Raw genomic sequence first — 57,671 nt, forward strand, 5'->3', positions numbered from 1 at the left:
TCGCCGTGGAATCTACCATGAATATACGGAGCATTCCTATCAGTTTTTCATTGTCATCATGCACGCCATTTCCCCAGCTTCTGATAGGATTGGCGTTGCCGTAAGTTGCCTCTTCCACCTCTGGAAGCGCTTTCAGACGGTTTTTGAGAATAGACATCTTCTCGGGCGAACCATCCAAGGAAGAAATGATGGAAACAATATCCTTCGTCTGATAACCCAACGGCAAATCGGCAAGATGCTTCATCTGGAGCATCATCGTTATCGCCATCACTACCAGCGTGATACTGATGACGCTCTGGGCTACGATAAATATCTTGCTGAACCACATCTTGCTGCGCATGCGGATGGTTCCCTTCACCACATCTATCGGATTGAAACGGGAAACCACGATGGCAGGAAGGATTCCCGCAAAGATGGAGATGATGACGTAAGCCAACGGCAGGAACCACAGAAGGTCGAAGGAATGGAACAGGTCGATTTTCGTATCCAACATAGAATTGAACAACGGGATGAATGCCCAGGAAATCAACAAGCCCAGCAGGAAGCAGACTGCCGTGAAGAGCGCCGACTCCTTGAGATAGCGCAGCATCACGCCCCCTACCGATTCGCCCAGCAGTCTTCGGGTAGCCATCTCCTTCGCACGGTTGCCAATCTGAGCCACCGTAAGATTGATGTAGTTGAACAAGGCAGAAAGCAGCAGAACCAGCGCCACGACCAGGAGGATATTCACGAGAGAACGATTTCCATGCTTGAAAATCTCGACATCATCATCCGCAAAATGAATCTGGTCCCATCTCACAAACTGGCAGCCCCACATGAAGTCGGCTCCACCTGATTCCTTTTTCCACTCCTTCCAGTAGTTTATGTATTTGCCGAGCAAGGTCTGTCTCACCTTTTCGGGGTCGGCTTCCTTTGCCAGTCGCGCCACCGTAGTACAGGAGCCAAACTGATCCATCGCCTGAGCCTCAGCTTCTATCAGTTTCATCGACACGAAAATATCGTATGGGTTAAGAAGGTCCTCACGGTCGAAATCCTCCATGATTCCCACCACCTTGAGTTGCAGCTTACCGCATTGGATGGTACGGCCGATAGGATTGGCGTTGCCGAAGGCTTTCTTGGCAAAAGATTCCGAAACCATTGCCTGATGAGCATCCGAAAGGAGATGATCTGGCGCACAACCACGGCATTTGTAACCCATAAACTGGGAAAAGTTCGGGTCGATAGCCAGATATTTTGCCTCATAATACTGTCCATCTATCATGGCTCCCTGCGGAGCATAATATTCACCAAATCTTGTCCATCCCTTGATTTCCGGGATGGAAGGAAAGAACTCCTTGGCTATGCCCCAGGTCATTCCGAGATAATCGCCGGAACCTGCAACATAGAGCTCCTTCGCCAGTTTCTGATTCGTTCCCACACGATACTCTGCAGTAGCGTAGGAAACGAGAATCAGCACAAAAGCCAGTGCCACCGAGAGGCCCAAGGCCTCTATGGTGGCATAAAGCTTGTTGCGTGATAAGAATTTCACATAACTTTTCATCATATACTCATTTATTTTTTGTTTCACTTAAATCAAACGATAAAGGAAGAATACCATCTCCCTGTTTTCGTTAGCTGCTGCAAAGTTACGGCTTCTCCCGTTTTCTGCCAAGATTTCCGGCAGCCCGGAAGGTGGATTGTATGAAATTCATACACTCTATTGTATGATTATCACACAACAGCCCCGTTTTTGTTTGTCGTTTCGGGAAAAAAGCGTACTTTTGCAAACAAAAAAATAAAAGATATGAAATACGGAACCCTTCTTGTCATCGACGATAATCCGTCGATACTCACGGCGCTGAAAATCTGTCTGAGCAATACGTTCGAACGGATTCTCACCCTTTCTCGCCCCGATACAGCCCCCACGCTGCTGCAACAGGAGCAGGTAGATCTCATCCTGCTCGACATGAACTTCTCGCTCGGCGTAAACAGCGGACAGGACGGTTTACTCTGGCTCCGCACCTTCCGCCGACTCCATGCCCACATCCCCGTGGTGCTCATCACCGCCTTTGCCGACGTGCAGCTAGCCATCAAGGGATTGAAAAGCGGAGCCGCCGACTTTGTAACCAAGCCTTGGGATAATGACGAACTCATCAGAACCCTAAAAGATGCCATCGACCGAAGCCAGGAAGTGGAGACTCTGGAGAGCATCGAGACCACTCATATCCACAAGGTGGTGGATCAATGCCACGGCAACATCTCTCGTGCCGCCGAACTGCTCGGCATCACTCGCCAAACGCTTTATGCCAAGCTCAAGCGATAATTCTTTATCACAATCATTCATGATTATCAACATCTGATATGAACACCATTTTCCACATATATATAATAGGTATCATACTCCTCGTCATAGGAGGTATCATCTATCTCTTCTTGCGTCACCAGCGCAATCTGAAGAGTCGTGCCTTCCTGATGCAAGAGGCGATTCGCAATGGCGATTACTCTTTTCGCCTTTCCACCAAGGGATTACTCTTTGGAGAACGAGCCTTGCAGCAAGCCCTCAACGACATGGAGAACGACATCGGCAGACTGGTGGCGCAGCATGAGGTGGAATCTTGGCAAAGGCTAACCCGTGTGCTCACCCATGAGATTATGAATGCCACCGCCCCCATCTCCAGCATCTGCCAAGCCTATCTGAGCAATCCCGACATCCAAGGTTCGTCCTATGAGGAAGGCATCCGAGCCATTCGAGATACCAGCAAATCGCTCACCAGTTTTGTGGATAGCTACCGCAAGCTCACCCAGCTACAAGAGCCTGTCATCGAGAACATTCCACTCAAGGATTTCGTGGAAGGCATCAAGCCGCTCTATCCTCAGATAGAATGGCACATCCATATCCCCGAAGATGCCACCTGGTCTGCCGACAAGAACATGCTGCGCCAGGTATTTATCAATCTGACCAAGAATGCCATCGAGGCTCACGCCTCAGCCATCGACATCCGATGCTTCCACAAACATCCAGAGAGCATCGAGAGTTCACAATTCTCAGGCATCTATTTCAGCAACAATGGCGACCCCATCCCAGCGAGGTGGCCAAGGAGATGTTCATCCCCTTCTTCTCCACCAAGCCATCAGGTTCGGGCATCGGCCTTTCCATCTCCCGCCAGATGCTGATGATGCAATCCATCAATCTCTCCCTTGCCGAGCACAATGTGGCAGGCTATCATGTAACATTCCGAATGGAGTAACTCACAGGCATCTACCTTTCGGCACATGTCTTTTAACAAAGAAAATAGCAGAAACTCTTGGTACATTCAAAAAATAGTATTATATTTGCAGCAATAATAATACACATTGAACTTTACAACATAAAAATTATGATGACAATCGAAGAATACAGAGCAGAGGTCTTGCAGGCATTGCTCGAAGCAAAGAACGAGGATGGAACTCCAGCAATTACACCAAAGGAAGCACAGGAGGCTCTCAATGGTTTTACCGACGATGAATTGCAGGACGGCATCTTATGGAACTCCCCGCAAGACGTGGCCGATATTATCCTTGAAGGATAAAGAAAACATCGTTTTTCTTTGCTCATTCCAATTATTATTTGTAATTTTGCAGGCGCTTAAGTAAAAGGGGGTATTTGCAAGCCCCCTCACTTACCAGGCATTTGAATAAAGAAAAAGATTTTTTACCGGTAAAAAAAGATATAAAGATAATGAAGATAGAAAACGAAATCATCAGCTCAGTCATCGCGGCGGTGAAGGAGCTTTATGGTCAGGACGTACCTGAAAAGATGGTAGCCCTGCAGAAGACCAAGAGTAATTTCGAAGGTAACCTTACCCTCGTCGTATTCCCATTCCTCAAAATGTCGAAGAAGACTCCTGAGAGAACTGCACTCGAGATTGGTGACTACCTGAAGGAGAACTGCGCTAACATCATCGCAGACTTCAATGTGGTTAAGGGTTTCCTCAACCTTTCTATCGCTCCTGCCGCTTGGGTAGGACTCTTGAACACCATCAACGCTGACCCTAAGTTCGGTGAGAAGCCTGTTACTGAGAATAGCCCGCTCGTCATGATCGAGTACTCTTCTCCTAACACCAACAAGCCTCTCCACCTCGGTCACGTGCGCAACAACCTGCTCGGTTGGTCATTGGCTCAGATTATGGAGGCCAACGGCAACAAGGTTATCAAGACAAACATCGTGAACGACCGTGGTATTCACATCTGTAAGTCTATGCTCGCTTGGCTCAAGTGGGGCAATGGCGAAACTCCTGAGACTTCCGGCAAGAAGGGCGACCACCTCATCGGCGACTACTATGTAGCCTTCGACAAGCACTATCGTGAGGAAATCGCAGAACTCAAGGCTCAGTATATGAAGGATGGCATGGACGAGGAAGCTGCCACAGAGAAAGCAAAGGCAGAGGCTCCATTGATCAAGGAGGCTCACGAAATGCTCGTGAAGTGGGAGAACAACGACCCTGAGGTTCGCGCTCTCTGGCAGAAGATGAACAGCTGGGTTTACGCTGGCTTCGACGAGACTTACAAGATGATGGGGGTAAGTTTCGACAAGATATATTATGAGTCAAACACTTACCTCGAGGGTAAGAAGAAGGTAGAGGAAGGATTGGAGAAGGGTCTCTTCTTCCGCAAGGACGATAACTCTGTATGGGCAGACCTCACCAACGAGGGCCTCGACCAGAAGCTCCTGCTCCGTTCTGACGGTACTTCTGTTTATATGACTCAGGACATCGGTACTGCCGACCTCCGTTTCAAGGACTTCCCTATCGACAAGATGATCTACGTAGTAGGTAATGAGCAGAACTACCACTTCCAGGTACTCTCTATCCTGCTCGACCGCCTCGGCTTCAAGTGGGGTAAGGACTTGGTTCACTTCTCTTACGGAATGGTAGAGTTGCCTAACGGTAAGATGAAGAGCCGCGAGGGAACCGTAGTAGATGCAGATGACCTGATGGCAGAGATGATCAAGGATGCTCGCCAGACAAGCGATGAGCTTGGCAAGTTCAAGGACATGAGCGAGGAAGAGCGCCAGGAGATTTCACGCATCGTGGGTCTCGGAGCGTTGAAGTACTTCATTCTCAAGGTAGATGCTCGCAAGAACATGCTCTTCAACCCAGAGGAGAGTATCGACTTCAACGGAAACACAGGTCCTTTCATCCAGTACACCTACGCTCGTATCCGCAGCATCATGCGCAAGGCAGCTGCCGAGGGCATTGAGATTCCTGCTGAGTTGGGCGCAGATGCTCCTATCAACGAGAAGGAGATTGACCTCATCCAGAAGATGAACGACTTCGCTGCAGCCGTAGCCGATGCCGGCAACAACTACAACCCTGGTGGCATTGCCAACTACTGCTACGAGCTGACCAAGGAGTTCAACCAGTTCTATCACGACTACAGCATCCTGAATGCTGAGAGCGAGGCTGAGAAGATTACCCGCCTGGTTCTCGCAGCCAATGTTGCCAAGATTCTGAAGAATGGTATGGCTCTGCTCGGTATCGAGGTTCCTGAAAGAATGTAAAATTTTAGGTAATTAGAAGTTATCTGGAGTATAGCACTCCTGAAAAACTTCTCAAGATATAATTAACCTACAATTTAAAAATTGAATATTGACTATTGACAAATAATGAGCATCCCCAGAGCCAGACTTTGGGGCTTGCTCATTTCTTTTTTATAGCTCATTTCTTTTTTATATCGGTCAGTTTTATATAAGTCAGTTTTATATAGGTCAGTAAGACACAAAACAGAACTCTCGTATGTAGTTCAGTAAGACACAAATCATCTATCAAATAAAGAAACAAAAGAAACGCAAATGAGTAACATGCCCGTAAATCCTCCTTCATGGAGAAACGATACTGTCTTGCCTTTGCCCAATGAGGTGAAGGCGAACGCCTGGGCTGTGGATGCAGCCTGCTCCGGAAATCCCGGTCCGATGGAATACCAATGCATTGATCTTCAGACTGGTGCACAGGTTTTCCACTATGGTCCTATCCACGGCACCAACAACATCGGCGAATTCCTCGCCATCGTCCACGCCCTCGCCCTGATGGCCCAGAAAGGCATTACCGACAAAGTAATCTACAGCGATAGCGTGAATGCCCAACTCTGGGTAAACAAGAAGCAATGCAAGACAAAGCTGGAGCGTACTCCTCAAACCGAGCAGCTCTATCAGATCATCGCACGTGCCGAAAATTGGCTCCGCACCCACCCCATCACCGTACCTATCTTTAAATGGGAAACGAAGAAATGGGGCGAGATTCCTGCCGATTTCGGAAGAAAAGGATAAGGCTGACGATGCGTAAAGTGGCTTGTATCGATTATTGCCTCACTATGGCACAACATTGCCCCTTACCAGGGCAATAATCTGCCATTGCCAGGCACAAAACGATACGTCGGGAGCAGGTAAAACAACCACTTTCACTTTTACTCTTCACTCTTCACCAAATCGGCTGAAACCCCGATAAACACTGGGGTTGCGAGAGGTGAAGAGTTACGCACCACTCTTCACCACTCTTCACCCGTACAAATCCCTTAGATACAAATACTTACACCATCTTTGTGAAGAGTGAAGAGTGTTTTTGAAAGTGGCTTGTATTCTTTGAAAGTGGCTTGCATTCGGCTCAAAAATTTCGTATCGCAGCACAGGCAATCGAAAGAGAAGTCATCTGGGTCTAAAAGACGGTCGTCTATTAAGGCCAGCCGGAGGCTTAAATGATGGCAGGCGCCGATCATCAATGATGCCCCAAAAGGACTAGGGCTGTTAATTTTATCCTCCAGAACACGAAAGTACGGAAATTATTTGGAGATTTCAGGAATTAATCGTAAATTTGCACCAAATCTAAATAGATTCATAACTAGCTAACTTGTAATTATTAATAATTCAACCAGACAATGAAACAAAAACATTTATTTTGGGGAGCTGCGGTTGCATTGACCTTTCTCTTCAGCGCATCAGCTATTGCACAACCTAGACACACCAAGAAAAAGGTGAAGAAGGTGGTGGAGACCAAAGTTGACGTTTGTCCGTTTACCGACAAATGGGTAGAAGACGAAACTAAATTTGAAGATCGCAAGGAAAAGGCGCACGCTACTTTCGTACCTTATTCTTCTACTGCCACCATGCAGAAGGACGACTACTTCAAATTCCCATGGCTCACTCCTAAGCACGCCAACTATCTCCTGCTCAACGGCAAGTGGAAGTTCCACTACACAGCCGACTGGAAGCAGGGCAAGCCAGAGAAGGATGATTTCTGGGCTGACAACGCAGACGTTTCTTCGTGGAAGGAACTCCAGGTACCTCTGAACTGGGAAATGGCAGGATATGATGTGCCTGTATATAATAATGTGGGCTATCCTTTCGAGAACAAACCTCCGTTCATCACAGCCTTCAAGGATAATTTCGACAAGAATCCGGTAGGTTCCTATCGCCGCAACTTCAACCTGCCTGAGGGTTGGGAAACCGGAAAACGAGTATTCCTTCACTTTGACGGTGCATGCAGCGCCATCGTGGTTTGGGTAAATGGTAAGTATGCAGGTTATTCACAGGGTGCGAATACAGATGCTGACTTTGATGTTACCAACCTCGTCCGCAAGGGCGACAACAACGTATCGGTCCGCGTTTACCGCTGGAGCGACGGCTCTTACCTGGAGGGACAGGATATGTGGCACCTGGGTGGAATCCACCGCGACGTTTATCTCGTAGCCACTCCTAAGACCTTCGTGGCAGATCATTACATCACTTCTGCCCTAAACAAGGATTACACATCAGGCAACCTGAATGTTGACCTGACCATCGCTAATGCAGCCAAGGAGAAATCTGAGAAGACGCTGGAGATCGAGCTCCTCGATCCTCAGGGCAAGTCTGTTGCCAAGCAGTCTGCCCAGGTAGCGATGACCGCAAAGGATGCTCAGAAGAACTGTCGCCTTAGCATCGACAACCTGACCGGTTTAAAGGCTTGGACCTCAGAGCAGCCTAATCTCTATACCGTTATCGTTCGTCAGAAGGCTGGCGACCAGGAAGAGATGGTATTCTCTACCAAATACGGTTTCAGAGAGGTGACTATCAAGGACAAACTGGTTTATGTTAACGGCAAGCGAGTATTCTTCAAGGGTGTCAACACCCAGGATATTCACCCACTCTATGGTCACGCCATCGACGTGGAGACCATGCTTCGCGACGTAATCCTGATGAAGCAGGCTAACGTGAACACCGTTCGTACCAGCCACTATCCTCGTCAGGCTAAGATGTATGCCATGTTCGACTACTACGGATTGTACTGCATGAACGAGGCTGACGTGGAGTGCCACAACAACCACTCACTCTCTAACAATCCTACCTGGCGTGCTACCTACGTGGACCGCACAGAGCGTATGGTATTGAGAGACCGCAACCACCCTAGCGTGGTATTCTGGTCGCTCGGTAACGAGTCAGGCGGTGGCGATAATTTCCAGGCTACCTATGACAAGATCAAGGAACTCCTGCCAGGTCGCGACGCTTGGGTTCACTACGAGGGCTACAAGCACGGTGCCAAGTACTCAGACTTCGGTTCAGACATGTATCCAAGAATCGAGGTAGTGAAGAAGCAGATGAACGGCCTCAACGACAAGCCTTACTTCATCTGCGAGTATGCTCACGCAATGGGTCAGGCTGTGGGTAACCTGCAGGAATACTGGGATCTCATCGAGGCAAGTACCGGTATTACCGGTGGCTGCATCTGGGACTGGGTTGACCAGGGTATCTATGATACACGTCGCATCCGCAAGGGTCTTCCTTTGAAGGATCCTAAGACCGGGCTCCACTACTACACATCCGGTTACGACTATACCAAGATGAACAATGGTTACAGAGGATTCCAGGGCGACTTCATGAGCAACGGTATCATTACTCCAGGAAGAGAGTGGACAGCCAAGCTCACCGAGGTGAAGTATGTTTATAGAGATGTGAACTTCGAGTCTTTCTACAGCCGCGTGCTCACCCTGAAGAACAAATGCGCATTCACCAACCTGGCAGACATCTATGATCTCAGCTACGAGGTACTCCGAAACGGAGTTTCTGTAGAGAAGAACCAGGTGGCTATCCCATCTGTATTGCCAGACAAGACCTGCGATATCAACATCCCATACACCACCGCTGTAGATGATAAGGCAGAGTATGTCATCACCTTCAGCCTCATCCTGAAGAAGGCTACTTCATGGAGTAAGCAGGGTTATATGATGGCTCAGCAGCAGTTCAAGCTTTCTGCAGAGAACGCAGGCAGCACATCTGTTGCCGACCCAACCTCGTACAGAAAGACCATGGCAAGCTGCCAGCTATCGAGGAGAAGGGCAAGCTGAAGGTGAAGGACAACACCATTACCGGTAATAACTTCAGCATCACATTCGGTGAGGATGGAACCATCGCCAACTGGACTTATCGCAATACTCAGCTCGTTCAGCCTAACGCAGGTCCTGACTTCAACGGCTTCCGCCGCATCGCCAACGACAACGTGAATCTGGGTGCTACAGGTGGTGTTGCCAAGAACGAGAACAAGGAAGAGGGTGCACTCACCGGCAAGAAGATGATGGTGAAGGCTCCTAAGAAGCAGGGCAAGAACGTGGTTGTGGAGACTGCCGTTACCAACGGTAAGGACACTCACCAGATTGCTTACATCATCTATCCTAACGGAACCGTGGATATGAAGGTGACTACCAACAATTCTTCTGAGGAAACCCGAAGAATCGGTATTACCATGCAGTTTACTCCTGGTTTCGAGAATGTGGAGTATTATGCCAAGGGTCCTTGGAGCAACTACATCGACCGTCAGAGAGGTTCGCTGTTAGGTTTGTACAAGACTACCGTGGATGGCATGTTCGAAGAGCAGAGTGCTCCTCAGACCATGGGCGACCGCCAGGGCTTACGCCAGTTGACATTGGACAACAACAGCACGAAGTTGCAGATTACCACCGAGGGTATGGTAGCCTTCTCGTTGTCTCACTTTGATGATGCTCAGTTCAACTACGACGTATTCTATGGTGGCAAGCATCCTTACGATCTGGTACGTTCTAACCAGATTTTCGCTCACTTCGACTTCTGGCAGCGTGGTATCGGTAACCGCAGTTGTGGTGGCGACTCTTGTCTGCCACAGTACATGACTCCAACAGGAGCTCATGAGTTTACCTTGCGTTTCACTCCAATGGCGAAATAAAGGAAATAAAGAATAAGACATAAAAAAGGTGGGTGTTACACGAATTGTTGTAGCACCCACCTTTTTTATATCTTGTCTTATGCCTGAATGTTTAGTAATCCTGGATGTAGCCCTTGGTAAACATGTCATACGACAGGGCTTCCAGCTCAGCGAGCGTCATGTGCTCCACGGCATGCTCTATCTTGCGAATCAATTCGTCTCGCTTGAAATCGTCGTTATCGCTCAGGCGCGATGTAAATCTATTGCTCATTTCTTTACTTTGAACTTTGAATGTTGAACTTTGAACTTTATGATTAGCCTTATTGCTTCTATGAAACTATTGGCGCTCATAGGTACTGATCATGGTTCCATCATACGCCTCGTGGTTGATTAACCGGATGTTATGAGGAAGCTTTGGTGCTGCTGTTCCGGCAGTTACCACGTTTTCCACAGATGTGGATAAAGATGTTTCTACCCTGATTTCATCCCATAATCCTGCATCGAGGAAAGCCTGATGGGTAATGGTGCCACCTTCTACAATCAGCGACTGTACCTTATTATTATATAGGTACTGCATGATCTGCTTCAACACCTCTTCCTTGCCCTTGGAGAAATCCAAGCCCTCGAAACAAGGATGATGGCGGTCGATGACCAGTCGCAGCGGATCCTTGCCGCTCCAATCTCTTACGTTGAGCTGGCTACGGTCACGCTCATCGGTAATTCTACCTACCAGGATAGCATCGTTCTCGGCACGAAGCTTGTGCGAAAGCATCTTGGTAAAAGGCGAAGAAATCGCCATACCCTGATAGTTATTATCCAGAAAGCCATTCATCGTCTGCGCCCATTTCAGGATAATGTATGGTCGCTGATGGGTATTGAAAGTGATGAATCGCTTGTTCAGTTCGAGGCATTCCGCCTCCAGAACACCCACCGTTACTTCGATGCCCGCCTCGCGAATCTTCTGGATGCCACGCCCCTGCACCTTGGCAAAGGGATCCACGCAGCCACAGACACATCTCTTCACGCCTTTTCTTACGATAAGGTCGGCACAAGGAGGTGTCTTGCCATAATGCGAACAGGGTTCGAGACTTACATAGATAGTGGAATCCTTCAAGAGATGCTCATCCTCAGGCTTTACCGATGCAAAGGCATTCACTTCGGCATGGCCCTCGCCACAACGCACATGATAGCCTTCGCCTATGATTCTGCCCTCGCCGCTCACGATGACGGCACCCACCATGGGATTAGGCTTCGCATTCTGCCTACCGTTCTTAGCCAACTGCAGACAGCGGCGCATGAACATTTCGTCAATCTCCTGCAGACTAAGCGGTTCGCCCGTCAGCGGGTTCTGAAAAGATACTTTATTTTGCTCCATATCCTATTTTTTTTCGATTTTCTTACTCATTTTCGATAAATTGTCGTACCTTTGCTCTCAAATCAAATCATAATATACAATTTAGAGATGAAAACTTATCAACAACTTTGGCAATCCCTCACCCCTCTATATGAGGCTGGCGAAGCGCAGGCTATCGTCCGCACCGTGCTTGATGTGAAGTACGGAATGACGCTGACCGACATTATCGGCGGCAAAGTTAATGAATTATCCGCAGACGAGGGCAAAAAACTCGAAGAAATTGTCTATAGACTGCAAAAAGGCGAGCCAGTGCAGTACGTACTGGGGCAGGCCGACTTTGCAGGAAGAACTTTCCATGTGGAGCCGGGCGTGCTCATCCCAAGACCTGAGACCGCCGAGCTTTGTCAATGGATTGTGGAAACACAGAAGGAGAACTGGGAAAATGTAGAGGAAATTATCAGAAAAGAATTTAACATCAGCCCTGACGTTGCCTTTGAGGACATAAACATATTTAAGGAAAAAGGATGGTTCAAGCGCAAATATTCACGTTTGAGATTCATCGTCAAAATAGTACATTGTTATATAAAAGCTAGACATACTAAACTAGCCTCTCCTCGACCAAGAATCATGGATCTCTGTACCGGCTCTGGCTGTATTGCCATTACCCTAAGCCTTGAAATTCCAGATTCAGAAGTATTAGGAATAGACATTTCCGACTCAGCCTGCAATGTTGCCACAAAGAATGCCAAGCAATTAGCATCCAAAGCTATCTTCAAAAATGTCGATATCTTTGACTTGCTTGAAATGTGTAAAACAAACAGAGAAGAACATTTTAAAGCAGACATCATCGTGAGCAATCCTCCTTATATCTGCGAAAAGGAGAAAGCAGATATGGAGAAAAACGTCCTTGATTACGAGCCCGATCTCGCCCTCTTTGTTCCCGATGAAGATCCTCTGAAGTTCTATAGGGCCATCGCCGAGTTCGCCTCATTAGAATTGCGAAGCTGGGGCATGCTCTATTTCGAAATCAACCCTCTTTACGAAAAGGAGACAAGAGAAATGCTCGAAGGATTTGGCTTCAAGAATATTGAAACCAAAGAAGATGCTTTCGGAAAGAAGAGAATGATGCAAGCTATGAAATAGACTATTAGATAAGCGGATTGCAAATCTACCCAGAAAGTCCACCACCAGGCGTCCCTGCGGATTTGCAATCCGCAGTAAAAAAAGGTTCGACTTATCAAAACCAGGGGATTTGTAATCCCCCCAATAAAACATAAATGCATTATGGAATATTATAACACCCCCAAGCGCCCCAAGAAGCCGATGACTGAGCAGCAGGCACTCCTGAAGCTCACCACTCTCTGCACACAAGCCGAACATTGCTCGCAGGAAATGCTCGACAAGATGAAGAAGTGGGAACTCCCAGAGGATGCCATCGCCCGAAATATGGAATTCCTGACCCAGAAGAAATTCATCGATGACGAGCGATTCACCCGCTTCTTTATCAACGACAAGATAAAATACAACAAATGGGGGCGCAGGAAAGTGGAACAGGCTCTCTGGATGAAGCACATCCCGAAGGAAATCTCCGACCCAATCTTCGAGGAAATCGAGGATGACATGTATTTGGAAACCCTCCTCCCTCTCCTAAAAAACAAATATAAAAACATCAAAGCCAAAAACGACTACGAACACTCGATGAAACTCATCCGCTTCGCCCTCGGCAGAGGCTATGGTATGGATGTGATTCACAAATGCATCGACAAAATGAAAGAAGAAGATCTGGGAAATATCGATTTCGAAGACGACTTCTAAAGGTTTAAATCCAAAGTAAACATTAGAAGCTAATCATAAAGTTCAATGTTCAAAACTCAAAGTTCAAAGTAACAATATGAAGCTCAGCCTGTTAGGAAACATCATAGATTTTCTCTTTCCCCGTTACTGTGCCATCTGCGATGAGCGACTGCTGGGCACAGAGGAGATGCTATGCGCCACCTGTCTCCAGGATCTCCCGATTACCCCAACCTGGGAAGCCCCCTACGAAAACAATATGGCTAAAATGTTCTGGGGGCGCATTCCTGTAGAAAAATGCGTCGCCCTCTTCTATTATCACAGCCACTCCAACCCAAGCTACATCATCTATAAGCTGAAATACCATCACCGCCCCGATGCCGGAAACTATCTGGGAAGACTCATCGCCAGCAAAGGTATCGAATCAGACTTCTTCAAGGATATAGATGCCATCATTCCTATTCCTATCACGAAGTCAAGAAGGAAGACCCGCGGCTATAATCAGAGCGAGGAAATAGCCAGAGGAATACAGGAAAGAACCCATCTCCCCATCATCACAGATGCCATCCGGCGAGTAACCTTCACCGAAAGTCAAACCCAAAAAGACAGATGGCAGCGACAGGAAAACGTAAAACATGTATTCCGGTTATCAGATACCTATCACGACAGAGACGGCAAACACCCCATCACCGATCTTGCCGGCAAGCATCTGCTTATCATCGATGACGTCTGCACCACAGGCGCCACCCTTATTTCCTGCTGCGAAGAACTGCAGAAGGCAGGCAAGCTGAAATTCAGCATCGCTACTATAGGATGGGCTGCAGAATAAGCGCCAGATTCCCAGCCAGATTTCCAGCCAAGTTTCCCTTCACCCCCCGCCCATCCCCCACTTTGCAAGCCAATATCACGCACAAGGTATAAAAAATCTATAATAAATGCCCTATTTATATGGATAACTCGTTTTTTTGTAGTACCTTTGCAAAGAAATAATAATAATTTAATCCTTATATGATTATGGACAAGCTAAAGAAAGAATTCGCATCTAAGTTATTGAAGGTTAAGGCTATCAAATTGCAGCCTAACGATCCTTTCACTTGGGCTTCTGGTTGGAAGTCTCCTTTCTATTGTGACAACCGCAAGACCCTCTCTTTCCCAGAACTCCGCAACTATGTGAAGCTCGAACTCGTACACGCTATTCTGGAGCAGTTCCCAGAGGCTGACGCTGTTGCTGGTGTAGCTACTGGCGCTATCGCACAGGGTGCATTGGTGGCTGACGAATTGAACTTGCCTTTCGTTTACGTTCGTTCTAAACCAAAGGATCACGGTATGCAGAACCTCATCGAAGGTGAGCTCGATCCTAAGGCTAAGGTTGTTGTTGTAGAGGATTTGATTTCTACAGGCGGCAGCTCACTCAAGGCAGTAGAGGCTCTTCGCAAGAACGGCAACGAGATTGTAGGTATGGTAGCTAGCTACACTTACGGTTTCCCTGTAGCAGAGAAGGCTTTCGCTGATGCTAACGTGAAGCTGGTTACTCTTACAGACTACGAGCACGTGGTAGAAGAGGCTCTCGAGACTGGTTACATCAAGCAGGAAGACGTAGAGTTGCTCCACGAGTGGCGCAAGGACCCAGCTAACTGGAAGAAGTAAATTTTTACCCATCAATAATGAGTACAAGTACATTCGAAAGTAATATCAAACAGATTCCTCACAAGCAGGAATCTGTTTTTAATACTTTGAGCGACCTCAACAACCTGCAGGTGCTCAAAGATCGCTTCGAGCAGGTGAAAGACCAGATTCCTGAGGACAAGAGAAAGGAAATGGAGAAACTCAAGGACCTGAGATTCGACAGCGACAGCATCACTATCAACGCTCCTATGGTGGGCGACCTCAAGATGCGCATCATCGACAGAGATTTTCCAAAAACCATCAAGTTTGAAACAGAGAACAGCCCTATCCCATTCAATTTCTGGATTCAGCTGCTCCCTACAGGAGAATTTTCTTGCAAGATGAAACTCACCATCAAGGCTGAGCTCAATATGTTTATCAAGGGCATGGTGAAGAAGCCATTGCAGGAAGGCATCGAGAAGATTGCAGATGCACTGGCGATGATTCCTTACCAGGATTAAAAATAAAGAAATTATGGCACATAAACTTTGGGAAAAGAACTTTGAAGTAAACAAGGAAATCGAACGATTCACCGTAGGTCGAGACCGTGAACTCGACCTCTATCTCGCCAAATACGATGTGCTTGGCAGTATGGCACACATCACCATGCTCGAAAGCATCGGACTTTTGGAAAAGGATGAGCTTACCCAGCTCCTCGCAGAATTGAAGAATATCTACGCCATCGCCGAGAAAGGCGAGTTTGTCATCGAAGACGGCGTGGAGGATGTTCATTCCCAAGTAGAACTGATGCTCACCCAGAAGCTGGGCGATATGGGCAAAAAGATTCATTCAGGACGCTCACGCAATGACCAGGTTTTGGTAGATCTCAAGCTCTTCACCCGCCACGAGCTGAAGGAGATTGTTGATGCTGTCAAAATCCTCTTCGACGAGTTGATCCAGAAGAGCAACCAATACAAGAACGTATTGATGCCTGGCTATACCCACCTGCAGGTGGCAATGCCTTCATCTTTCGGACTCTGGTTTGGCGCTTATGCTGAAGGACTTGCTGACGACATGCTCTTCCTTCAGGCAGCCTATCGCATGACCAACCGCAACCCATTGGGTAGCGCAGCAGGCTACGGCAGCTCTTTCCCTCTGAACCGTACCATGACAACCGAACTTCTCGGTTTCGACAGCATGGACTATAATGTAGTCTATGCCCAGATGGGTAGAGGAAAGATGGAGCGCAACGTAGCTTTCGCGATGGCTAGCGTGGCAGGAACCTTGGCAAAGATGGCTTTCGATGCCTGCATGTTCAACTGTCAGAACTTCGGCTTCGTGAAGTTGCCTAAAGAGTGCACCACCGGTTCAAGTATCATGCCTCACAAGAAGAACCCAGACGTATTCGAGCTGATTCGTGCCAAGAGCAACAAGCTCCAGAGCTTGCCACAGCAGATCATGCTCATCATGAACAACCTGCCTGTGGGTTATTTCCGTGATCTTCAGATTATCAAGGAAGTATTCCTCCCTGCTTTCGACGAGTTGAAAGACTGTCTGCAGATGGCTGCCTACATCATCAACAAGATGGAGGTTAACGAGCACATCCTCAATGATCCTCGTTATGATCCGATGTTCTCTGTTGAGGAAGTAAATCAGCTTGCCGCTAACGGAATGCCTTTCCGTGATGCTTACAAGACTGTGGGACTGGAAATCGAAGCTGGAGAATTCAAACCAAACAAGAATATCCATCATACCCATGAAGGAAGTATCGGCAATCTCTGCAACGACAAGATCCAGGCGCTTATGGAGCAGACTCTCTCAGAGTTCCACTTCGAGCGTATGGAGAATGCAGAAAAGAATCTCTTGAAGTAAAAGAGTCTCTTGAAGTAAAGGAAATCTCTTAATACATTAGAATCTTTTTGAACTCAATGAAGAAAGAAACATCTATATATAATCATATATATAATAAGGTGTATATATACAATAAGGTGAAGAGTATGGCAGCAAAAGCTGTGCTCTTCACCTTTTGGTGTATCTGTTTCATTCTTTCCTCCTCGCTTCTGGCATCCTGCGATGCAGACAACAGCATCAGCACCCGATACCCATGCCAGTTTATCTTCCGAACCATCTACCATCCAGGAAGCAGCATTGAGACAGCTCTCCAAGGAGCCGGCACCTACACCATGATTAGTGCCAAAAAGGTAAATGGCGCCTGGAATGTCTATTCCACCCTCAACGATGGCAAGAACCATACTGAAACCATCGTCCTCTCTACAGCCAAGGAAAACTATGCCAACTATAGCTATCTGGGAGCAGGAAACGACCTGAAGGATGCCACCAAGAATGGTTTCATCCTCGGCACAACCAACTTCAATGGCTATGTAGCATGGGACAGGCAATGCCTGAACTGCATCCTGCAATATGGCGGTACCAACTATCCGCTGGAGTGGACTGGCAACAGACAATCGGTCATCTGCAACAAATGTAAAAGAGTATATAGCCTTGAAAATGGTACCATCACAAGCGGTGGACAGGGAAAAGAAGACAAGATGCTGATGCAATATCGTGTAACTTACACAGGTATTGGCAGCGTGCTGACCGTAGGAAATTAGTTCATATCCTACTTCAAATCCCACTTCATCTCCCCTAAAACTAGCGTTTCAACGAGAAAAATGCACGTTTTTGAAGAAAAACGGCGTATTTTTTCTTAAAAGTTGTAAATCCATTTGGTAGAACCGGGAAATTATATTACCTTTGCACTCGCAATTAAGTAACGCGGAAATAGCTCAGTTGGTAGAGCACAACCTTGCCAAGGTTGGGGTCGCGGGTCCGAGTCCCGTTTTCCGCTCCAACTCTAACGTTTACCATGCCGCAATGGTGGAATTGGTAGACACGAGGGACTTAAAATCCCTTGGCCAGTAATGGCTGTGCGGGTTCGAGTCCCGCTCGCGGCACTCCTCCCTTAAAATTTTTCTTATGAAAAAATTTGCATACATCATATTTCTTATTTCATCGATTTTACTAACATCATGTGGTGTCAGTAGTGGTCACTTTAAACTTGAGGGCAAATTTTTAAACATGAATCAAGGTGAATTTTATGTTTATAGCACAGATGGCGGCATAGAAGGCGTGGATACCATCAAAGTTGTAGGCGGTAGATTCACATACGAGATGCCCTGCAATGACGATTGTACGCTGATGATCGTTTTCCCAAATTTCTCTGAGCAACCTATCTTCGCTGAATCAGGAGAATCAGTGGAGCTGAAAGGCGATGCTTCCCACTTGAAGGAAATGGAGGTAAAGGGTACCAAGAACAATGAATTGATGACCAAATTCCGCAAATCGATTCTTGGCAATACTCCTCCACAGGAAAAGAAACAGGCTGAACTCTTCATAGAAGACAATACAAAGTCGGTAGTAAGCCTCTTTCTCATCAAGAAATACTTCATTGCCACACCTCAACCAGATTACAAAAAAGCTCTCTCTCTCCTTACTCTGTTGGAGAAAGAACAGCCAAAGAATATTCAGGTAGGCAAACTGAAGCAGCAGATTTCAGCTATGAAAGATGCAGGAGTTGGTGCCAAATTACCAACTTTCACTTCATACGACACTAAAGGAAAGCTCATCTCCAGTACAGAACTGATCAGTTCACCTGTCGCTGTCATCTACACCTGGGCTACATTCAATTATGATAGTCAGGACATACAGAGAGAGTTGAAGAAGCGCCAGCGCTCATCACAAGGCAAACTCAAGCTGATAGGCTTCTGCCTGGATGCAAGCAAGAGCAGCTGCCAGGAAAATATGAAGCGCGACTCTATCAACTCGGCTGTAGTATGCAATGGAGAAATGCTGGAAGACAAGACTTTGAAGAAGTTGGGACTCACTTCGATGCCCGACAACATCATACTTCAAAACGGAAAAATAACAGCCCGAGGCCTTAACAAGCAAGATCTATACAATAAACTAGACCAACTGCTGAGATAATACCGCGAGCTCTAACCTTCTAAAAAAGAGCTTATGTTAGTAAAAACCTATTGTGCAGCAGTCAACGGACTGGAAGTCACGACTGTAACTGTAGAAGTCAGCCTCAACACAGGCGTAATGTATCACCTTACGGGCTTAGGCGACGAGGCGGTGAGGGAAAGCCGTAACCGCATCGCAGCAGCCATGCAGTATAGCGGCTATAAATTTCCAATAGCCGACATTACTATTAACCTGGCCCCCGCCAATCTGCGCAAGGAGGGCAGCAGTTTCGACCTTCCTCTAGCCATCGGCATTTTAGGCGCCAATGGCAACATCCCTGAAAATCATCTCAAAGAATATATGATGGTGGGCGAATTGAGCCTTGACGGCACATTGCAGCCTATCAAGGGAGCTCTACCTATCGCCATCAGGGCAAGGTCAGAACACTACAAAGGTCTGATTGTACCAGAACAGAACGCACGGGAAGCTGCCGTTGTGAACAATCTGGAGGTTTATGGAATGAAAAACCTCTTTGATGTTATTCAGTTTCTTGGCGACAAATCATCTCCTACCCCAACCATTGTGGACACCCGCAAGGAGTTTTACGAGAACCAGGTTCATTGTGACTACGACTACGCAGATGTAAAGGGCCAGGAAAACGTAAAGCGTGCTTTGGAAGTAGCCGCTGCCGGCGGTCACAATCTCATCATGGTAGGTCCTCCCGGCTCGGGAAAATCCATGATGGCAAAACGACTCCCATCCATACTTCCACCCCTTACTCTCTCAGAAAGCCTGGAAACTACCCAGATACATTCTATAGCAGGCAAATTAGCCAAGAACGTATCCCTCATAGCCCAGCGCCCTTTCAGAGCGCCTCACCATACCATCTCGCAAGTAGCATTGGTAGGCGGAGGAACTTCTCCACAACCCGGCGAAATATCTCTTGCCCATAATGGCGTGCTCTTCTGTGACGAATTGCCAGAGTTCAACAAAACCACCCTGGAAGTTTTGCGTCAGCCTCTGGAAGATCGCCACATCAACATCAGCAGAGCAAAATACACCATCGATTATCCTTGCTCCTTCATGTTTGTAGCAAGCATGAACCCATGTCCTTGCGGTTACTATGGCGACCCTACCCACCGCTGTGTCTGCACACCAGGTCAGATCCAAAGATACATGAACAAGATTTCCGGTCCGCTACTCGACCGTATCGATATCCAGTGCGAAATCAGTCCAGTACCTTTCAAGGACATTTCTAAGGCAGCCCCAGGAGAGCCAAGTGCCAAAATCAGAGAAAGAGTAATCAGAGCCCGAGAGATTCAGGCAGAAAGATTCAAGGATTTCAAGGGAATACATTGTAATGCCCAGATGACGGAGCGTATGATTCACCAATTTGCGGAACCAACGGAGGAAGGAATCAATCTCCTCAGAATGGCGATGGAGAAGCTATCCCTTTCTGCACGTGCATACAACCGTATCTTAAAAGTTGCCCGCACCATTGCCGACCTTGCCGGAAGCCAGCAGATAGAACCTCAACACCTGGCAGAAGCTATCGGATATCGGACACTAGATAGGGGAGATTGGGCAGAAAGAGGACACTTCTAAGACAATTATCAGCCAAAACATATAAGAAAATCGTCCAAAGAAGGGGTATTTTTTATTGCACAGTAAGAAGATTGATTATTAAAACAGCAATACTCAATACAATAGTAAATGATAATGATTGTGCTACCCTTATCAGAAAGGCCTGAAGGGCAAGCACAAAAAGGCTCGGGCTGGAAAGCTAGAGCCTTTTTTAGTATCTGAACTTTAGAAATTACACCTTATTATATATATAAAGGAGAAAAAGGACACCTAATTATTCCGCATTTCCAACATTTTTTTGTAATTTTGCACCCAAATAACAAAAATATATTAGCTAATATGGAACAAAAGAATTTCAAACGTACCACTGTTACGGCAGCATTGCCTTACGCTAATGGTGGTGTGCATATCGGCCACCTGGCAGGTGTTTATGTGCCAGCCGATATCTACGTACGCTATCTTCGCCTTAAAAAGCAAGACGTTGTTTTCATCGGCGGTAGCGACGAGCATGGTGTACCTGTTACTATCCGTGCCAAGAAGGAAGGCATTACCGTACAGGAAGTAGTGGATCGCTATCACAACCTCATCAAGAAGAGCTTCGAGGATTTCGGCATCTCCTTTGATGTTTACAGCCGCACAACTTCTAAGGTTCACAATAAGTTTGCTTCTGATTTCTTCCGTACTCTTTACGATAAGGGCGTTTTGGAAGAGAAAGTAGAAGAGCAGTTCTGCGATGAGGTTACCGGCGAGTTCCTTACCGACCGTAACATCGTGGGTACCTGCCCTCGCTGCGGTGCAGAAGGTGCATACGGTGACCAGTGTGAGAAGTGTGGTGCAACCCTCTCTCCAGAAGAGTTGATCAACCCTACCAATAAGAACAACCCTGGTCATGGCCTCGTCAAGAAGCCTACCAAGAACTGGTATCTCCCACTGGGCAAGTATCAGGACTGGTTGAAGCAGTGGATCCTGGAAGGTCACAAGGAGTGGCGTTCCAATGTTTACGGACAGTGCAAGAGCTGGTTGGATATGGATCTGCAGCCTCGTGCGATGACCCGCGACCTGGATTGGGGTATTCCTGTTCCTGTAGAGGGAGCAGAAGGCAAGGTTCTCTATGTCTGGTTTGATGCTCCAATCGGCTACATCTCCAATACCAAGGAACTTTGCGATGCACAGCCAGAGAAATGGGGTACATGGCAGAAGTGGTGGCAGGATCCAGAGACACGTCTCGTTCACTTCATCGGTAAAGACAACATCGTGTTCCACTGCATCATCTTCCCTACCATGCTGAAGGCTCACGGCGACTATATCCTGCCGGATAATGTACCAGCCAATGAGTTCCTGAATCTTGAGGATGATAAGATTTCTACATCCCGCAACTGGGCAGTATGGTTGCACGAGTATCTCGTAGATCTCCCTGGCAAGCAGGACGTCTTGCGCTATGTATTGACAGCCAACGCTCCAGAGACCAAGGACAACAACTTTACCTGGAAGGATTTTCAGGAGCGCAATAACTCTGAGTTGGTTGCCGTTTATGGTAACTTCGTAAATCGTGCTCTCCAGCTCACCAAGAAGTACTGGGGCGGCGTGGTTCCTGCCTGCGGCGAATTGCAGGAGGTTGACCAGAAGGCTATCGCTGAATTCAAGGATGTCAAGGAGAAGGTTGAGCAGTATCTCAATGTATTCAAGTTCCGTGAGGCTCAGAAGGAGGCTATGAACCTGGCACGTATCGGTAACAAATACATCACAGAGTGCGAGCCTTGGAAGGTTTGGAAGACCGATCCTAAGCGTGTGGAAACCATCTTGAACATCTCCCTCCAGCTGGTTGCCAACCTTGCCATCGCCTTTGAGCCATTCCTGCCATTCTCTTCTGAGAAGCTCCGCAAGATGATCAATATGCCAACCTCGAGTGGACTCAGCTTGGCAGCACAGAGCTCCTCAAGCCTGGTACACAGCTTGGTGAACCAGAATTGCTCTTCGAAAAGATTGAGGATGAGGTGATTGAGAAGCAGCTCCAGAAGCTCGCTGACACCAAGAAGGCTAACGAGGAAGCTTCTTACAAGGCTGCCCCTATCAAGCCAGAGGTTAGCTTCGATGATTTCGAAAAGCTCGACATCCGCGTAGGTCACATTCTGAACTGCGAGAAGGTGAAGAAGTCTAAGAAACTCCTGAAGTTCACCATCGATGATGGCTCAGGCGTAGAGCGTACTATCTGTTCAGGAATCGCTGCATACTATGAGCCAGAGCAGCTGATCGGCAAGGATGTACTCTTCGTTGCCAACTTTGCTCCTCGCAAGATGATGGGTATTGAGAGTCAGGGTATGATTCTCTCTGCCGTTAACTTCGATGGCTCACTCAATGTTACCTCTCTCCTGGGTCAGGTAAAGCCAGGAAGCCAGGTAGGATAAACGTTTCGAGATAAGCTCTATATCTTCAATACTGAGGATATAGAGCTTTTTCTTTTCTGCAAAAGGAGTAAAAGTGAGATAATCACCTAAAGACCAAACCGATAGCCTACTGTAAAGGTGAATACCTTATTCTTGGAATCTCCGGCATCAGCCTTATTCACCTTGGTCAAGCCTATATGATAGCGAGCATCCAGAATCACATTCATATACTCATACGATAAACCTACAGGAATAGACACATTCACCTTCTTGGCTGCGTATGTGCTTTCCACATCCCGGCTTTCCTTGTAAAGGGTTGAACCCGTCTTATCATCCTTCTCCAAGTCAGTTTCTTCTGACAGCATCTTGCCATCCCCGCATAAGAAGCCCACCTGCGCACCAGCCATAATGGCAAACTGAGGAGCCACGTATGCCTTCAGTATCAAAGGCACCTGAACATAGTCAAGATTCAGGCGATGATTCTTCACACCCGTATATTTCCTGATTCCATTATTTCCCGTATCCCCATTTACTGCCATCTCATAATCACCCCAGCGGGCACCCTGACGGGCATAATAAGCACCCAGAGAAACACCCAGGTAATCTGTGGCACGATACTCCACGTCAAGTCCACCCAGGAATCCCGCCTGACTCTTGGATTTCACCGCCCTGTTGTTTTCCTTTGCCAGATAGATAGAATTATCACTCAGATTGGCGATAGCCACACCTACTCGGGGTATCACCGAGAATTTACCTACAGGATTCTCCCCACCTTGCGCCATTGCCCCCATAGCAGAAAGCAACAGCATCATCACGATAGCAATATTCTTTTTCATCATATTCATTTTTTGAATTACACCTTATTATATATAGAGAGATAAATTCAATTCTATATATAGATAAACTCAAAAACACGAAGAATATTGCATCCATACTGAATAAGGTTAGATTTCTATAGATAATACGTTTTAATAAATGAAAATTGTAAAGCTCTATATCCCTGCTCGGATATAGGGCTTTTTAATGTATCATACTGCAAGAACTGTGTAAAACGTGTATTCTAACAGCGCAAGATAAGTATTCTTATAGCGCAAAGTAAGTACAGGGCAGACGCATTAAATTGCGCTGCCCTGAATAGGCAATACACCGCTTTTCCTATAGGAATCAGCATGTATTGCCTATTATTATAAGCTATGATGACGTATATAACATCATCCTTTCCTTGTTTTTCAATTATCCGTAGATAACCTTACCATTCTCATCTTCGTAAGGAGTCATATCCTTAGCATACTGGTTCATGGCGCGGAGGCTCATACCCATAGATGAGAAACCACCATCGTGGAAGAGGTTCTGCATAGTTACCTTGCGGGTGAAGTCAGAGAACATCATCACGCAATAGTTAGCACAATCCTCTGCTACAGCATTTCCGAGTGGAGACATCTTGTCAGCAAAGTCCATCATGTTCTCGATATCCTTGATACCCTTACCTGCAGTTGTAGCTGTAGGGCTCTGAGAGATGGTATTGATGCGGACATGCTTCTCGCGACCATAGATGTAACCGAAGCTGCGTGCGATGCTCTCGAGCATGCTCTTGGCATCAGCCATATCGTTGTAACCGAAGAAAGTACGCTGAGAAGCTACGTAAGAGAGAGCTACTACAGAACCCCACTCATTGATAGCATCCAACTTCTTGGCTACCTGCAACATCTTGTGGAAAGAGATAGCAGAAATATCCAAAGTCTTATTCAAGAAATTGTAGTCGAGATCATCGTATGTACGATGCTTACGAACATTAGGGCTCATAGCAACAGAGTGGAGCACGAAGTCAATCTTGCCACCGAGCTTCTCCTGAGCCTCAGTGAATACCTTTTCCAAATCCTCAACGCTGGTCGCATCCGCTGCGATGATAGGAGCGTTGATCTGTTCAGCGAGCTTATCCAGCGTACCCATACGCAAAGCCATAGCTGTGTTACTGAGTGCGATGGTAGCACCCTCTTCAGCAGCCTTAACGGCTACTTTCCAAGCGATTGATTCCTCATTGAGTGCACCGAAGATGATGCCACGCTTGCCTTTTAACAAATTGTGAGTCATTGTTATCTTAATACTATATGTTTGTAAATCGTGCGCAAAATTACGAAATTTGTGCAATATATGCAAGCTTTTTCGCAAAAAAGTGCATTATTCAACTCCTTTTTTGCGAAAAGTCAAGTTAATCGTGCCTTATTTATCATCTATCTGGATGCGGACCACTAATGGGAGATGATCGCTGTAACCTCCCAAATACCTCGGACCCAGGTAGGTGCGATATGGTTTTTTACCGCCATATTTCTCATCATCTTCCAAGAGGAAAGGAAGGTCACCTATCTTGCACTCCTGCTTAGATGATGTCAGGCTTGGACTGCACAATATCTGGTCCAGACTTCGCCATTCTCCCCGCCACCGGTAAGTGGCCTTTGCCCCATGGCTACCTCGTGCCCCGGCAGATATATTAACAAGGTGGTGCTGATAGAGATATTCCAGTGCGGGAGAGTCGTGATAATCATTGAAATCTCCTGCCACTATAATCTTTGCCCCACTTTGAAGCGCATAAATGGAATCCACAGCTTCTGCCAACTGGCTCGCCACATGCAGGCGGTAAGGACGGGATTCACGCTCTCCTCCCCTTCTACTAGGTGCATGCACCACAACACATGCAGCGTATCGCCCGTAATGACACGTCCCGAAACATAGAGAATGTCTCTCGTAGGACGGGTATCCGGCAAACGCTTCACCCGAATAGACCAGGAACGTAGCAATGAAAAAGAAAACGGCTGATACATCAAGGCTACATCAATGCCTCGCTCATCGGGCGAATCGGTCATCACATACTCATAACCTGCCGTCCGGATGACAGAGCGCTTGGTCAGGTCAAACAAAACACTGTCGTTTTCCACCTCACAGAGAGCTACCAGATCGGGAAGCTGCACATCTCCGGAAGCATCCTCATACCCCACCCCCACTATCTCCTGCCCCAGGTGATTCAGCTTGGTCCAATAGCGATAAGGAGTCCACTTGTAACTACCTTCAGGCAGGAACTCGACATCATTCTTAAGCGAATCATGCCGTGTATCAAAGAGATTTTCGCAGTTTAACTCCACAAAAGTGAGCAAACTTGATAGGATGAGTGTTAAAAACATAGTCATTTATTTTGTATTGTCAATGTTTTAATGTATCTTTGCAGTCAGTTTTCGAAGGTCCCATAGTTTAACGGATAGAACGGAGGTTTCCTAAACCTTTGATCCGAGTTCGATTCTCGGTGGGACCACGTAAACGATAAAAGGTCGCTCCTATTTAACTAGGAAGCGACCTTTTATCGTTTTATAGTCTTGATGATTCCCTATTTCCATCCGGCATTCACCGGACAGAAACAGAAGAATCTCTTATTGTTTACGTTTTACTTAACCTCTGCAACAGCAGTCTCTTCAGCTGGCTCCTCCTTGATCTTACGGCCAAGAACAATATATGCCATTGGAGATGCGATGAAGATAGAAGACAAAGTACCGAATACTACACCCAGAATCATTGCGAATGAGAAGCTACGGATGCTGTCACCACCGAGGATGAAGATACAGAGCAACACGATCAATGTAGATGTAGATGTATTGATGGTACGAGCCAATGTCTCATTGATAGATGCATTGAAGATCTGCTGACGATCTCCCTTAGGATGCAACTTCAAGTTCTCACGGATACGGTCGAATACTACCACCTTATCGTTGATAGAGTAACCTACCACGGTCAGGATAGCACCGATGAAGGTCTGGTCGATCTCCAATGAGAATGGAACGAGACCCCACATGAGTGAGTAGAAACCGATTACTGTCAAGGCATCGAATGCCAACGCAATAGTAGAACCTACAGAGAAGGCAACGTTGCGGAAACGTATCAGAATGTAGAGGAAGATGGCAATCAGAGCGAAGAGCACACTATAGATAGCACCCATAGTGATATCCTTAGCTACAGAAGGACCTACCTTTGTACTACTGATGATAGAACCACCCTGGCGAACGTCTGGGTTCTTGAATGCCTCAACACTCTTCTGAGATACCAGGTTGGCCTTCTTCAAGGCATTGTAGAGGATGGTCTCAGCCTCATCGTCAACAGTTGGACTGTTGCTCTCAATCATATAGTTGGTAGATACACGGATAGTCTTACCATCTGTACCGATAGCGATAGCACTTGTAGTAGCCTTAGTACCATCTGCATTGACGAAAGCACCACCAAGAACGGTACGGATCTGCTCAGGCTCTACAGGATTCTCGAACTGTACTACATAGTTACGACCACCAGTGAAGTCAATACTCTTGCTCAGACCACGAACAAAGAAACTACCGATGAATACCACAGCAGCAACGATAGCTACGGTGAAGGTAGTCTTGTACATAGACATGAACTTGTACTTCTTACCCTGCATCAGGTTGTGAGAAACAGGAGTATCAAACTTGCAGTGCATCCACTTATCGTGATTCAACTTGTAGTCGTAAACCAGACGAGTCAAGAATACGGCTGTGAAGAATGAAACGATGATACCGATGATCCATGTAGTAGCGAAACCACGGATAGGACCTGTACCGGTAGTCAACAGGATGACACCTGTAATCAATGAAGTCAAATTAGAGTCGAAGATAGCAGAGAAAGCATTACCATAACCGGCAGCTACAGCCTGCTTCATACCCTTGCCAGAGCGAAGCTCCTCCTTGATACGCTCATAGATAAGCACGTTAGCATCCACGGCAGTACCCAGAGACAAGACCATACCGGCAAGACCTGGCAATGTCAAGGCTGCCTGGAATGACGTCAGAATACCGAGTGTGAAGAATACATTGACGAGCAATGCCAGGTTAGCCATCATACCTGGAATGATGTTGTACATCATCACCATGTAAACCATCAGGAGTACGAAAGCAACAACGAATGAGATGATACCCATCTGGATAGACTGTGCACCGAGAGTAGGACCTACAACCTCCTCCTGAACGATACGTGCAGGAGCTGGCATACGACCAGACTTCAATGTATTAGCCAAGTCCTTGGTCATTTCGATAGTGAAGTTACCAGAAATCTGAGAATTACCACCATCAATCTCACCGTTTACACGAGGAGCAGAGTAAACTACACCATCCAGAACGATAGCAATAGCCTTGCCCACGTTAGCCTTGGTCATCTGAGCCCACTTGCGGGCACCCTCTGTATTCATCTTCATGCTTACAACAGGAGAACCCATCTGGTCGAACTCATCCTTAGCATCTGTGATAACATCACCCTCCAATGGAGCACGACCTGTAGTAGTTGTCACCTTCAAAGCGTGAAGCTCATAGATGTTCTTCATCTTGATATTGTCAGCAGGCTGTGCACTCCAGAGCAAACGCAAGTCTGAAGGCAACAGGCGCTTAGCCACTGCAGAATAGATAATCTTGTTGATAGCAGCAGTATCGCGAACGCTGGCGTAACCAACAGTACTCAAACCACCACCAAGCTGCAAGCGAGCCAACAGTGGGTGAGCCTTGATGGCAGCAGCATTCTGAGCATCCTCGCCTACCTTGGCAGCAGCATCGTCCTTCTTCTTGATAGAGAACTTAGCCTCAGCCTTCTTAGGCTCAGCCTTGGCAACCTCCTTCTTGGCAGCAGCAGAATCAGCTGCTACGGTATCATTCTTCTCCTCACCGTTATCGCCATTGGCAATACGAGTGTCGAGCTGCTGGAGATAAGGAGCGATTTCCTCAGAGTTATATGTCTCCCAGAACTCAAGGTTCGCACTACCCTGAAGCATCTTACGCATACGCTCTGGCTGGCTGATACCAGGCATTTCTACCATGATACGGCCCTGCTGACCTTCCAACTTCTGGATGTTAGGCTGTACAACACCGAACTTATCGATACGGGTGCGGACAACGTTGAAAGAGTTGTCGATAGCATCCTGTACAGAAGCGCGGATAGCCTTCTCTACCTCTGCATCGCTGCTCTGAGGAGAAACCTTGCCCTGCAACTGCTGGGTAGCAAATACCTCTGCGAGTTTATGACCAGGTGCGCTCTTGTGATAAGCGTTAATGAAAAGTGACACGAAGTCACCACCGTTAGCTTCTTCCTGAGCTCTGGCTTCCTTCATGGCATTGGTAAAACCAGCGTCGGTCTTGTGATCGGCAAGGTTTTCAATTACATCAGGTACAGAAATCTCAAGAATTACATTCATACCGCCCTTCAGGTCAAGTCCAAGACCAATCTGGGTCTCCAAGCAGTTCTGGTAAGAATAAACACCCAGGTACTTTACAGAATCCTTATAATCCTGCTGAGCAATAGGGTCTTTGATCTTTGCAGCCTCGCTGTCATAGTAACGTGTGGCAAACGAGAATGACAAATAGAAGATACTTGCGAGAGTCAGTAAGACGGCTACACAAATTACAATTCCTTTGTTTTGCATTTCTATTTTATTGTTATTAATTTATTTATTTTCAGCTTTATAATTCATCATTACATATATAATGACGTGCAAAAATACGCATTTTTTTTCTTATATAAGAATAAATTGCCTTATTTTTGCTTTTTTGGGCGTTTTTTTAGCTTACAGATGATAGGATAATGGTCTGAAACCGCTATTTTATCATCTACTTTGCACTCATAAGGCTCCCAATCCTCTGAACACATGATATTGTCTATCCGTACGAAAAATCCACCACGATGATAGCTGATTCCCGGTCCGTTTCCACTTTCTACATAGCAATCTACCAGATTCTTAGCTATCGTGCGATGCACGTAAGAAATCGGTCCGTCATTGAAGTCACCGCAAAGGATTGTACTCATCCCCCGATGCTCCCGGATGTATTTCGCCACCGCTTCGGCTTGGGGCGCACGCTTCTTCGTTGCCTCTGCCAACTTCACCACCAGGAGCTTGGAGGTCTGCTCGGCAGTATCCACCTGCAGTTTTCCTACGACCAGTTTCTTGAACTGCTGCCGGTCTTCCTTACTCAAGCCCGTTGTCTCCAGATGATTATTGATAAGCAGAACCGGCTTTCCATTGATGTTCAAACGGTAAGCCACACTCATATTTCCCTGCGATTCATAGGGAATCAGTTCCTTGGAAAGGATAGGATATTTACTCAGCAGCATCAAGGCGTTTCCGCCATGGGGATGAACCGTAACGTCCTGATAAGCATAAATCGGCTTCAGCATACTGTCTATCTGCTCTGCATTCCTGCAGGTAGGCTGCGCTTCCTGCAGGCAGACGATATCAGCATTCTGTTCCAACAAATAAGACAAGCATATATTCACTCCATCCTCATCTTCCGTTTGATTTCCGAATCCCCAGGTATTGTACGACAGAACCTTGATGCTTCCCTTCGGAGCATCTCCCTTCATATTGACCGGCATATACTGGCGGACAGGTACGAAGCAGACCAGAAAGCCCAACAATGGAATAAGAACATATCTGGCACGGAAGACGACCCAGAATATCAGAAAGCCAAGATTGAGGAAAAGAAAGACCGGAAAGAGCAGTCCTGCATTGCAGAAAGCGGGAAAACGTTCCGGATTCAGCAGATCGGAATATCCCACCAATAACATAAAGGCGACAGTAGCCACATTGGCTCCTGCCACCATCTTGACCGTAAAATCCCTTAATCCATTCAACATGACGCTATCTGTTACTCTGGTCAAAAAGGGTCTGTTTCTCTTCTCGGGTCAGACTGTCATAACCACTCTTGCGTATCTTATCCAAGATACGGTCAATCTCCTTCTGTGCAGCCTTCTTGCGCTCTTCGGCTTCATCTGTACGCTGGAAATCTGTGGTATAGGTATCATTACGGCTATAATTATCGTTGCGGGTATAGTTCTCATTGCGGGTATAATCGAAACGCTGCTTGGACTGCTTGTTTCTTCCCCCAAACATATTACGCAACTTATCGAAAGAATCGGCAGCAGAAGAGTTATGATAGCCGCCCCCCATCTGCTTACGCCAGTAACGGATCATGAAGAAACCGAATACCATACCACCGAGATGGGCAATATGTGCCACACCATCGCCACGGGTAGCCAAGGCAGAGAAGAGCTCAATGGCAGCATAGCCAATCACGAAATACTTCGCCTTGATAGGTACAGGCAACGGGAAGATGAATATTCGCTCATTAGGATAAATCATTCCGAATGCAAGCAGGATGGCATAGATGGCACCCGATGCACCTACGGTAGTCCACATGTTGAGATAATCGCCCATAGCCATACGGGCGCCCTCACCACTTACTACAAACTCATAGGCAGACATATCCTTGACGATATAGGTAACATACTGAGCAGCTTCCTGAAAGAGGCCGGCACCTACGCCGCAGGCTATGTAATAAAAAAGGAACTTCTTCGGTCCCCAGACTCTCTCTACGACACATCCGAACATCCAAAGGGCGAACATATTGAAGAGAATATGCTCGAAACCACCATGCATGAACATATACGTAAACAACTGATAAATATGAAAATCGGAAGCCATGAAGAAATGAAGTCCCAAGATATCATTGAGAACATACCCATCGGTTCCGTTCTTTCCCATGACCAGGCAGGCCAGAAAGGCCACCACATTCACTATCAGCAGATTCTTTGTAACTATTGGAATATTGCGCATAACTATTTTTGCCTTAACTATTAATTATCTTATTAAAATTTGAAATTTGGTGGCAAAATTACTAAAAATATCCGTGAAATCACCAAAAAACGAGTAGATTACAATAAAATTTCACTATTTTCATCACTTTTCTGCTTTTTTTATTTGAACTTTCAAAGGAAAAGACTATATTTGTAAGCAAAATCGATAATTGATAGAAATTACTAATCATTTAATAACGTATAATTATGAACAAGACAGAATTGATCGACAAGATTGCAGCAGGTGCAGAGATTACAAAGGCACAGGCTAAGGCTGCTCTCGACGCAACTACTAATGCGTTGAAGGAGGCTCTCATCGCAGGTGACAAAATCCAGTTGGTAGGCTTCGGCACCTTCAGCGTAAACGAGCGTCCTGCTCGCGAGGGTATCAACCCAGCAACCAAGGAGAAGATCCAGATTGCAGCTAAGAAGGTGGCTAAGTTTAAGGCTGGCGCTGAGCTCGCTGATGCACTCAACAAATAATTGTTAAGATTATTTTCGACGTAAAAGGGCTTTCCGAGAGGGATGCCCTTTTATTGTATAACAAGCAAAAGCCCATCCCCGACAAGTGCAGGAATGGGCTTTTTATCTTATTTCGTTGCAGTTTTCCTTATTTTGGCTGCTTGCCAATGTAAGCCAGGATACCACCATCTACATAAAGGATGTGACCATTTACTGCATTAGATGCTTCAGAAGCCAGGAACACAGCTGGGCCTTCCAACTCCTCTGGATCCAACCAACGACCTGCTGGAGTCTTTGCACAGATAAAGCTGTCGAATGGATGACGGCTACCATCTGCCTGACGCTCACGAAGAGGTGCAGTCTGTGGAGTTGCGATATAACCAGGACCCAAGCCGTTACACTGGATGTTGTACTCACCATACTCAGAGCAGATATTACGTGTCAACATCTTCAAGCCACCCTTGGCTGCAGCGTATGCAGAAACTGTCTCACGGCCCAACTCGCTCATCATTGAACAGATGTTGATAATCTTACCATGACCCTTCTTGATCATACCTGGGATAACTGCCTTTGATACGATGAATGGTGCTGTGAGGTCGATGTCGATCACCTGCTTGAAGTCATCTACAGACATTTCAGTCATAGGAATGCGCTTGATGATACCTGCGTTGTTAACCAGAATATCGATTATGCCAAGTTCCTTCTCGATGTCAGCAACCATATTCTTCACCTGCTCCTCATCAGTTACATCACAGATATAACCCTTGGCATCAATACCCTTAGCCTTATAATCAGCAAGAGCCTGATCCATGTGATGCTGGCTACGGCAGTTGAAAGCAATTTTAGCACCCGCCTTGGCATAAGCCTCAGCAATAGCGAAACCGATACCGTATGCGGCACCTGTCACGAGGGCAACCTTACCCTCCAATGAGAATAGTTTGTTAAAGTCCATACTTCTATATTTTCTGTTGTTTGATTTGTTACGAGGGCAAAGATACAAAATATTTTTGAATCTAGCTCTTAATCAATACGAAAGATGCGACCTTTTTACTTATTTTCTCATTTTATTGACTACTTTTCCTAAGTTTGTCCCTTTTTACGATGTTATATTCATACCCTTATCGTATCTGAACACCCAATGTTTCTTCTATTACCTGGATGACCTGCGGGATGGAATCTGTTTCAAAATCACCCGTCAGACGTTTGCTTTCATCAGAAGCCATATATCTGGTGCCTGACAATTTAGATAGTTCCTCCAATACTTCGGATAATGGAGTATTGTCGAAATGCAGACGATGCGTAGCCCATGCCACATCGTTGATATCATAATCTGCCAACAACTCAGGCTGGGCAGCACCTTTCAGTAAACGGGCTCGTTTGCCCTTGGTCAGGAAAACGCCTTCAGCAGAATGGCGAGCCGTGAAAAGTACTTTTCCGCCAGTTACCATCACTTCGGGAGTATCCGTTCTTTCATCCACCATAAACTGGGTACCGAGCACTCTTACGTGTCCATGCTCTCCTACCACATCGAAAGGATGCTGTTCATTATGCTTCACCTGATAATAGATGCAGCCCTTCATCTCCACCTTTCTGCAATCATCTTCCTGATAGGAAAGAGAAGAATGAGGCATCAATGACACCTTCGTTCCATCAGGCAGATGATACGCCACTACTTCTGATTCGGCAGAAAGCGTCACCGTCTTTGGCTGCAAAAGCGTATAGACTCCTATGGTGAAGAGCACCAGAATAGATGCTGCCACAGCTATCCTGCGGATGCGACGCATGCGTAAAGAAACAGTTGCAGCATGCGAAACCTCTTCGTCAGCGATGCCAACCCGAGCCTTCACTTTCTGCAAAGCCTTCCTGGTATCCAGTTTACCCGGCTGAAAATACTTCAGCACAAATTCCTGTTCGTTCTTGTTGATCTTCATCATAGAATCCCTTTCTTCGTTTAAAATTGTCCTGTAATAGATGCAAAGAGCGTATTGGTATGCTTATACTTCTCGATGCCATTATATCGCTTACCCTTCGTATAGTGGATATTGTTTCTGCCATTTTCGATATTGAAGTCGCTTGTCAGCCATCCCAAAGACAGAAATACATCACCCGAACGGAAGGTCAAAGCCGACTTGATGCGGCAAGTCAGCCATTTTCCTCCATGATTCCTCACGGTTCGGATAGTTGCATTGCCATAAAGCTCATCTGTATAAGATGCAGGATGCCCCACACCTTGTGCATCCTTGATTTCGGTAAAAGACACCCTATCATTATAAAATGGCGTGATGCAGAGTCCCGGCTCGCATTGCAGCATCAAGCCCGCAGCACGACGCTTGCTCAACCACAAGGTAGGAGTACGAAAAGCCAAGCCTGGTGTCAGATTGATTTTAATCACCCTCTTCGGATCATATTCATCATCCTCATAACGTTCTATCAAGGGTCTATCCCCGTGGTTGTCGTTCCATTCTATTCCACAGGAAACACCGGCATAGGTCAGGGGACGGGACAGCAAATCCAACCAGGAACGGCGCATACCTATATTATAAGAGGTCTTGCCTTTCTGGATAGGTCCCTCAAACTGCACACTGGCATCGAGCAGTCCGATGCGATAGGCGCCATGAAACTGATTCATGTTTCCATCGGCAGTACGCACATCCACCACCGACGACAATCTTCCACCATATCGTGCAGGAAAGCCGCTCTTGTAGAAATCCACGTTTTTCACCACATCGGCATTGAAACTGGAGAAAAGACCCAGCGCATGATTCGTATTATAAAGCGGAGTACCATCAATCAGAAAAAGATTCTCATCGCCATTGCCACCATGCACATAGAGTCCGCTTGCCAACTCCTGTCCTTCTGCTACTCCACTCACACGCTGCAGGGTCTTCACCACATCAGGCGAAGACATCAGGGCAAACTCTGTCTTGATATCCTTGTTCGAAAAGGAGCGCTTGCCGGTTTGTGTGGTCAAAAGAGGAGAGTTCAAGTCGCCATCTACCACCACCTCAGGCAGTTTACCATCAACACGGAGTGCCATATTATGATGCATATCTTTCGAGAGATTCAGCTTCTCCACCTTGTCGGCATAGCCCACATACGAAAAGCGGAGCTGGTGCTCGCCTTCGGGCAGGGTAAGCGAAAAGAAACCATATTCATTGGTGGTTGTACCGATGCCATCCGTCAGATCATAGATGGTGGCATTAATCAGCGATTCGCCACTCTCGTCACGGACGTATCCGCTGAGAGTATGGCGACGCTGAACCTGCTGAACTTTGTGATTGATATTCGTGTAAGATGTTGATATTTGTTGTACGGGTTTTCGCTTCAATATCACATAGTTCGCATTGATATTATATAGAATATGAGTTTTCTCGAAAAGAGCCTTCAGTGCCTTCTTCACCGAAAGATGCCGGATGTCTGGTCCATCATACTTGATGTTCAATTCACCATCAAGCGATGAATCATAGACGAAGTTGATTTTCCTGATGCGGTGCAGCCAATCCATCTGCTGACGGATGGTGGTAGAAGTCTCTGCCTCCACCATCATCGTCGGCGTACCCGCCAAAGTTGGAGTTGGCAAGGTTAGAATTGAGAGCGCAAAAATAATTTCTTTACCTTTCATAACTGTACTTTTATTCATTCTTTTATTGCTATAACGCAAGAACTACAGAATACCCCCATGAATGAAAGGTAAAATATAGAAAAAATCTGCAAGAAAATCGTCTTTCTTGCCTCGTAAGGTCTTTAAAGCCTTGGATATCTGATGTTCCACGGTCTTTTCCGACAGGTTGAGTTCTTCGGCTATCTCCCGATAAGTCATTCCGTCACGCCTGGTCATCAGAAATCACGCCGCATAAATCGGTAGGATTAATCTCTGTATCTATCGGAGACTGGCGGCGCATCCGGTCGATGCAGGCATTGCGCACAGAGGTATATAAGAAAGCCTTGATGTTTTCCGGCATGATGCTCCTACTTATCAATTTCACAAAACAATCCTGCACCATGTCTTCAGCCTCATCGATATCATGCAGATAATGAGTGGCATAAAGACATAGCGGACGATAATACTGCTGAAATATCAAGTCTATCTCTTGCATAAACCTTCTCTACCTAAACTAAACTTTTATATAAACTCTCATATAACAAAATAACCCTCCAAATCCGCAAAGACTTGAAGGGTTATTTCATAATCTGTTGTCCCAGGCGGATTCGAACCACCACTGACAGAACCAAAAACTGTAGTGCTACCATTACACCATAGGACAAGCAAATCGGATGCAAAGGTAGTGGATTTTTTCTCCACTACCAAATATTTTCAATACTTTTAACGATTACTTAACGGTAATCAAGAAGTAGTTCTTCTTACCTTTCTGAACCAAAAGATACTTGCCGTCAATCAGGTCTTCTGCAGTGATTACCTGGTCGAATGCATTGAGCTTCTCCTTGTTGAGTGAAACGCCACCACCCTTAACGAGCTTGCGCATCTCGCTCTTACTTGGGAAGATCTGCATACCTTCCTGGTTGAAGAGGTCAACAGCTGTACCACCGAGCAGGTTCTTGTCGAGGTCGTAGTGAGGAACATTAGCGAATACATCGTTCAATGTAGCCTCATCGAGCTGTGCCAGATTCTCCTTGGTAGCCTTACCGAAGAGGATGTTGCTGGCTGCGATAGCCATATCCAAGTCCTCCTGTGAGTGAACCATTACGGTAACCTCCTCAGCCAAACGCTTCTGGAGTACACGGCGACCAGGATCCTGCTTGTGCTCCTCTACGAGGGCATCGATAGTCTCCTTATCGAGGTCGGTGAAGATCTTGATATACTTCTCAGCATCATCATCACTTACGTTCAACCAGACTGGTAGAAGCATAAGGAGTTGTGCGGTTGCGATCCAACCAGATGTTACCGCTCTCTGTCTTACCGAACTTCTTGCCGTCTGCTTGGTAATCAAAGGACAAGTGAGGCAGAAGCACTCTGCATCGTTACCCAATGTACGGTGAATCAACTCAGTACCGGTAGTCATGTTACCCCACTGGTCGTTACCACCCAACTGGAGGCGGACACCATACTTCTCATACTGATAGAGGAAGTCGTAGCCCTGGAGCAACTGATAGGTGAACTCTGTGAAAGACAAACCGTCACGAGCCTCACCGTTCAAGCGCTTCTGCACGCTATCCTTCGCCATCATATAGTTAACTGTGATGTGCTTACCTACCACGCGCGCAAAGTCGAGGAAGGTGAAGTCCTTCATCCAGTCGTAGTTGTTAACCAACTCAGCCTTGTTAGGCTCATTGCCATCGAAGTCGAGGAACTTAGATACCTGCTTCTTGATAGCTTCCTGGTTATGATAGAGAGTCTCAGAGTCGAGCAGATTACGCTCCTGGCTCTTGCCAGAAGGGTCGCCAATCATACCTGTAGCACCTCCCACGAGGAGATAAGGCTTATGGCCACAACGCTGCAAGTGGCGCAACATCATGATACCACAAAGGTGACCGATGTGCAGAGAGTCTGCAGTAGGGTCAGTTCCGAGATAGGCAGACACCATGTGGGTGTTAAGGTATTCCTCAGTACCTGGCATAATCTGAGCCAGCATACCACGCCATTTCAATTCTTCAACAAAATTTTTTGCCATCGAATGTGATTTCTTTATATATTATATAATATGTATAAGGGGCCCAGCGAAACAGCCGGAAACTTACGGCACGGGATCATAGCCCGAACCACCCCAAGGGTTGCATCTCAAGATACGCCATATTGCCAAAGCCAGCCCCTTGAAGGGTCCATGCTTCCGTATGGCTTGCCTGGCATATTCCGAGCAGGTTGGCTGAAAGCGGCATGACGGAGGTGTATAGGGAGTGATGCACTTCTGATAGAACAGGATAGGAAGCACCAACAGCCAGGTCAGTGCTTTTATGATTCCATGCCATACGATATGCAGATACTTCATAGTTTCTCTATCAATCGTTGCAGGTTCTTGTTCATCCTGGCATTCAGCTCAGCCGAATCGTGCAGTTTGCCATCCTGCCAGATGACGGCAAGCAGCAGTTGCTTGTCGGGCATCTGTGCCATACGCTCCATCAGCCCATGCTTCTGGGTGCGGTAAGCCTCACGGATCTGTCGTTTCACACGATTGCGCTTCACGGCTCTCTTGAAGAATCGTTTCGACACGCTTACCATCAGTTCTACAGAAGCACTCTGCTCATCAGTCTTGTCAACAACCAGATACACCATCTTCAAGGGCCAAGCCGTCATAGCATGGGCTTTACCGCTAAAGAGCTGGTCTATGAGCGTCTGCTTGCATAGGTGCTCTCTCTTTCCGAAAGTGTTATCTGTTTCTGCCAACATCATATAGTTTCTTATTTATTGTTTCGCTTCAGATAATCCTTCAGTGCTCCAGTCATAGATGGGAACTCCTTGGTAGGAGCTTCCAAGTCGATGCGAAGGCCCTCGTCTGTTACAGTCTTCATGGTTGCCGGACCGAAAGCACCGAGAGCAATCTTACCCTGCTCAAACTTAGGGAAGTTCTTCTTCAGGGCTTTTACTCCTGTAGGACTGAAGAAAATCATCATATCATAGTCGAACGACTTGATTTCTTCCTCAGTGAAGTCATTGCTTACCGTGCGATACATCACGCACTCTGTATGATTCAGCTTCTTCTCGTCGAGAAGGTTCTTCACATCATCATTGTGTACGCTGCTCAGTGGAACGAGATATTTCTCTCCCTTATGACGACTCATCTGTGCCATCAATCCATCGATTTTACCTGTATCACCGAAGAAGACCTTGCGCTTACGATACTGCACATACTTCTGGATATAGAGTGCGATAGTCTCAATAACACAGAAATACTTCATATCCTCAGGAATAGTAATACGCATCTCCTTGGCTAATTTGAAGTAATTGTCCACTGCATGGCGAGATGTAAAAACGACTGCAGTATAGTCTAACAGATTAATCTTCTGCTGACGGAATTCTTTCGCTGTAAGTCCCTCAACCTTAAAGAATGGGCGGAACACACATTCTACGCCGTACTCCTTCTCGATATCATAGTAAGGAGATTTCTCACTTGCTGGTTTTGGCTGAGAAACTAAAATTTTTTTAATCATCTTGTCTTAAAAGTTTATTTTCAAATAATGACTAATTAATACGAGTCCACCCCAAAGGGCAGACAGAGGTACTACTTCAAGGGCACAAAAGTACAAAATTATCTGCAAAAACAAGCCATTTCTTTTAAAAAAGATAAGATAACTCTTATAAAATGACAATATTTTCACCAATACGAGTACTATTATGGTATATATCACTGCTACCTGGAGCGATAAGTCGAAGTAAGACAGGAGCATAACTACCGGGAACAGCAGTACTCCCTCGCATGATAACAGGAAAAGATACGCCTTGAGCCATTGTTCATTTTTTTTTTTATCGAAGAATACCAGGCCAGCTATGCTATAGAGCAAAGCCTTAATCAGGCAATAGCTCATCACATATCCGGCATAGATACAGATTACCCAATTCTGCTCGATGGTAAACGTATCGCTGATGGATGCCTTCGAGTAGAAGAAGTATCCGAGTGCCACCAGCAGGCAGGTCTGCAATACAAAGAAGAACTGGAAGCGAACCTCCGAACTCGTCTCAGTAATCACCGTAGTTCCCTCTCGCTGAACGCGGAAGAAAGCCTTTGCCTGGCGGAAAAAGAAATGCTTCGACTTGGAGAATGCAATACATGCCAGCACAAAGCACAAAAGCAGCAACGAGGTGATGAAGTTGTCGCCCGCCACCGTATAAGGCACCGGATCACCCGCCACACCCAATCTTCCACCCCTTAGCTCAGGATGGAAGAGCGAGTCTTTCGAGAAGAACGACTCACGATAGTATTGTGGCAAGCTCACATCTCTGAAACTCTTACCAGGCTTATGTCCAGGCAGATGCAGGGTATCGGGCATTCCGCTCCAATGAGTAATCTCACTGGGTTTGATGTGCGCCCTGATCATGGAATCCTGCTGGGCAGGGGTCGCATTCTTAGGCAGCCAACTCAGCACCTGCTTAGGTGTGAGTTGGCTGCTATGTTTTTGCTGGACAGATTGCTGCTGTACTTCAGCATCAATCTCCAGACCTGTATGTATCGAATCTGCTTGCTGCACCATTCTTTTTTATCGATTTCCCAAGAAACCGCTCTCTTATTGTTATTCGTTCCTTAAAGACCGAAAGCCTTCTTGATTTCATCTACCTTGTCGAGCTTCTCCCATGTGAAAAGCTCTACCTTCATGGTCTTTGCTTCGTGATAACGGCTGGTGAAGGTCTTCTCCACTACCTCGTTCTTACGACCCATGTGTCCGTATGCGGCAGTTTCAAAGAACATAGGCTGGCGCAACTTCAACTGGCGCTCGATAGCCTTTGGACGGAGATCAAACATCTCGGCTATCTTCTTGGCAATCTCACCATCGGTCATATTCACATGACTTCTGCCATAGGTATTTACGTAGATGCTTACAGGCTCTGCCACACCGATAGCATAACTTACCTGAACCAACATCTCGTCTGCCACGCCGGCAGCTACCATGTTCTTAGCGATGTAACGGGCTGCATAAGCTGCAGAACGGTCCACCTTACTAGAATCCTTACCAGAGAAGGCACCACCACCATGAGCACCCTTGCCACCGTATGTATCTACGATGATCTTACGGCCAGTAAGACCAGTATCTCCATGAGGACCACCAATCACGAACTTTCCTGTAGGATTTACGAAGTACTTGATGTCATCGTTGAAGAGAGCCAATACCTTGTCGCTCAAGTGAGTCTTTACTCTTGGAATCAGAATATTGATTACATCCTCGCGAATCTTTGCCAACATTGCCTCATCATCGTCCTCGCCATTTGACTTCTTGATGAAGTCATCGTGCTGTGTAGAAACCACGATGGTATCGATGCGCTGTGGGATATTATCGTCTGAGTACTCGATGGTAACCTGGCTCTTAGAGTCTGGGCGGAGATAAGTCATCACCTTACCCTCCTTGCGGATGTCAGCAAGCACACGCATGATGAGCTGTGCCAGGTCGAGTGATACAGGCATGTAGTTCGCGGTTTCGTTTGTAGCGTAACCGAACATCATACCCTGGTCACCAGCACCCTGATTCTCATCCTCCTCACGGCTTACACCGCGGTTGATGTCATCACTCTGCTCGTGGATAGCAGTGAGCACACCACAAGAGTCGCCGTCAAACTGATACTCACTCTTGGTATAACCTATCTTCTTGATGGTCTTGCGTGCAATATTCTGCAAGTCAACATATACATTAGAGCGAACCTCGCCCATGATTACTACCTGACCAGTAGTACAGAAGCTCTCGATAGCGCAGTGAGCATGGTCATCGTATGCCAGGAACTGATCGAGCAAAGCATCTGAAATCTGGTCGGCCACCTTATCTGGATGTCCTTCAGAAACTGATTCTGATGAAAACAAATATGCCATATTAATCCTTTATTTTCTGTTATTAATTGATGTTCTTTATTTTGCGGCTGCAAAGTTACGCATTTTTTTTCAGATTCTGCCATATTCAGCCGAAAAATAGAGCAAATACAGCCGAATATACCTCCTTTTGTAGCTGAATCATAACCATTTACTCTTCCCTGTGCTTGATATTGCGTGGATGATGGTATAAGATGGCCTCCCTGAGGTCGGAAGTTTCGATATGCGTATAGATTTCCGTGGTTCCGATGTCCTCGTGTCCCAGCAGTGCCTGAATCACTCTCAGGTCGGCTCCTCCCTTGAGCAGAGCGGTGGCAAAACTGTGTCTCAGCGTATGGGGCGAAATGGTTTTCTTGATACCTGCATCCTGTGCCGCATTCTTGATCATGATGAGAATCATCACACGGGTAAGATGGGCACCTCTGCGGTTCAGAAAGACATAATCTTCCTCTCCGGGCTTGATCTTCATGAGATTGCGGTCGATGTACCACAGGTGAATTTCCTTCAATGCCCTGTCAGAGATAGGCACCAGCCTCTCCTTCCGTCCCTTTCCCAGAACTCTGATAAACTTATCCTCCTCAAAGATCTGACTGATCTTGAGATTCACCAGTTCCGTAACACGCAGTCCGCAGGAGAAAAGGGTTTCGATGATAGCCTTGTTGCGCTGCCCTTCCCATTTCGAGAGATCGATGGCCGCCTCCAGCATATCCACCTCCTCTACGGAGAGATATTCCGGCAAATGTTCGCCTATCTGCGGCGAAGGCAACAGTTCGGTAGGATCATCCTTGATATAGCCGTCGGTCACCAGATAACGGTAGAAGGAACGCACACCACAGAGGATGCGAGCCTGCGAGCGGGCAACGATGCCTTTGTCGTGAAGACTTGCCGAGAAGTTCTCCAGATTTTCCAGCTTCATATCCACCAGTGCCACATCGTTCTGACGGGCATATTCTATGAGATATTCCAGGTCGTGGCGATATGCCTCAAGCGTATTATACGTATAATTTCGCTCCAGTTTGAGATACCTCATATAATTCCTGATGATGTCATTTACCATTTTCTTATCTAATTTCTTGTCAGTTTCCAATTTTATTATTACCTTTGCATCAAGGTTAGCTATGAGATAGATAACCTATGCATCTGCAAAGATACAAAAAATTAATGATACAGACTTAAAAAATCATTTGATTATGAAGATACAGATTATCAATGGTCCTAATTTGAACCTCCTGGGCGTTCGTGAGCCAGGCATTTATGGCAGCAACTCTTTCGAGAGCTATCTGCCTAAGTTGAAGGCTAAATTCCCTGATGTAGAGATAGAATACTATCAGAGCAACATCGAGGGCGAGCTTATCAACAAATTGCAGGAAGTAGGCTTCACCTACGATGGCGTAGTGCTCAATGCGGGTGCCTACACCCACACCAGCATAGCCTTGCAGGATTGCATCCGCAGCATGAAATGCCCTTGCGTAGAGGTACATATCTCTAATGTGCACAAGCGCGAGGAATTCCGCCATCACTCTTATATCTCCTGCGCCTGCCTGGGAGTCATCTGTGGATTCGGTCTGGCTTCCTACGACCTTGCTATCGCAGGAATCCTGGCACAGAAGGAGAACGAGGAGTAAGATGCGCCTCCTATTTTAAAAGTTATAACAGAATTCAAAGCTATAACAGAGATAAAACAGGTATGACAGAAACAGAATTGATAGACAAATACATCTGCCAACATATTGAACCAGAGGGAGATTACCTTTACCGCCTCTACCGTGCCACCAATATCCATACCATCCACGGACGTATGGCGAGTGGACACATCCAGGGCAAATTACTCAAGATGCTGGTTCAGATGATTCGCCCCAAGAATATTCTTGAGGTGGGAACCTTCAGTGGCTACAGCGCCATCTGTCTGGCTCAGGGATTGCAGGAAGGGGGCAAGCTCTATACTTTCGAAATCAATGACGAGATGGAAGATTTCACCCGTCCCTGGATTGAGGGTTCGGCTGTTGCCGACAAGATTGATTTCCGTATTGGCGATGCCAACGAAGAAGCGCCCAAACTGGGGGTGATGTTTGACCTGGCTTTCGTGGATGGCGACAAGCGCACCTATATCGAGACTTACGAGATGGTGATGAAGATCCTGAATCCTGGCGGATATATTCTGGCAGACAATACGCTGTGGGACGGGCACGTCATCGACCCTGCCTACGACCGTGACCATCAGACCAAGGGCATCCGAGCATTCAATGACCTGATAGCCAACGACCCTAGGGTGGAAGTAGTCATCCTGCCGCTGCGCGATGGCTTGACACTCATCAAAAAGAAATAAAGGAGTTAACTCAGCAGTCTTTTGCTCAATGCTCTCACCGGATACCACACGGCAAGCCAGCCTACGGCGATAACCGTTACAAAGATGATGGCTACATCAGAATAGTGAACGCTTACCGGATAGGCATTTACGATGAAGGAACCCTCAGAGTCGCCCAGTCTTACGAAGCCATACTGCTGCTGCAGCCAGCAGAGCAACAGACCCAGTCCGATACCTATCACGGCACCAATCACCGCAATCATTCTTCCCTCGAAGAGGAAGACACGGGTAATCAGCTTGTCATTGGCACCCAGATTCCGCAACGTCACCACATCGTTCTTCTTATCGATGATGAGCATCGAGAGCGAACCGATGATGTTGAAACATGCCACTACGAGGATAAAAGTCAGGAAGATGTAAGCCATCAGCTTCTCTATCGACATAATCTTGAAAGTATCTTCCTGCTGCTCAAATCTATCCAGCACCTTATACTTGGTGCCGGCAATCTTCTGCATCTCAGCCTTTACTGCCTGCAGGTCACTACCCTCCTTCAGGCGGATTTCCAGATCAGAGAGCATACCCTGCTGCCCGAAGAGGTTGCGCGCAAAGGCAATGGAGGTGATGATATAATTCTTGTCGTATTTCGACTGCTTGACGGCGAAGAGCACACCCGGAGAATTCAGCGAATCAACCACGAAGCCGGCATCCGGATTCATCATATCCAACTGTCCTTCCTTCTGTGGAGCATAAATCTTCATAAAACCATCCCATTTTGCCCCGATACCCAAGGTCTGCGCCAGACGGATACCCACGGTTCCATACTGCAAATTGGCTGCATGGAGCGAGAAACTGCCATCACCATAAAGGATGTCGTTGATATGTGACAACTCAGAGAAGTTGTCGTCCACGCCCTTGATCCTCACCATAGCCTGACGGTCGTCATAGATTGCCAGCGCCTGGTCTTCCACGGTTTCAGTAGCCACATCTACCTGTGGCAGCATACGTATCTGCGTCAATATCGGGTCATCGGCAGGCGCCGTCTTTCCCTCCATCGGCACCACCTTCAACTGCGGGTCGAAGCTCGTAAAGAGCGTAGCCACCAGGTCGTGGAAACCATTAAATACGCTCAGCACGATGACGAGTGCCATCGTTGCCACAGCCACACCAATCACAGAGATGGAGCTGATCACATTGATAACGTGTGTACTCTTCTTGGAAAAGAGATACCTGCGAGCAATAAAGAATGGAAAATTCATTTGTCTTTTTACTTTTTTACTTCTTCAAGAGTTCATCAATGCGCTCCAGATAATCCAGGCTGTCGTCCAGGAAGAAACGGAGCTCAGGAATGATGCGCAACTGATTTCTCACCTTTCTGCCCAGGTCGAAGCGGATAGTCTTCTCGTTGGCATTGATATTCTTCAGAATCTCCTCACCCTTTTCAGATGGGAACACGCTGAGGTAAGCAGTGCAGATGCTAAGATCCGGGCTCACTCTTACCTTAGTAACACTTACCATCACACCATGCATCATGCGGGTCTGTGACTGGAAGATAAGACTCAACTCCTTCTGGAGCAGTCTTGATATACGGTTTTGTCTTGTTTCTTGCATAACTATTAACTATAAACTATAAATTATAAACTATTCAAGGTCCACGTGTGTAACGTCCACCTGCTCATGCAGGAATATCAACGCCGACTCCTTGAATTTCTCCTCACTTTCTGTAGTCAGATACTTGCAGCTACCACCCTTTGTCACCATCTGTTCCATCTTAGGATGTCGCTGCAGATAATCCTGCAGACTGTTGGCCACATATTGTCCCTGTGGCACCACTCTCACGCCGTCGGGAAGATTCTTCACGATGCTGCTCATGAGCAGTGGATAATGGGTGCAACCCAGGATGATGGTATCAATGTCCTCATCCATACGCATCAACTGGTCGATGCGCTTCTTGACGAAATAATCAGCACCAGGACTATCTGCCTCGTTAGCCTCTACGATGGCAGCCCAGAGCGGACAAGCCACTCCGCTTACCTGGAGATCCGGCCAAAGCTTACCAATCTCCATCTTATAGCTTTCACTCTTGATGGTTCCCTCTGTGGCAAGGATACCTACATGGCGGCTCTTGGTCAGGGTACCAATCACCTCGGCAGTTGGCCGGATGATGCCGAGAACCCTTCTCTCAGGATCCAGCTCCGGGATGTCTCTCTGCTGGATAGAGCGCAAAGCCTTAGCCGATGCCGTATTGCAACCCAGGATTACCAGATGGCAACCCATGGAAAAAAGCTTCAGCACAGCCTGGCGCGTAAACTTATACACCACCTCGAAGGAGCGCGAACCGTATGGCGCACGGGCATTGTCGCCCAGATACATATAGTCGTACTGCGGCAACATCTGGCGCAAGCCATGCAGGATGGTCAAGCCGCCATATCCGGAATCAAAGATTCCGATAGGTCCGGGATTGGATGGCAGAATCATTTCAGTTTCTCCTCCAGCACTGCTGTAATATCCTCGCCCATCTCTTCACTCAGATAAGGTGTGGCGTTGTTGTCGGTATTGATGATGAAGGCAAATCCCTTCTCCTTGCCAATCTGCTTGGCTACCTCGTTGATCTGGGCCTTGAGAGGAGCATACGCATCGTTCTCAGCCTGATTCAGGAGTTTGGCAGCCTCAGCCTTGAAGGCGATGTTCTTCTCCATCAACTCACGCAGTTCAGCCTGACGCTTATCCAGGATAGTCTTGGCATACGAGCGCTGACCGTCAAGGAATTCCTCATACTTGGTATTAAACTCAGTTTCCACGCGCTTGGTTTCCTCATCATACTTTGCGCGGAGTTCATCCATATTATGCTTGGCTATGGCATAACCAGGCATGGTATGAAAAACCTGCTCAAAGCTGAAGTAGCCAAATCGCAATGCTGGCTGTGCAACGATAGCTGCTGGTTGTTCCGCCGGAGTCTGGTTTTGCTGTGCAGAAGCCGAAAGGGCAACAAGAGCGAGCGCCAAAAATAGGAGATTCTTTTTCATAATGCGTGATACCTTTTTATATATGATATGAATATACTAGATGATAAATAAGGGCAGGCACTTGTGCCTGCCCTTAGCTTTTTATAGAAATACTTACGTTTGATTACTTGATCTTAGCCTGTACTTCCTTGGTAACATCTACCACGTTGGCGCCAGTATAGATAGCTGTGCCTTCCTCCATGATGTATGTATAGTTACCAGCCTTACCTACAGCCTCGATAGCTGTACGTACCTTAGCGATGATAGGCTGCATGAGCTCACTGCTCTTCTTCTGCAACTCCTGCTGACCATCCTGGTAAGCCTGCTGAATCTTCTGCTGAAGACCCTGCAATTCTGTTTCCTTCTGCTGCTTGGCAGTAGCATTCATTGTGCTTGCACCCTTCTGGTACTCGTCTGCCTTGCGCTGGAACTCATCCTGCATAGACTTGAGGTCGTTCTCCTTCTGCTTCTGGAGAGCTTCCAACTCGCCGTTGGCCTTAGCTACGTCTGGCAAAGACTGCATGATCTGCTGAGTATTTACCTTACCGAACTTCTGTGCCATCATTGTCATTGGTGCGCAAAGCATCAACATTAAAATAAGCTTTTTCATTTCTGTTTATTCTTTTTTAATTATTATTCTTAATTGGTTATGCCGAGGGCGGAGTTTTCCTGCCGCATCCTCTCTTATCGGCTGCAAATATACAATTATTTCTTGAAATAACCTAGATTATTTCCTGGAATAACACTTATTATTTGTTAGAATAGCCTAATTTCTGGAGTACCTCGTTGCTGATGTCTATTTTTGGCGAGCCAAAAATGATGCCATTGTTGCTGGCTCTGTCGAGAACAAGCGAGTAGCCGCGCAGGTTGGAAATCTCCTTCACGGCATTGTAAATCTCCTCCTGGATAGGTCCCATCAGTGCCTCGCGCTTCTTGTAAAGCTCTCCCTCGGCACCGAAGTATTTCTTCTTCAGGTCGCTGGCTTCCTTCTCCTTCTGCATAATGGAGTCCTGCTTGGCCTTCTTCTGCTCCTGTGAGAGGAATACTACCTCGTTCTGATAGTTCTTGTACATGGTGCTTGCTTCCAGATTGAGCGCCTCTACCTCGGCCTGCCACTTGCGGCTCACCTGGTTCAACTGCTCGTTGGCACGCTCATAAGCTGGGATATTGCGCAGGATGTACTCCATATCCACCAATGCATATTTCTGTGCATGTGCTGAGATGGCTGCTACAGCCATCATCAGCATCAATACTATTTTCTTCATAAAATCCGTCTTTAGAATTCCTGACCCAAGATGAAGTGGAACTGACTTCCACCCTTCTTATACTGGCTACCGTTCCATACCTTGTCGAAACCGTAAGCCCAGTCGATACCCATCAGACCCACCATTGGCAGGAAGATACGCACACCGACACCGGCACTGCGCTTCATGCTGAATGGGTTGAAGTCCTTGGTATCATACCAGGCGTTACCTGCCTCTACGAAGGTCAAACCATAGATAGTGGTATTGCCCAGGAGGAATGGATAACGGAGCTCCAATGAGAAGCGGTCGTATGCATAAGCATAGTAACCGGTGGTACGGCCGTAAGATACGGAACCGTTCTCGTAACCACGGAGTCCGATGGTTTCCTCACCATAATAGGATGAATAACCGCTCATACCGTCACCACCCACATAATAGGTCTCGAATGGACTCTTCTTGTACTTGTTGTAAGCACCGAGCAAACCGAGTTCTACACGGGTCATCAATACGAAGCACTTCTGACCCTCTGTAAGTGCGGTATAGGTCTTTGCCTTGAACTTCCACTTGTGATACTCTATCCAGCGGTATTTCTCCTGCTGCTCTGCAGAGTAGGTTGGAGACTGGGAGTTGTTGGCGAGGTTCTTGTAATCCTTGTTGTCGAACGCACTCCATGGTGGAGTAAGGTTCACACTTGCCTCAAACTCTGAACCACGACGTGGGAAGAGCTGGTTGTCGGTTGACGTACGGTTCAATGCGATGGTCAAGTTCAAGTTGTTCGCATTACCGTTGGTCATCAGCATATAGCTCCAGTTCTTCATCATGTAGCGCTGGTAAGCCAACTGCACAGACAAGGTGAAGTAATCATCCGGCCAACGGAGGCGCTTACCCCAACCGAGGCTCACACCCACCATCTGGATGTACTTGTCTGGATCGTAATAATTCTCGTAGTTATTATAGTAACCCGTACCATAACCATACATGTAGCTCATGTAGTTGTTCATGTAGGCACTATTATAATAGTTGCTTGACACGTCGGTACTCTTACTGTAGTATGCACCTACGCTGAACTGGATAGGACGCTTGCCACCAAACCAGTTGGTAGAGTAGCTTACGTTATAGCTCTGGTAATAGGTACCGTTGGTCTGTGCACCGATGCTCAGCACCTCACCGTCACCGATAGGCATGATACCACGGTGCTCCTTGTTCTTGTTGAAGAGGTTTGCCATAGAGAAGTTGTTGAGCTTCAAGCCCACACGTCCGATGACACCCGTCTGACCCCAACCGAGCGAGAACTCAATCTGGTCGTTACTCTTCTGCTCCAGGTTCCAGTTTACATCCACAGTACCGTCCTCGTAGTTAGGCTTTACATCTGGTGAAACCTTCTCAGCATCGAAGTGACCCATGGAAGCCAACTCACGTGCCGAACGCATCAGGGCATCCTTAGAGAAGAGGTCGCCTGGCTTAGTACGAAGCTCACGGCGTACTACGTTCTCATAGAGACGGGTATTTCCATTGATACGTACGTGGCTCAGGTAAGCCTGAGGTCCCTCTGTCACGCGCATCTCCAGATCGATGGAATCGCCGTCGATGTTCACTTCGGCAGGATTGATGTTAGAGAACACGTAACCATTGTTGTAATAGAGGTTGCCCACAGCATCTTCATCTTCCTGCAATCGCTTGCCCAGGAGTTTCTGGTTATATACATCGCCCTTCTTCATGCCGAGCACGGCATTCAGATAGTCGGTAGCATATACGGTGTTGCCCACCCAGTTGATATTGCGGAGGAAGTAGCGCTTACCCTCATCTACCTTGATATATACGTTGACGTGCTTCTCGTCGAAGTTGCTTACGCTGTCTTCCAGGATCTGCGCATCACGATAACCATACTCGTAGTATTTGTCGATGAGTTTCTGCTTGTCTTCCTTCCATCTCTCAGGAGTAAACTTCTTCGATTTGAAGAAAGTAGCAAACTTGCCAGCCTCGTGGGTCTTGGCAAAGGCACCCTTCGAGAAGAATCCACCCTTGATCTTTCTGTCCGAAAGTTTCTCGTTACCATCGATGGTAATCTGGTGAACCTTGATTTTCTGTTTCTTATCTACGATTACATCCAGGATTACCTGACCCTTGTTAGCCACATCATCGCGCTGGTTGATCTGGATTTCAGCATTCTTGAATCCCTTGTCATCGAAGTATTTCTTGGCAAGGATCTTGGCACGGTCGAGCATATTAGGTGTTACCTGCGTACCCTTCACCATACCGAGTTTCTGCTCCATATCCTCACGCTCGCTTTTCTTCAAACCCACATAGTGGATGTCAGAGATACGAGGTCTTACTGCGAGATAGATGTGAAGATAAAGTTTTTCACCCACGATAGAGTCGGCAGCGATAGCGACTTTAGAGAAAAGTCCATGTTTCCAATAGCGCTTGACGGCATTGGTAATAGCGTCGCCTGGCACTTCAATCCCTTCTCCCACTGTCAGGCCCGAGATACCAGTGAGCACATAGTCTTCGTATCCTTCCACACCCGACACATTGATACCTCCAAGGGTCAAGGTGCGAGGGGTTCCGGCATACGAGATATCTGGATGTACTATCTTGTCTTGTGCCATAACCTGCACACTCGCCATGATGCCGAATAGCAGGATGAAAATCTTTCTTAGCTTGTTCATTTATACCTTATTATATATATAGTATCTATTTTTCGTCCTTTTCCCCCTTTTATTTCTCTTCCTCTGCTTCTACCTGAGCCTCGGTCTTGCCGAAACGGCGCTGGCGCGACTGGTAGCTCTCAATAGCCTTATGCAGGCACTCCTCGTTGAAGTCTGGCCAATAGGTATCGCAGAAATACAACTCAGAATAAGCAATCTGCCACAACAGGTAGTTGCTGATACGCAACTCGCCACCTGTACGGATCAGGAGCTCCGGGTCTGGCATGAAGTTGGTCTCCAGGTGCTTCTCGAAGTTTTCCTCGGTAAGCATCTTCTCAACCTCCTCATAGCTGGCGCCCTTCTCCATAACCTCCTTCACGGTCTTCTTCATCGCATTCATGATTTCCCAGCGCGAAGAGTAGCTCAGGGCTACTACCATGGTCATGGCATCGTTCTTGGCGGTATGGTCCATGGTCTCCTGCAACTTGTCCTGCACAGCCTGTGGCAGACGCTTCAAGTCGCCGATCACGCGGAACCGCACATTGTTCTTCATGAAAATCTCATCCTCCAGAGAAGTCAGTACCAGTCCCATCAGGGCAGAAATCTCGTCGGCAGGACGATTCCAGTTTTCAGTAGAGAAAGTATAGAGAGTAAGGTACTTCACACCGAGGCGAGTACATTCTGATGTAATGCAACGCACTGCGTCAACTCCAGCCTGATGGCCGTAGCTGCGTTCCTTACCTCTTTCTGTTGCCCAGCGTCCATTGCCATCCATGATGATAGCGATGTGCTCAGGTATTCTGTTCATATCCAAGTTGTTCATATCTTATTCTTTAATTAAGAGTTCTTATTCTTCTTTATTACACGTTTTACACTTTGCGCTGAAGCTGTAGGTGAACGAGACTTGCAGCATGGAGTAGCAGTCCTGGTTTTTCCAGAGTCCGCTGCTCTTGATGCCATAAGGGTCTTTCACCCCATCCAGTTCATCGCTCAGCGAGAAATGGATGCTCCAATCTACGCCTACGTTCATCCGTTCGTTTATCTTGTATTTCGCCCCGATGCCCAAAGGCACGTTGGCGGTAAACACATTCTTCTGCTCTCCTTTCACAAAGGTGGCTCCCAGACCTCCGAAGATGAAAGGCACCAGCCTCCTGGCTCCTCTGTAGTCCCTGCCGGTGCCGTAAGGCCAGAAGTTGTACTCGAAGACGAGGCTCATATCCACCAGGGTATTGCTGAAGGAGTAGGCTTTCCCATCCAGGTCGGGATAATCGGTCTTCACCTTGTCGTTAGAGCCTTTCAGCTTGCCCAGCCCCAGGTTGAACCGCAGATCCTTGTAGGGATCGAAGCTGTATCTTCCCACGATGGCTGCCATCGGCTGCTGGTGGGCAAGGATATTGCCGTTCAGGTCGCCTTCATAGGCAACCAGTCCCACACCGGCACCTATCTCCAGACGATACTGGTAATCGTCTTGTGCCCTCATCACCTGCAACGGCAAGAGGAACAAGACCGGCAGCAACAAGCATTTACACAAGTTTCTCCTCATGTCTATACCTTATGCGATATGAATAGATTCCCGAGGGTCTTATTCGAAGATAGTCGGGTCCTTGATCCAGCCATCCTTGTTGAAGCGGCCCTTCCATACGCTGCCGTTTCTTACTACCCAGTAGAATTTGTCCTTGTCGCGGCAGAAGCCGAAGCGCTGGGTGGCAGCAGAGAATCCGGCTGGCATGGTTACGAGTGAATCTACACCCCATGTCAGTCCGTTGTTCTTGCTCTTATACCATTTGCCGTTGCTTCCGAGAGCTACGAAGCCAGAATCTGCACCGCAAACGAGCACCTGATCCATCATTGGCATCTTGCCACTCTGGAGAGAATCATATTCTATATAGTTCCATGCGCTTTCTGGAGCATTAGCAGAGTAATCAGCCACATGATTCCAGGTGGTAGCGATGGTATCGCCGTAGCTGGCATCACGGGTTCCCAGGAGGAGTACGTTCTCGGCATTCTTCACAGAAGCGATGGTAGAAACATTCATGCTCAGGTTCTGGGTTGGCAGGAGTGAGAAAGCTGCATCCAATTTCTGGGCAGCCCAGGTTGCGCCATTGTCCTTAGACACGGCGATGCCTGTAGCGGTGAAGGCATAGAGATACTTGCTGCTGGCACCTACCAACTGCTTGAGCTGGCTATCCTCGCCTACCTGATTCCAGGTTGCAGCATCAGTAGAAGCATACACCTTGCCATCTGAGAGGATATAGAGCTGATCGCCCATCTGTACGGCGTTCTGATAATCGGCAGCTGCGAAAGTCTGGTTGGCTGTTACCTCAGCCCAATTGTTACCATCGCTTGCAGCAGTCTTGTATATCTTCATTCCCCCGAGGGTCTTGCCGAATACATAGATATGGTTTCCGATATGGTTTTCCAGGGCAAGCACCTTCAAGTCGCTGAGTGCAGCGAGCTGCTCATTGAGTTGAGCCTTGGCTTGCCAGTTGAACTCATTGCCTTCCTGCTGATGCACGTTCACCTTTACGGTGTAAGTAACGTAGGCATTGAGCGAGTTGTTATATACACGAACCATTCGTGGCTGAGAGAAGTCGATGGAATCGGTGCTTGAATAATACTTTGCCGAGTCGATCTTCTCAGGGCAATTCTTGTTCATGATGAAGATAGGGCTGCTGTTCTTGCTGCTGATGGTAGCCAATACGGCAGCGGTCCTTGTCTTGGTAGGCAAGGAATCTACGTTATAGATATGGCGGGTAGCCTGATCTATATAAAAATGATAGTTAGCTCCATTCACTTTATCAGCGATCAGAGTATCCTTGCCTGCAGTAGTCTTCGTGTATCTACCGAGCTTTCCCAAAGAGAAACTCGTGATGGCCGTATCATTTGTATATTCTACTACCGTCTCGTCGCTGTTCAAGCATGAAGAGAGCGACAAAGTAGCTGCAACAAGTGCTATAAAAGCTAAAAATTTACTTTTCATTCTATCCAATTTTTCTTTTTAGCTGCAAATTTACTGAGAATTCTTTAAAAACTCGACCTTTTCTCCTTATTATTATGCAATTTATTGATTTTAGGCGCATTTTTTAAGTTTTTTAGTGATTTCGAGGCGTAAAAACGAAGAAATCCCGCTTCTTTTGCAAGAAACGGGATTCCATATACAGTATGAATTCGAAATGTCGAATTAGAGCTGTGGACCAGCTGCAACGAGAGCCTTACCAGCCTCGTTGTTTGTGTACTTAGCGAAGTTCTTGATGAAACGAGCAGCCAAATCCTTAGCCTTCTCCTCCCACTGAGAAGCATCAGCGTATGTATCGCGTGGATCCAAGATCTCAGTAGCTACACCTGGCAACTCTGTTGGAACCTTGAAGTCGAACATAGGGATCTGCTTTGTTGGAGCCTTGTCGATGTCACCGTTCAGGATAGCGTCAATGATACCACGTGTATCGCGGATAGAGATACGCTTGCCTGTACCGTTCCAACCTGTGTTAACGAGGTATGCCTTAGCATTGTTCTTGTTCATCTTCTTAACCAACTCCTGAGCGTACTTTGTTGGGTGCAACTCCAAGAATGCCTGACCGAAGCAAGCAGAGAATGTTGGAGTAGGCTCTGTGATTCCGCGCTCTGTACCAGCCAACTTAGCTGTGAAACCAGAGAGGAAGTAGTACTGAGTCTGCTCTGGAGTCAGGATAGATACTGGAGGCAATACACCGAATGCATCAGCTGACAGGAAGATAACCTGCTTAGCAGCTGGAGCAGAAGAACCTGGCTGGATGTTGTTGATGTGGAAGATTGGGTAAGAAACACGAGTGTTCTCAGTTACGCTCTTGTCAGCGAAATCAATCTTACCATCAGCAGCTACAGTTACGTTCTCGAGGAGAGCGTTGCGCTTGATAGCGTTGTAGATATCTGGCTCAGACTCCTTGTCAAGGTTGATAACCTTAGCGTAGCAACCACCCTCGAAGTTGAATACACCATTGTCATCCCATCCGTGCTCATCGTCACCGATCAACTTACGCTTAGGGTCTGTTGACAATGTAGTCTTACCTGTACCAGAAAGACCGAAGAAGATAGCTGTGTTCTCACCGTTCATATCGCAGTTAGCAGAGCAGTGCATAGAAGCCATACCCTTCAATGGCAAGAAGTAGTTCATCATAGAGAACATACCCTTCTTCATCTCACCACCATACCATGTGTTGATGATAACCTGCTCCTTAGATGTTACGTTGAAAGCAACGCAAGTCTCTGAGTTCAAGCCGAGCTCCTTGTAGTTCTCTACCTTAGCCTTAGAAGCGTTGTAAACAACGAAGTCTGGCTCGAATGCCTCAAGCTCCTCAGCTGTAGGACGGATGAACATGTTTGTTACGAAGTGAGCCTGCCAAGCAACCTCAACGATGAAACGAACAGCCATACGTGTATCCTTGTTAGCACCGCAGAAACCATCTACTACATAGAGGTTCTTGTTGCAGAGCTCCTTAACAGCGAGATCCTTAACAGTACCCCAAACCTGCTCAGACATTGGGTGGTTATCGTTCTTGTACTCCTCTGTTGTCCACCATACAGTGTCCTTAGAGTTCTCGTCCATTACGATGTACTTATCCTTAGGTGAGCGACCAGTGTAGATACCTGTCATAACGTTAACTGCACCTAACTCTGTCTGCTGACCCTTCTCGTAACCCTCGAGACCAGCCTTTGTCTCCTCCTCGAACAACTGCTCGTAAGAAGGATTGTGAGCGATTACTGTAGCACCAGTAATGCCGTACTTTGTCAAATCTAACTTTGCCATTTTTTCTAAATGTATTTAAGTTGTGAAATATTTTTTTCTGAAACTTTATCCTAATATTCAAAATGGGATTTCCAAAACCCTTTTTTCCTAAAACCGCCGCAAAGTTACAAAAAATATGTTTTATGGCAAAGATTCTTAGATAATATTCTTGCTTTTTAAAACCTTTTTAGGTTAAAGAATTAAAAAATCGACCAATTCATCTATAATTTGCCATATTGACTTTGCAAATATTCGCCGCAAATCTGCTTCATCTAAATTCATTTTCCACCTATTATATATATAGGGGTTCAGAAGACACATAAAAGCCCATGGATGACACCAGAAGAAGCCGGAAGGAAAAAATAACGGAAAACATTTTGCGGTTTCCGGATTTTGCCTTATCTTTGCAACACCTTTGCTGCATCTTGACAGATGATTTCAGCAGGAATAAACATCGATTGAAATAACAAGAATATAAATACTACGACTTATGAAAATTAATAATCTGAGCGAGCATAACTGCATCATCAACCGCTATCTGGCTGAGATGCGCGACTGCGAGTATCAAAAGAACCGACTCCTCTTCCGCAACAACATCAAGAGAATCGGCGAGTATGAGGCTTTTGAGATTTCAAAGACCCTCAATTACGAGAACAGAGACGTGACTACCCCTCTTGGTGTAGCCCAGGTTAATTTCCCTACCGACAAGATTGTCATCGGTACGATCTTCCGTGCCGGTCTGCCTTTCCATGAGGGTTTCCTCAATATCTTCGACCACTCCGGCAATGCTTTCGTGAGTGCCTATCGCGAATATACCAACAAGGAGCATACCGAGGTGGGGGTTCATATCGAGTATCTGGCTACTCCAGACCTTACCGGCAAGACGCTCATCATCGCCGACCCGATGCTTGCCACCGGTATCAGCATGGAGATGGGCATGAAGGCGCTCCTTACCAAGGGAACCCCTAAGCACATCCATGTAGCCTGCGTCCTGGCTTCGCCAGAGGGCATCGAGCACGTCAAGAAGACTTTCCCGGAGGATAAGACTACCATCTGGTGTGCTTCCATCGACGAGGGACTGAACGAGCACAAGTATATCGTACCAGGCTTCGGTGATGCGGGCGACCTCTGCTACGGAAGCAAGCTCTAAAGCGAAAAACGGCTGCACAGAAAGCCACTTTCGTTTTCACTCTTCACTCTTCACATTTTAGCGTTAATCAGCTAAGTATCAGCAAAATAAACTGGTGAAGAGTCAGGCTTCACTCTTCACCACTCTTCACCTCTCTTCACCTTATCACGAAGCTCAGCCATCATTGAAGACAGAAGCTGGTCATCATTGGAGACAGAAGTTGGTCATCATTGAAGACAGAAGCTAGTCATCATTGAAGACAGAAACGTTGTTCCTGAAATGATTTCGCCCTCCAAAAAAGTCAGGGTGAAGAGTGGTGAAGAGTGGTGAAGAGTCAGCCCCAACTCTTCACCCACAATACATACTGAATATCAGCAGTTTACACTCAAAACGTGAAGGGTGAAGAGTAAAAACGAAAGTAGCGTTTTATTCGCAGGAATACGATGCAGCAACGCTTGCCTTCAAAATTCCTTCACGACCTAACGAATCTTGCCTCACCACGGCAAGATATTGCCCTGGCAGAGGGCAATATTGTGCCGTAGTGAGGCAAAAACACAAATACCTAATAATGGAATGAGCTGCCGCCCAGGAACTCTCGCAAGAGGGAGGTTGGAGGCAGATTATTATAAGGTATTCCCTTGAAATACTTCAGGAACTTCAGCAGGCGGTAAGCCTCAGCAAATTCCTCACAATTCTCCGGCACCTGCTGCAACAGCGGTTCTGCCTGCATCTTGATGACCGACAACTCATAGAGCATCGCCGTGTTCAGCATGGCATCGGCATTCTCCTGGAATGGGAAAATCCACCTGTTCTCTCCGGATCTTACCGATGGCCAGCGGCGGATGGTTTCCTGGGCAGATACACCTCTATATTTATAGTCGCGGATGATGCGGCGCAGCAGACGATTATCCGTTGTAGGGATGTAATTGTGATTATCCAGCAGAATGGTGGTCAGCGCAGAAGCATACACACGGAAAATCTGCTCTTCAGGAATATGCGCCGTAAGCTCCGGATTCAGGGCATGGATTCCCTCTACCACCAGAACATTGTTAGGCTCCAGCTTCAGCTTTTTTCCACTCTTCACACTCTTGCCCGAAGGGAAATCGTATTTCGGCAGTTCCACCTCCTCGCCACGGAAGAGCGCATTAAA

Annotated in this window: 53 protein-coding genes, 4 tRNA genes and 3 pseudogenes (2 of these 60 cut by a window edge); 25 read left to right on the forward strand and 35 right to left on the reverse strand. The window is 46.9% G+C overall.

Annotated features, from left to right (window positions below; all coding sequences use genetic code 11):
- On the reverse strand, window positions 1–1,543 hold the 5' portion of the coding sequence (locus DW830_RS00215) for an ABC transporter permease (protein ID WP_119248441.1). The gene continues 800 nt to the left of window position 1, outside the view; only the first 1,543 of its 2,343 coding nucleotides appear in the window; it begins with the start codon at window positions 1,541–1,543; its stop codon lies off the left edge, out of view.
- Between the two features lie 240 nt (window positions 1,544–1,783).
- Here DW830_RS00215 and DW830_RS00220 point away from each other — a divergent pair, with 240 nt between their 5' ends.
- Complete coding sequence (locus DW830_RS00220; RefSeq protein WP_119248442.1) at window positions 1,784–2,302, forward strand: response regulator; 519 nt, start codon at window positions 1,784–1,786, stop codon at window positions 2,300–2,302.
- A gap of 38 nt (window positions 2,303–2,340) precedes the next feature.
- On the forward strand, window positions 2,341–3,153 hold the full coding sequence (locus DW830_RS00225) for a sensor histidine kinase (protein ID WP_233544311.1): 813 nt from the start codon (window positions 2,341–2,343) through the stop codon (window positions 3,151–3,153).
- Here the strand turns inward: DW830_RS00225 and DW830_RS16190 are convergent.
- Entirely contained in the window at window positions 3,111–3,254 is a 144-nt protein-coding gene (locus DW830_RS16190; RefSeq protein ID WP_233544312.1) for a hypothetical protein, read from the reverse strand. The two genes, DW830_RS00225 and DW830_RS16190, sit on opposite strands and share 43 nt — an antisense overlap.
- Window positions 3,255–3,356: 102 nt before the next feature.
- On the opposite strand from DW830_RS16190, the gene DW830_RS00230 reads away from it, so the two are divergent.
- The 5 genes from DW830_RS00230 to DW830_RS00250 all read left to right on the forward strand — a co-directional run bounded on the left by DW830_RS00230 (window position 3,357) and on the right by DW830_RS00250 (window position 10,181).
- Window positions 3,357–3,548 carry a hypothetical protein gene (locus DW830_RS00230; RefSeq protein ID WP_117664046.1) on the forward strand — a complete coding sequence of 64 codons (192 nt, stop codon included), beginning with the start codon at window positions 3,357–3,359 and terminating at the stop codon, window positions 3,546–3,548.
- 149 nt (window positions 3,549–3,697) lie between these two features.
- Window positions 3,698–5,518 carry an arginine--tRNA ligase gene (argS, locus tag DW830_RS00235; protein WP_119248443.1) on the forward strand — a complete coding sequence of 607 codons (1,821 nt, stop codon included), beginning with the start codon at window positions 3,698–3,700 and terminating at the stop codon, window positions 5,516–5,518.
- A gap of 291 nt (window positions 5,519–5,809) precedes the next feature.
- Window positions 5,810–6,283 carry an RNase H family protein gene (locus tag DW830_RS00240; protein ID WP_117664048.1) on the forward strand — a complete coding sequence of 158 codons (474 nt, stop codon included), beginning with the start codon at window positions 5,810–5,812 and terminating at the stop codon, window positions 6,281–6,283.
- 605 nt (window positions 6,284–6,888) lie between these two features.
- Window positions 6,889–9,330 (forward strand): glycoside hydrolase family 2 TIM barrel-domain containing protein, encoded by a 2,442-nt coding sequence (locus DW830_RS00245; protein ID WP_119248444.1) that lies wholly within the window; start codon window positions 6,889–6,891, stop codon window positions 9,328–9,330.
- Between the two features lie 2 nt (window positions 9,331–9,332).
- Entirely contained in the window at window positions 9,333–10,181 is an 849-nt protein-coding gene (locus tag DW830_RS00250) for a beta-galactosidase small subunit (RefSeq protein ID WP_158573400.1), read from the forward strand.
- Between the two features lie 91 nt (window positions 10,182–10,272).
- Here the strand turns inward: DW830_RS00250 and DW830_RS16040 are convergent, their stop codons facing one another.
- Window positions 10,273–10,431: a hypothetical protein gene (locus DW830_RS16040; protein ID WP_187360455.1), complete on the reverse strand. Its 159-nt coding sequence runs from the start codon at window positions 10,429–10,431 to the stop codon at window positions 10,273–10,275.
- 66 nt (window positions 10,432–10,497) lie between these two features.
- Entirely contained in the window at window positions 10,498–11,535 is a 1,038-nt protein-coding gene (gene ribD / locus DW830_RS00255; protein WP_119248446.1) for a bifunctional diaminohydroxyphosphoribosylaminopyrimidine deaminase/5-amino-6-(5-phosphoribosylamino)uracil reductase RibD, read from the reverse strand.
- An 87-nt stretch (window positions 11,536–11,622) separates the two neighbouring features.
- On the opposite strand from ribD, the gene DW830_RS00260 reads away from it, so the two are divergent.
- From DW830_RS00260 to metG, 12 genes and pseudogenes are all read left to right on the forward strand, one after another.
- Window positions 11,623–12,657, forward strand: coding sequence for a N5-glutamine methyltransferase family protein (locus DW830_RS00260; protein ID WP_233544313.1), 1,035 nt, complete (start codon window positions 11,623–11,625; stop codon window positions 12,655–12,657).
- Window positions 12,658–12,798: 141 nt separating this feature from the next.
- Complete coding sequence (locus tag DW830_RS00265) at window positions 12,799–13,329, forward strand: regulatory protein RecX (RefSeq protein ID WP_119248447.1); 531 nt, start codon at window positions 12,799–12,801, stop codon at window positions 13,327–13,329.
- Between the two features lie 76 nt (window positions 13,330–13,405).
- Window positions 13,406–14,134, forward strand: coding sequence for a ComF family protein (locus tag DW830_RS00270; RefSeq protein WP_119248448.1), 729 nt, complete (start codon window positions 13,406–13,408; stop codon window positions 14,132–14,134).
- A 185-nt stretch (window positions 14,135–14,319) separates the two neighbouring features.
- Entirely contained in the window at window positions 14,320–14,952 is a 633-nt protein-coding gene (pyrE, locus tag DW830_RS00275; RefSeq protein WP_089543320.1) for an orotate phosphoribosyltransferase, read from the forward strand.
- A gap of 17 nt (window positions 14,953–14,969) precedes the next feature.
- On the forward strand, window positions 14,970–15,431 hold the full coding sequence (locus DW830_RS00280) for a polyketide cyclase (protein WP_089543321.1): 462 nt from the start codon (window positions 14,970–14,972) through the stop codon (window positions 15,429–15,431).
- A gap of 13 nt (window positions 15,432–15,444) precedes the next feature.
- Window positions 15,445–16,782 carry an argininosuccinate lyase gene (gene argH / locus DW830_RS00285; RefSeq protein WP_119248449.1) on the forward strand — a complete coding sequence of 446 codons (1,338 nt, stop codon included), beginning with the start codon at window positions 15,445–15,447 and terminating at the stop codon, window positions 16,780–16,782.
- A 125-nt stretch (window positions 16,783–16,907) separates the two neighbouring features.
- Window positions 16,908–17,522: a hypothetical protein gene (locus DW830_RS00290; RefSeq protein WP_147487168.1), complete on the forward strand. Its 615-nt coding sequence runs from the start codon at window positions 16,908–16,910 to the stop codon at window positions 17,520–17,522.
- Between the two features lie 163 nt (window positions 17,523–17,685).
- A tRNA-Gly gene (locus tag DW830_RS00295) sits at window positions 17,686–17,761 on the forward strand.
- 17 nt (window positions 17,762–17,778) lie between these two features.
- Window positions 17,779–17,864, forward strand: a tRNA-Leu gene (locus DW830_RS00300).
- Between the two features lie 22 nt (window positions 17,865–17,886).
- Entirely contained in the window at window positions 17,887–18,894 is a 1,008-nt protein-coding gene (locus DW830_RS00305) for a DUF4369 domain-containing protein (RefSeq protein ID WP_119248451.1), read from the forward strand.
- Window positions 18,895–18,927: 33 nt separating this feature from the next.
- On the forward strand, window positions 18,928–20,478 hold the full coding sequence (locus tag DW830_RS00310; RefSeq protein ID WP_119248452.1) for a YifB family Mg chelatase-like AAA ATPase: 1,551 nt from the start codon (window positions 18,928–18,930) through the stop codon (window positions 20,476–20,478).
- Window positions 20,479–20,796: 318 nt separating this feature from the next.
- Window positions 20,797–22,862, forward strand: a pseudogene (gene metG, locus DW830_RS00315) (methionine--tRNA ligase).
- Window positions 22,863–22,948: 86 nt separating this feature from the next.
- Here metG and DW830_RS00320 read toward each other — a convergent pair.
- From DW830_RS00320 to DW830_RS00330, 3 genes and pseudogenes are all read right to left on the reverse strand, one after another.
- On the reverse strand, window positions 22,949–23,680 hold the full coding sequence (locus DW830_RS00320) for a porin family protein (RefSeq protein ID WP_158573401.1): 732 nt from the start codon (window positions 23,678–23,680) through the stop codon (window positions 22,949–22,951).
- Window positions 23,681–24,074: 394 nt separating this feature from the next.
- On the reverse strand, window positions 24,075–24,932 hold the full coding sequence (locus DW830_RS00325; RefSeq protein ID WP_119248454.1) for an enoyl-ACP reductase: 858 nt from the start codon (window positions 24,930–24,932) through the stop codon (window positions 24,075–24,077).
- Window positions 24,933–25,061: 129 nt separating this feature from the next.
- A pseudogene (locus tag DW830_RS00330) lies at window positions 25,062–26,017 on the reverse strand (endonuclease/exonuclease/phosphatase family protein).
- A gap of 56 nt (window positions 26,018–26,073) precedes the next feature.
- On the opposite strand from DW830_RS00330, the gene DW830_RS00335 reads away from it, so the two are divergent.
- A tRNA-Arg gene (locus tag DW830_RS00335) sits at window positions 26,074–26,145 on the forward strand.
- Between the two features lie 129 nt (window positions 26,146–26,274).
- Here DW830_RS00335 and secDF read toward each other — a convergent pair.
- The 3 genes from secDF to DW830_RS00350 form a co-directional block, all read right to left on the reverse strand.
- Window positions 26,275–29,298, reverse strand: a complete 3,024-nt coding sequence (secDF, locus tag DW830_RS00340) for a protein translocase subunit SecDF (RefSeq protein ID WP_119248455.1) — start codon at window positions 29,296–29,298, stop codon at window positions 26,275–26,277.
- A 110-nt stretch (window positions 29,299–29,408) separates the two neighbouring features.
- The gene (locus DW830_RS00345; protein ID WP_119248456.1) at window positions 29,409–30,506 is read right to left on the reverse strand and encodes an endonuclease/exonuclease/phosphatase family protein; all 1,098 of its coding nucleotides are present in this window, start codon (window positions 30,504–30,506) and stop codon (window positions 29,409–29,411) included.
- A gap of 4 nt (window positions 30,507–30,510) precedes the next feature.
- Window positions 30,511–31,485: a rhomboid family intramembrane serine protease gene (locus DW830_RS00350; RefSeq protein ID WP_119248457.1), complete on the reverse strand. Its 975-nt coding sequence runs from the start codon at window positions 31,483–31,485 to the stop codon at window positions 30,511–30,513.
- Window positions 31,486–31,712: 227 nt separating this feature from the next.
- Here DW830_RS00350 and DW830_RS00355 point away from each other — a divergent pair, with 227 nt between their 5' ends.
- Window positions 31,713–31,988, forward strand: coding sequence for an HU family DNA-binding protein (locus tag DW830_RS00355; RefSeq protein ID WP_089545318.1), 276 nt, complete (start codon window positions 31,713–31,715; stop codon window positions 31,986–31,988).
- Between the two features lie 127 nt (window positions 31,989–32,115).
- On the opposite strand, the gene DW830_RS00360 is transcribed toward DW830_RS00355, so the two are convergent.
- The 13 genes and pseudogenes from DW830_RS00360 to xerA form a co-directional block, all read right to left on the reverse strand.
- A complete protein-coding gene (locus tag DW830_RS00360; RefSeq protein ID WP_119248458.1) occupies window positions 32,116–32,919 on the reverse strand; it encodes a gluconate 5-dehydrogenase in 804 nt (267 codons plus the stop codon).
- Window positions 32,920–33,085: 166 nt separating this feature from the next.
- Window positions 33,086–33,901 carry a FecR family protein gene (locus DW830_RS00365; RefSeq protein WP_119248459.1) on the reverse strand — a complete coding sequence of 272 codons (816 nt, stop codon included), beginning with the start codon at window positions 33,899–33,901 and terminating at the stop codon, window positions 33,086–33,088.
- A gap of 560 nt (window positions 33,902–34,461) precedes the next feature.
- Window positions 34,462–35,511: pseudogene (locus tag DW830_RS00370) on the reverse strand (carboxypeptidase-like regulatory domain-containing protein); the annotation flags it as partial.
- A gap of 120 nt (window positions 35,512–35,631) precedes the next feature.
- Window positions 35,632–35,805, reverse strand: coding sequence for a sigma factor-like helix-turn-helix DNA-binding protein (locus tag DW830_RS17210; RefSeq protein ID WP_410524466.1), 174 nt, complete (start codon window positions 35,803–35,805; stop codon window positions 35,632–35,634).
- Window positions 35,792–36,064 carry a sigma factor gene (locus DW830_RS17215; RefSeq protein ID WP_410524467.1) on the reverse strand — a complete coding sequence of 91 codons (273 nt, stop codon included), beginning with the start codon at window positions 36,062–36,064 and terminating at the stop codon, window positions 35,792–35,794. The genes DW830_RS17210 and DW830_RS17215 overlap by 14 nt, the downstream gene beginning before the upstream one ends.
- Before the next feature lie 97 nt (window positions 36,065–36,161).
- Window positions 36,162–36,232 (reverse strand) — tRNA-Gln (locus DW830_RS00380).
- Window positions 36,233–36,298: 66 nt separating this feature from the next.
- The gene (gene tyrS, locus DW830_RS00385) at window positions 36,299–37,597 is read right to left on the reverse strand and encodes a tyrosine--tRNA ligase (RefSeq protein ID WP_119248460.1); all 1,299 of its coding nucleotides are present in this window, start codon (window positions 37,595–37,597) and stop codon (window positions 36,299–36,301) included.
- Window positions 37,598–37,660: 63 nt separating this feature from the next.
- Window positions 37,661–37,912, reverse strand: a complete 252-nt coding sequence (gene yidD / locus DW830_RS00390) for a membrane protein insertion efficiency factor YidD (RefSeq protein ID WP_119248461.1) — start codon at window positions 37,910–37,912, stop codon at window positions 37,661–37,663.
- On the reverse strand, window positions 37,909–38,313 hold the full coding sequence (gene rnpA / locus DW830_RS00395; protein WP_233544314.1) for a ribonuclease P protein component: 405 nt from the start codon (window positions 38,311–38,313) through the stop codon (window positions 37,909–37,911). The genes yidD and rnpA overlap by 4 nt, the downstream gene beginning before the upstream one ends.
- Window positions 38,314–38,321: 8 nt before the next feature.
- Window positions 38,322–39,071 (reverse strand): uroporphyrinogen-III synthase, encoded by a 750-nt coding sequence (locus DW830_RS00400; RefSeq protein ID WP_089545326.1) that lies wholly within the window; start codon window positions 39,069–39,071, stop codon window positions 38,322–38,324.
- Window positions 39,072–39,077: 6 nt separating this feature from the next.
- Window positions 39,078–40,109, reverse strand: coding sequence for a DUF4271 domain-containing protein (locus DW830_RS00405; RefSeq protein WP_119248462.1), 1,032 nt, complete (start codon window positions 40,107–40,109; stop codon window positions 39,078–39,080).
- A gap of 50 nt (window positions 40,110–40,159) precedes the next feature.
- Window positions 40,160–41,434, reverse strand: a complete 1,275-nt coding sequence (gene metK / locus DW830_RS00410; RefSeq protein WP_119248463.1) for a methionine adenosyltransferase — start codon at window positions 41,432–41,434, stop codon at window positions 40,160–40,162.
- 148 nt (window positions 41,435–41,582) lie between these two features.
- On the reverse strand, window positions 41,583–42,488 hold the full coding sequence (gene xerA, locus DW830_RS00415) for a site-specific tyrosine recombinase/integron integrase (RefSeq protein WP_119248502.1): 906 nt from the start codon (window positions 42,486–42,488) through the stop codon (window positions 41,583–41,585).
- Window positions 42,489–42,621: 133 nt separating this feature from the next.
- Here xerA and aroQ point away from each other — a divergent pair, with 133 nt between their 5' ends.
- Together aroQ and DW830_RS00425 are read left to right on the forward strand one after the other, a co-directional pair.
- Window positions 42,622–43,056, forward strand: a complete 435-nt coding sequence (aroQ, locus tag DW830_RS00420) for a type II 3-dehydroquinate dehydratase (protein WP_119248464.1) — start codon at window positions 42,622–42,624, stop codon at window positions 43,054–43,056.
- A gap of 62 nt (window positions 43,057–43,118) precedes the next feature.
- Window positions 43,119–43,757 carry an O-methyltransferase gene (locus DW830_RS00425; RefSeq protein WP_119248465.1) on the forward strand — a complete coding sequence of 213 codons (639 nt, stop codon included), beginning with the start codon at window positions 43,119–43,121 and terminating at the stop codon, window positions 43,755–43,757.
- A 5-nt stretch (window positions 43,758–43,762) separates the two neighbouring features.
- Here the strand turns inward: DW830_RS00425 and DW830_RS00430 are convergent, their stop codons facing one another.
- The 11 genes from DW830_RS00430 to pckA form a co-directional block, all read right to left on the reverse strand.
- Complete coding sequence (locus DW830_RS00430; protein ID WP_119248466.1) at window positions 43,763–44,992, reverse strand: FtsX-like permease family protein; 1,230 nt, start codon at window positions 44,990–44,992, stop codon at window positions 43,763–43,765.
- 16 nt (window positions 44,993–45,008) lie between these two features.
- The gene (gene rbfA, locus DW830_RS00435; RefSeq protein ID WP_089544731.1) at window positions 45,009–45,344 is read right to left on the reverse strand and encodes a 30S ribosome-binding factor RbfA; all 336 of its coding nucleotides are present in this window, start codon (window positions 45,342–45,344) and stop codon (window positions 45,009–45,011) included.
- Between the two features lie 30 nt (window positions 45,345–45,374).
- Entirely contained in the window at window positions 45,375–46,211 is an 837-nt protein-coding gene (gene murI, locus DW830_RS00440) for a glutamate racemase (RefSeq protein WP_119248467.1), read from the reverse strand.
- Window positions 46,208–46,759 (reverse strand): OmpH family outer membrane protein, encoded by a 552-nt coding sequence (locus DW830_RS00445; protein ID WP_119248468.1) that lies wholly within the window; start codon window positions 46,757–46,759, stop codon window positions 46,208–46,210. Before DW830_RS00445 ends, murI begins: the two co-directional genes overlap by 4 nt.
- 103 nt (window positions 46,760–46,862) lie before the next feature.
- Complete coding sequence (locus DW830_RS00450) at window positions 46,863–47,348, reverse strand: OmpH family outer membrane protein (protein WP_089544734.1); 486 nt, start codon at window positions 47,346–47,348, stop codon at window positions 46,863–46,865.
- A 139-nt stretch (window positions 47,349–47,487) separates the two neighbouring features.
- Window positions 47,488–48,003: an OmpH family outer membrane protein gene (locus DW830_RS00455; RefSeq protein ID WP_089544735.1), complete on the reverse strand. Its 516-nt coding sequence runs from the start codon at window positions 48,001–48,003 to the stop codon at window positions 47,488–47,490.
- 11 nt (window positions 48,004–48,014) lie between these two features.
- Entirely contained in the window at window positions 48,015–50,651 is a 2,637-nt protein-coding gene (locus DW830_RS00460; RefSeq protein WP_119248469.1) for an outer membrane protein assembly factor, read from the reverse strand.
- A gap of 49 nt (window positions 50,652–50,700) precedes the next feature.
- Entirely contained in the window at window positions 50,701–51,453 is a 753-nt protein-coding gene (locus tag DW830_RS00465; RefSeq protein ID WP_119248470.1) for an isoprenyl transferase, read from the reverse strand.
- A gap of 24 nt (window positions 51,454–51,477) precedes the next feature.
- Window positions 51,478–52,173, reverse strand: coding sequence for a DUF6089 family protein (locus DW830_RS00470; RefSeq protein WP_119248471.1), 696 nt, complete (start codon window positions 52,171–52,173; stop codon window positions 51,478–51,480).
- A gap of 39 nt (window positions 52,174–52,212) precedes the next feature.
- Window positions 52,213–53,610, reverse strand: coding sequence for a DUF6242 domain-containing protein (locus tag DW830_RS00475; RefSeq protein WP_147487169.1), 1,398 nt, complete (start codon window positions 53,608–53,610; stop codon window positions 52,213–52,215).
- A gap of 201 nt (window positions 53,611–53,811) precedes the next feature.
- Window positions 53,812–55,413: a phosphoenolpyruvate carboxykinase (ATP) gene (pckA, locus tag DW830_RS00480; protein WP_117662613.1), complete on the reverse strand. Its 1,602-nt coding sequence runs from the start codon at window positions 55,411–55,413 to the stop codon at window positions 53,812–53,814.
- A gap of 469 nt (window positions 55,414–55,882) precedes the next feature.
- Between pckA and upp the strand changes: the two genes are divergently transcribed.
- Complete coding sequence (gene upp, locus DW830_RS00485; RefSeq protein ID WP_119248473.1) at window positions 55,883–56,542, forward strand: uracil phosphoribosyltransferase; 660 nt, start codon at window positions 55,883–55,885, stop codon at window positions 56,540–56,542.
- A 94-nt stretch (window positions 56,543–56,636) separates the two neighbouring features.
- Complete coding sequence (locus DW830_RS16840) at window positions 56,637–56,768, forward strand: hypothetical protein (protein ID WP_255415596.1); 132 nt, start codon at window positions 56,637–56,639, stop codon at window positions 56,766–56,768.
- Between the two features lie 315 nt (window positions 56,769–57,083).
- On the opposite strand, the gene DW830_RS00490 is transcribed toward DW830_RS16840, so the two are convergent.
- Window positions 57,084–57,671, reverse strand: partial view of a nucleoside kinase gene (locus tag DW830_RS00490; protein WP_119248474.1) — the 3' portion only. 1,074 nt of this gene lie beyond the right edge of the window; the window shows 588 of its 1,662 coding nt (coding positions 1,075–1,662); the start codon falls outside the window, past its right edge; its stop codon occupies window positions 57,084–57,086.

It is taken from the genome of Prevotella sp. AM34-19LB (assembly GCF_003468525.1).
Lineage (GTDB): Bacteria > Bacteroidota > Bacteroidia > Bacteroidales > Bacteroidaceae > Prevotella.

Excerpts from the sequence above, each read along its gene's own strand:
- DW830_RS00220 (WP_119248442.1), top strand. The coding sequence starts at position 1,784 with ATGAAATACGGAACCCTTCTTGTCATCGACGATAATCCGTCGATACTC.
- DW830_RS00225 (WP_233544311.1), top strand. The coding sequence starts at position 2,341 with ATGAACACCATTTTCCACATATATATAATAGGTATCATACTCCTCGTC.
- DW830_RS16190 (WP_233544312.1), bottom strand. The coding sequence starts at position 3,254 with ATGTGCCGAAAGGTAGATGCCTGTGAGTTACTCCATTCGGAATGTTAC.
- DW830_RS00230 (WP_117664046.1), top strand. The coding sequence starts at position 3,357 with ATGATGACAATCGAAGAATACAGAGCAGAGGTCTTGCAGGCATTGCTC.
- argS (WP_119248443.1), top strand. The coding sequence starts at position 3,698 with ATGAAGATAGAAAACGAAATCATCAGCTCAGTCATCGCGGCGGTGAAG.
- DW830_RS00240 (WP_117664048.1), top strand. The coding sequence starts at position 5,810 with ATGAGTAACATGCCCGTAAATCCTCCTTCATGGAGAAACGATACTGTC.
- DW830_RS00245 (WP_119248444.1), top strand. The coding sequence starts at position 6,889 with ATGAAACAAAAACATTTATTTTGGGGAGCTGCGGTTGCATTGACCTTT.
- DW830_RS16040 (WP_187360455.1), bottom strand. The coding sequence starts at position 10,431 with ATGAGCAATAGATTTACATCGCGCCTGAGCGATAACGACGATTTCAAG.
- ribD (WP_119248446.1), bottom strand. The coding sequence starts at position 11,535 with ATGGAGCAAAATAAAGTATCTTTTCAGAACCCGCTGACGGGCGAACCG.
- DW830_RS00260 (WP_233544313.1), top strand. The coding sequence starts at position 11,623 with ATGAAAACTTATCAACAACTTTGGCAATCCCTCACCCCTCTATATGAG.
- DW830_RS00265 (WP_119248447.1), top strand. The coding sequence starts at position 12,799 with ATGGAATATTATAACACCCCCAAGCGCCCCAAGAAGCCGATGACTGAG.
- DW830_RS00270 (WP_119248448.1), top strand. The coding sequence starts at position 13,406 with ATGAAGCTCAGCCTGTTAGGAAACATCATAGATTTTCTCTTTCCCCGT.
- pyrE (WP_089543320.1), top strand. The coding sequence starts at position 14,320 with ATGGACAAGCTAAAGAAAGAATTCGCATCTAAGTTATTGAAGGTTAAG.
- DW830_RS00280 (WP_089543321.1), top strand. The coding sequence starts at position 14,970 with ATGAGTACAAGTACATTCGAAAGTAATATCAAACAGATTCCTCACAAG.
- argH (WP_119248449.1), top strand. The coding sequence starts at position 15,445 with ATGGCACATAAACTTTGGGAAAAGAACTTTGAAGTAAACAAGGAAATC.
- DW830_RS00290 (WP_147487168.1), top strand. The coding sequence starts at position 16,908 with ATGGCAGCAAAAGCTGTGCTCTTCACCTTTTGGTGTATCTGTTTCATT.
- DW830_RS00305 (WP_119248451.1), top strand. The coding sequence starts at position 17,887 with ATGAAAAAATTTGCATACATCATATTTCTTATTTCATCGATTTTACTA.
- DW830_RS00310 (WP_119248452.1), top strand. The coding sequence starts at position 18,928 with ATGTTAGTAAAAACCTATTGTGCAGCAGTCAACGGACTGGAAGTCACG.
- DW830_RS00320 (WP_158573401.1), bottom strand. The coding sequence starts at position 23,680 with ATGATGAAAAAGAATATTGCTATCGTGATGATGCTGTTGCTTTCTGCT.
- DW830_RS00325 (WP_119248454.1), bottom strand. The coding sequence starts at position 24,932 with ATGACTCACAATTTGTTAAAAGGCAAGCGTGGCATCATCTTCGGTGCA.
- secDF (WP_119248455.1), bottom strand. The coding sequence starts at position 29,298 with ATGCAAAACAAAGGAATTGTAATTTGTGTAGCCGTCTTACTGACTCTC.
- DW830_RS00345 (WP_119248456.1), bottom strand. The coding sequence starts at position 30,506 with ATGTTGAATGGATTAAGGGATTTTACGGTCAAGATGGTGGCAGGAGCC.
- DW830_RS00350 (WP_119248457.1), bottom strand. The coding sequence starts at position 31,485 with ATGCGCAATATTCCAATAGTTACAAAGAATCTGCTGATAGTGAATGTG.
- DW830_RS00355 (WP_089545318.1), top strand. The coding sequence starts at position 31,713 with ATGAACAAGACAGAATTGATCGACAAGATTGCAGCAGGTGCAGAGATT.
- DW830_RS00360 (WP_119248458.1), bottom strand. The coding sequence starts at position 32,919 with ATGGACTTTAACAAACTATTCTCATTGGAGGGTAAGGTTGCCCTCGTG.
- DW830_RS00365 (WP_119248459.1), bottom strand. The coding sequence starts at position 33,901 with ATGATGAAGATCAACAAGAACGAACAGGAATTTGTGCTGAAGTATTTT.
- DW830_RS17210 (WP_410524466.1), bottom strand. The coding sequence starts at position 35,805 with ATGACCAGGCGTGACGGAATGACTTATCGGGAGATAGCCGAAGAACTC.
- DW830_RS17215 (WP_410524467.1), bottom strand. The coding sequence starts at position 36,064 with ATGCAAGAGATAGACTTGATATTTCAGCAGTATTATCGTCCGCTATGT.
- tyrS (WP_119248460.1), bottom strand. The coding sequence starts at position 37,597 with ATGGCAAAAAATTTTGTTGAAGAATTGAAATGGCGTGGTATGCTGGCT.
- yidD (WP_119248461.1), bottom strand. The coding sequence starts at position 37,912 with ATGAAGTATCTGCATATCGTATGGCATGGAATCATAAAAGCACTGACC.
- rnpA (WP_233544314.1), bottom strand. The coding sequence starts at position 38,313 with ATGATGTTGGCAGAAACAGATAACACTTTCGGAAAGAGAGAGCACCTA.
- DW830_RS00400 (WP_089545326.1), bottom strand. The coding sequence starts at position 39,071 with ATGATTAAAAAAATTTTAGTTTCTCAGCCAAAACCAGCAAGTGAGAAA.
- DW830_RS00405 (WP_119248462.1), bottom strand. The coding sequence starts at position 40,109 with ATGGTGCAGCAAGCAGATTCGATACATACAGGTCTGGAGATTGATGCT.
- metK (WP_119248463.1), bottom strand. The coding sequence starts at position 41,434 with ATGGCATATTTGTTTTCATCAGAATCAGTTTCTGAAGGACATCCAGAT.
- xerA (WP_119248502.1), bottom strand. The coding sequence starts at position 42,488 with ATGGTAAATGACATCATCAGGAATTATATGAGGTATCTCAAACTGGAG.
- aroQ (WP_119248464.1), top strand. The coding sequence starts at position 42,622 with ATGAAGATACAGATTATCAATGGTCCTAATTTGAACCTCCTGGGCGTT.
- DW830_RS00425 (WP_119248465.1), top strand. The coding sequence starts at position 43,119 with ATGACAGAAACAGAATTGATAGACAAATACATCTGCCAACATATTGAA.
- DW830_RS00430 (WP_119248466.1), bottom strand. The coding sequence starts at position 44,992 with ATGAATTTTCCATTCTTTATTGCTCGCAGGTATCTCTTTTCCAAGAAG.
- rbfA (WP_089544731.1), bottom strand. The coding sequence starts at position 45,344 with ATGCAAGAAACAAGACAAAACCGTATATCAAGACTGCTCCAGAAGGAG.
- murI (WP_119248467.1), bottom strand. The coding sequence starts at position 46,211 with ATGATTCTGCCATCCAATCCCGGACCTATCGGAATCTTTGATTCCGGA.
- DW830_RS00445 (WP_119248468.1), bottom strand. The coding sequence starts at position 46,759 with ATGAAAAAGAATCTCCTATTTTTGGCGCTCGCTCTTGTTGCCCTTTCG.
- DW830_RS00450 (WP_089544734.1), bottom strand. The coding sequence starts at position 47,348 with ATGAAAAAGCTTATTTTAATGTTGATGCTTTGCGCACCAATGACAATG.
- DW830_RS00455 (WP_089544735.1), bottom strand. The coding sequence starts at position 48,003 with ATGAAGAAAATAGTATTGATGCTGATGATGGCTGTAGCAGCCATCTCA.
- DW830_RS00460 (WP_119248469.1), bottom strand. The coding sequence starts at position 50,651 with ATGAACAAGCTAAGAAAGATTTTCATCCTGCTATTCGGCATCATGGCG.
- DW830_RS00465 (WP_119248470.1), bottom strand. The coding sequence starts at position 51,453 with ATGAACAACTTGGATATGAACAGAATACCTGAGCACATCGCTATCATC.
- DW830_RS00470 (WP_119248471.1), bottom strand. The coding sequence starts at position 52,173 with ATGAGGAGAAACTTGTGTAAATGCTTGTTGCTGCCGGTCTTGTTCCTC.
- DW830_RS00475 (WP_147487169.1), bottom strand. The coding sequence starts at position 53,610 with ATGAAAAGTAAATTTTTAGCTTTTATAGCACTTGTTGCAGCTACTTTG.
- pckA (WP_117662613.1), bottom strand. The coding sequence starts at position 55,413 with ATGGCAAAGTTAGATTTGACAAAGTACGGCATTACTGGTGCTACAGTA.
- upp (WP_119248473.1), top strand. The coding sequence starts at position 55,883 with ATGAAAATTAATAATCTGAGCGAGCATAACTGCATCATCAACCGCTAT.